Source organism: Catellatospora sichuanensis, from assembly GCF_007483665.1.
Classification (GTDB): domain Bacteria; phylum Actinomycetota; class Actinomycetes; order Mycobacteriales; family Micromonosporaceae; genus Catellatospora; species Catellatospora sichuanensis.
In genome coordinates, this window is sequence record NZ_ML660191.1 from 83,074 (window position 1) to 139,130 (window position 56,057).

54 protein-coding genes and 1 pseudogene (1 of these 55 running past the window's edge) are annotated in these 56,057 nt (G+C 71.0%); 17 read left to right on the forward strand and 38 right to left on the reverse strand.

The window, feature by feature from the left end:
* Window positions 1–85 precede the first annotated feature (85 nt).
* Complete coding sequence (locus tag FLL47_RS13085) at window positions 86–838, reverse strand: SDR family oxidoreductase (protein WP_144120779.1); 753 nt, start codon at window positions 836–838, stop codon at window positions 86–88.
* Between the two features lie 94 nt (window positions 839–932).
* Here FLL47_RS13085 and FLL47_RS13090 point away from each other — a divergent pair, with 94 nt between their 5' ends.
* Window positions 933–1,415, forward strand: a complete 483-nt coding sequence (locus tag FLL47_RS13090) for an RrF2 family transcriptional regulator (protein WP_144120845.1) — start codon at window positions 933–935, stop codon at window positions 1,413–1,415.
* A gap of 80 nt (window positions 1,416–1,495) precedes the next feature.
* Window positions 1,496–2,269 carry a GNAT family N-acetyltransferase gene (locus FLL47_RS13095; RefSeq protein WP_144120780.1) on the forward strand — a complete coding sequence of 258 codons (774 nt, stop codon included), beginning with the start codon at window positions 1,496–1,498 and terminating at the stop codon, window positions 2,267–2,269.
* Between the two features lie 80 nt (window positions 2,270–2,349).
* Here FLL47_RS13095 and map read toward each other — a convergent pair whose 3' ends face one another.
* The gene (gene map / locus FLL47_RS13100; protein ID WP_144120781.1) at window positions 2,350–3,132 is read right to left on the reverse strand and encodes a type I methionyl aminopeptidase; all 783 of its coding nucleotides are present in this window, start codon (window positions 3,130–3,132) and stop codon (window positions 2,350–2,352) included.
* Between the two features lie 66 nt (window positions 3,133–3,198).
* On the opposite strand from map, the gene FLL47_RS13105 reads away from it, so the two are divergent.
* Both FLL47_RS13105 and FLL47_RS13110 read left to right on the forward strand, forming a co-directional pair.
* A complete protein-coding gene (locus tag FLL47_RS13105) occupies window positions 3,199–3,501 on the forward strand; it encodes a helix-turn-helix domain-containing protein (protein WP_144120782.1) in 303 nt (100 codons plus the stop codon).
* 329 nt (window positions 3,502–3,830) lie between these two features.
* Entirely contained in the window at window positions 3,831–5,117 is a 1,287-nt protein-coding gene (locus FLL47_RS13110; RefSeq protein WP_281286704.1) for an MFS transporter, read from the forward strand.
* Window positions 5,118–5,198: 81 nt separating this feature from the next.
* Here the strand turns inward: FLL47_RS13110 and FLL47_RS13115 are convergent, their stop codons facing one another.
* The 5 genes from FLL47_RS13115 to FLL47_RS13135 form a co-directional block, all read right to left on the reverse strand.
* Window positions 5,199–5,657, reverse strand: a complete 459-nt coding sequence (locus FLL47_RS13115) for a hypothetical protein (RefSeq protein WP_144120784.1) — start codon at window positions 5,655–5,657, stop codon at window positions 5,199–5,201.
* A 185-nt stretch (window positions 5,658–5,842) separates the two neighbouring features.
* Entirely contained in the window at window positions 5,843–8,050 is a 2,208-nt protein-coding gene (locus FLL47_RS13120) for a xanthine dehydrogenase family protein molybdopterin-binding subunit (protein WP_144120785.1), read from the reverse strand.
* Entirely contained in the window at window positions 8,047–9,051 is a 1,005-nt protein-coding gene (locus FLL47_RS13125) for an FAD binding domain-containing protein (protein ID WP_144120786.1), read from the reverse strand. Before FLL47_RS13125 ends, FLL47_RS13120 begins: the two co-directional genes overlap by 4 nt.
* Window positions 9,052–9,054: 3 nt before the next feature.
* Complete coding sequence (locus FLL47_RS13130) at window positions 9,055–9,561, reverse strand: (2Fe-2S)-binding protein (RefSeq protein ID WP_144120787.1); 507 nt, start codon at window positions 9,559–9,561, stop codon at window positions 9,055–9,057.
* Window positions 9,562–9,683: 122 nt separating this feature from the next.
* On the reverse strand, window positions 9,684–10,418 hold the full coding sequence (locus FLL47_RS13135) for an SDR family NAD(P)-dependent oxidoreductase (RefSeq protein ID WP_246157869.1): 735 nt from the start codon (window positions 10,416–10,418) through the stop codon (window positions 9,684–9,686).
* A 140-nt stretch (window positions 10,419–10,558) separates the two neighbouring features.
* Between FLL47_RS13135 and FLL47_RS13140 the strand changes: the two genes are divergently transcribed.
* A complete protein-coding gene (locus FLL47_RS13140; protein WP_144120789.1) occupies window positions 10,559–11,323 on the forward strand; it encodes a DUF6928 family protein in 765 nt (254 codons plus the stop codon).
* A 60-nt stretch (window positions 11,324–11,383) separates the two neighbouring features.
* Here FLL47_RS13140 and FLL47_RS13145 read toward each other — a convergent pair whose 3' ends face one another.
* The 3 genes from FLL47_RS13145 to FLL47_RS13155 form a co-directional block, all read right to left on the reverse strand.
* Window positions 11,384–11,983 carry a hypothetical protein gene (locus FLL47_RS13145; protein ID WP_144120790.1) on the reverse strand — a complete coding sequence of 200 codons (600 nt, stop codon included), beginning with the start codon at window positions 11,981–11,983 and terminating at the stop codon, window positions 11,384–11,386.
* Between the two features lie 165 nt (window positions 11,984–12,148).
* Window positions 12,149–13,885 carry a ubiquinone-dependent pyruvate dehydrogenase gene (gene poxB, locus FLL47_RS13150; protein ID WP_144120791.1) on the reverse strand — a complete coding sequence of 579 codons (1,737 nt, stop codon included), beginning with the start codon at window positions 13,883–13,885 and terminating at the stop codon, window positions 12,149–12,151.
* A gap of 148 nt (window positions 13,886–14,033) precedes the next feature.
* The gene (locus tag FLL47_RS13155) at window positions 14,034–14,549 is read right to left on the reverse strand and encodes a hypothetical protein (protein ID WP_144120792.1); all 516 of its coding nucleotides are present in this window, start codon (window positions 14,547–14,549) and stop codon (window positions 14,034–14,036) included.
* Between the two features lie 217 nt (window positions 14,550–14,766).
* Between FLL47_RS13155 and fxsT the strand changes: the two genes are divergently transcribed.
* Entirely contained in the window at window positions 14,767–16,833 is a 2,067-nt protein-coding gene (fxsT, locus tag FLL47_RS13160) for an FxSxx-COOH system tetratricopeptide repeat protein (protein ID WP_144120793.1), read from the forward strand.
* Between the two features lie 31 nt (window positions 16,834–16,864).
* On the opposite strand, the gene FLL47_RS13165 is transcribed toward fxsT, so the two are convergent.
* A complete protein-coding gene (locus tag FLL47_RS13165) occupies window positions 16,865–17,074 on the reverse strand; it encodes a hypothetical protein (protein ID WP_144120794.1) in 210 nt (69 codons plus the stop codon).
* Window positions 17,075–17,559: 485 nt separating this feature from the next.
* Between FLL47_RS13165 and FLL47_RS13170 the strand changes: the two genes are divergently transcribed.
* Window positions 17,560–17,964: a hypothetical protein gene (locus FLL47_RS13170; RefSeq protein ID WP_144120795.1), complete on the forward strand. Its 405-nt coding sequence runs from the start codon at window positions 17,560–17,562 to the stop codon at window positions 17,962–17,964.
* A gap of 7 nt (window positions 17,965–17,971) precedes the next feature.
* Here the strand turns inward: FLL47_RS13170 and FLL47_RS13175 are convergent, their stop codons facing one another.
* From FLL47_RS13175 to FLL47_RS13205, 7 genes are all read right to left on the reverse strand, one after another.
* Window positions 17,972–18,826 carry a hypothetical protein gene (locus FLL47_RS13175; protein WP_144120796.1) on the reverse strand — a complete coding sequence of 285 codons (855 nt, stop codon included), beginning with the start codon at window positions 18,824–18,826 and terminating at the stop codon, window positions 17,972–17,974.
* Between the two features lie 276 nt (window positions 18,827–19,102).
* On the reverse strand, window positions 19,103–19,360 hold the full coding sequence (locus FLL47_RS13180) for a winged helix-turn-helix domain-containing protein (RefSeq protein ID WP_246157871.1): 258 nt from the start codon (window positions 19,358–19,360) through the stop codon (window positions 19,103–19,105).
* Window positions 19,361–19,386: 26 nt separating this feature from the next.
* Complete coding sequence (locus FLL47_RS13185) at window positions 19,387–19,851, reverse strand: hypothetical protein (protein ID WP_144120798.1); 465 nt, start codon at window positions 19,849–19,851, stop codon at window positions 19,387–19,389.
* A 91-nt stretch (window positions 19,852–19,942) separates the two neighbouring features.
* A complete protein-coding gene (locus FLL47_RS13190; RefSeq protein ID WP_144120799.1) occupies window positions 19,943–20,410 on the reverse strand; it encodes a DUF3237 domain-containing protein in 468 nt (155 codons plus the stop codon).
* A complete protein-coding gene (locus FLL47_RS13195; RefSeq protein ID WP_186315700.1) occupies window positions 20,407–22,044 on the reverse strand; it encodes a CocE/NonD family hydrolase in 1,638 nt (545 codons plus the stop codon). The genes FLL47_RS13190 and FLL47_RS13195 overlap by 4 nt, the downstream gene beginning before the upstream one ends.
* Before the next feature lie 41 nt (window positions 22,045–22,085).
* Window positions 22,086–22,565: a MarR family transcriptional regulator gene (locus tag FLL47_RS13200; RefSeq protein WP_144120801.1), complete on the reverse strand. Its 480-nt coding sequence runs from the start codon at window positions 22,563–22,565 to the stop codon at window positions 22,086–22,088.
* Entirely contained in the window at window positions 22,562–23,821 is a 1,260-nt protein-coding gene (locus tag FLL47_RS13205; protein ID WP_144120802.1) for a flavin-dependent oxidoreductase, read from the reverse strand. Before FLL47_RS13205 ends, FLL47_RS13200 begins: the two co-directional genes overlap by 4 nt.
* A gap of 108 nt (window positions 23,822–23,929) precedes the next feature.
* Here FLL47_RS13205 and FLL47_RS13210 point away from each other — a divergent pair, with 108 nt between their 5' ends.
* Window positions 23,930–24,730 (forward strand): MerR family transcriptional regulator, encoded by an 801-nt coding sequence (locus FLL47_RS13210; protein ID WP_144120803.1) that lies wholly within the window; start codon window positions 23,930–23,932, stop codon window positions 24,728–24,730.
* Window positions 24,731–24,744: 14 nt separating this feature from the next.
* Window positions 24,745–25,665, forward strand: a complete 921-nt coding sequence (locus FLL47_RS13215; protein WP_144120804.1) for a cysteine peptidase family C39 domain-containing protein — start codon at window positions 24,745–24,747, stop codon at window positions 25,663–25,665.
* 88 nt (window positions 25,666–25,753) lie between these two features.
* On the opposite strand, the gene FLL47_RS13220 is transcribed toward FLL47_RS13215, so the two are convergent.
* Window positions 25,754–27,079, reverse strand: coding sequence for an aspartate aminotransferase family protein (locus FLL47_RS13220; RefSeq protein ID WP_186315701.1), 1,326 nt, complete (start codon window positions 27,077–27,079; stop codon window positions 25,754–25,756).
* A gap of 84 nt (window positions 27,080–27,163) precedes the next feature.
* On the opposite strand from FLL47_RS13220, the gene FLL47_RS13225 reads away from it, so the two are divergent.
* Window positions 27,164–28,069 (forward strand): LysR family transcriptional regulator, encoded by a 906-nt coding sequence (locus tag FLL47_RS13225; protein ID WP_144120805.1) that lies wholly within the window; start codon window positions 27,164–27,166, stop codon window positions 28,067–28,069.
* Between the two features lie 108 nt (window positions 28,070–28,177).
* On the opposite strand, the gene FLL47_RS13230 is transcribed toward FLL47_RS13225, so the two are convergent.
* Window positions 28,178–29,806 (reverse strand): MFS transporter, encoded by a 1,629-nt coding sequence (locus FLL47_RS13230; RefSeq protein WP_144120806.1) that lies wholly within the window; start codon window positions 29,804–29,806, stop codon window positions 28,178–28,180.
* 357 nt (window positions 29,807–30,163) lie between these two features.
* On the opposite strand from FLL47_RS13230, the gene chvE reads away from it, so the two are divergent.
* The 3 genes from chvE to mmsB all read left to right on the forward strand — a co-directional run bounded on the left by chvE (window position 30,164) and on the right by mmsB (window position 34,166).
* Complete coding sequence (gene chvE / locus FLL47_RS13235; protein WP_144120807.1) at window positions 30,164–31,288, forward strand: multiple monosaccharide ABC transporter substrate-binding protein; 1,125 nt, start codon at window positions 30,164–30,166, stop codon at window positions 31,286–31,288.
* A 68-nt stretch (window positions 31,289–31,356) separates the two neighbouring features.
* The gene (mmsA, locus tag FLL47_RS13240) at window positions 31,357–32,886 is read left to right on the forward strand and encodes a multiple monosaccharide ABC transporter ATP-binding protein (RefSeq protein WP_144120808.1); all 1,530 of its coding nucleotides are present in this window, start codon (window positions 31,357–31,359) and stop codon (window positions 32,884–32,886) included.
* A 5-nt stretch (window positions 32,887–32,891) separates the two neighbouring features.
* Window positions 32,892–34,166, forward strand: coding sequence for a multiple monosaccharide ABC transporter permease (gene mmsB / locus FLL47_RS13245; RefSeq protein WP_144120809.1), 1,275 nt, complete (start codon window positions 32,892–32,894; stop codon window positions 34,164–34,166).
* 116 nt (window positions 34,167–34,282) lie between these two features.
* Here the strand turns inward: mmsB and FLL47_RS13250 are convergent, their stop codons facing one another.
* Together FLL47_RS13250 and FLL47_RS13255 are read right to left on the reverse strand one after the other, a co-directional pair.
* Window positions 34,283–35,029, reverse strand: coding sequence for an alpha/beta hydrolase (locus tag FLL47_RS13250; RefSeq protein ID WP_144120810.1), 747 nt, complete (start codon window positions 35,027–35,029; stop codon window positions 34,283–34,285).
* A gap of 163 nt (window positions 35,030–35,192) precedes the next feature.
* On the reverse strand, window positions 35,193–37,934 hold the full coding sequence (locus FLL47_RS13255) for a transglycosylase domain-containing protein (protein ID WP_144120811.1): 2,742 nt from the start codon (window positions 37,932–37,934) through the stop codon (window positions 35,193–35,195).
* Between the two features lie 439 nt (window positions 37,935–38,373).
* Here FLL47_RS13255 and FLL47_RS13260 point away from each other — a divergent pair, with 439 nt between their 5' ends.
* The 3 genes from FLL47_RS13260 to FLL47_RS13270 all read left to right on the forward strand — a co-directional run bounded on the left by FLL47_RS13260 (window position 38,374) and on the right by FLL47_RS13270 (window position 40,602).
* Window positions 38,374–39,468: an aldo/keto reductase gene (locus FLL47_RS13260; protein WP_222106055.1), complete on the forward strand. Its 1,095-nt coding sequence runs from the start codon at window positions 38,374–38,376 to the stop codon at window positions 39,466–39,468.
* Window positions 39,469–39,535: 67 nt separating this feature from the next.
* On the forward strand, window positions 39,536–39,877 hold the full coding sequence (locus FLL47_RS13265) for a VOC family protein (RefSeq protein ID WP_144120812.1): 342 nt from the start codon (window positions 39,536–39,538) through the stop codon (window positions 39,875–39,877).
* A gap of 122 nt (window positions 39,878–39,999) precedes the next feature.
* A complete protein-coding gene (locus FLL47_RS13270) occupies window positions 40,000–40,602 on the forward strand; it encodes an HIT family protein (RefSeq protein WP_246157874.1) in 603 nt (200 codons plus the stop codon).
* 93 nt (window positions 40,603–40,695) lie between these two features.
* Here the strand turns inward: FLL47_RS13270 and FLL47_RS13275 are convergent, their stop codons facing one another.
* The 7 genes from FLL47_RS13275 to FLL47_RS13300 are packed head-to-tail and all read right to left on the reverse strand — an operon-like array spanning window position 40,696 to window position 47,726.
* Window positions 40,696–41,133, reverse strand: coding sequence for a DUF6193 family natural product biosynthesis protein (locus tag FLL47_RS13275; protein ID WP_144120814.1), 438 nt, complete (start codon window positions 41,131–41,133; stop codon window positions 40,696–40,698).
* Window positions 41,134–41,170: 37 nt separating this feature from the next.
* Window positions 41,171–42,181, reverse strand: a complete 1,011-nt coding sequence (locus tag FLL47_RS13280) for a glycosyltransferase family 2 protein (protein ID WP_144120815.1) — start codon at window positions 42,179–42,181, stop codon at window positions 41,171–41,173.
* The gene (locus FLL47_RS13285) at window positions 42,175–43,578 is read right to left on the reverse strand and encodes a cytochrome P450 (protein ID WP_186315702.1); all 1,404 of its coding nucleotides are present in this window, start codon (window positions 43,576–43,578) and stop codon (window positions 42,175–42,177) included. The genes FLL47_RS13280 and FLL47_RS13285 overlap by 7 nt, the downstream gene beginning before the upstream one ends.
* Complete coding sequence (locus FLL47_RS42875) at window positions 43,575–44,672, reverse strand: hypothetical protein (protein WP_186315703.1); 1,098 nt, start codon at window positions 44,670–44,672, stop codon at window positions 43,575–43,577. Before FLL47_RS42875 ends, FLL47_RS13285 begins: the two co-directional genes overlap by 4 nt.
* A complete protein-coding gene (locus FLL47_RS13290; protein WP_144120817.1) occupies window positions 44,659–45,879 on the reverse strand; it encodes a glycosyltransferase in 1,221 nt (406 codons plus the stop codon). The genes FLL47_RS42875 and FLL47_RS13290 overlap by 14 nt, the downstream gene beginning before the upstream one ends.
* Window positions 45,876–47,099 carry an MFS transporter gene (locus FLL47_RS13295; RefSeq protein WP_144120818.1) on the reverse strand — a complete coding sequence of 408 codons (1,224 nt, stop codon included), beginning with the start codon at window positions 47,097–47,099 and terminating at the stop codon, window positions 45,876–45,878. Before FLL47_RS13295 ends, FLL47_RS13290 begins: the two co-directional genes overlap by 4 nt.
* Window positions 47,100–47,102: 3 nt before the next feature.
* Complete coding sequence (locus tag FLL47_RS13300) at window positions 47,103–47,726, reverse strand: flavodoxin family protein (protein WP_144120848.1); 624 nt, start codon at window positions 47,724–47,726, stop codon at window positions 47,103–47,105.
* 511 nt (window positions 47,727–48,237) lie between these two features.
* Between FLL47_RS13300 and FLL47_RS13305 the strand changes: the two genes are divergently transcribed.
* Window positions 48,238–48,558: a hypothetical protein gene (locus FLL47_RS13305; RefSeq protein ID WP_144120819.1), complete on the forward strand. Its 321-nt coding sequence runs from the start codon at window positions 48,238–48,240 to the stop codon at window positions 48,556–48,558.
* A gap of 102 nt (window positions 48,559–48,660) precedes the next feature.
* On the opposite strand, the gene FLL47_RS13310 is transcribed toward FLL47_RS13305, so the two are convergent.
* From FLL47_RS13310 to FLL47_RS13345, 9 genes and pseudogenes are all read right to left on the reverse strand, one after another.
* Window positions 48,661–49,863, reverse strand: a complete 1,203-nt coding sequence (locus FLL47_RS13310; protein WP_222106056.1) for an ABC transporter permease — start codon at window positions 49,861–49,863, stop codon at window positions 48,661–48,663.
* Complete coding sequence (locus FLL47_RS13315) at window positions 49,860–50,567, reverse strand: ABC transporter ATP-binding protein (protein WP_144120820.1); 708 nt, start codon at window positions 50,565–50,567, stop codon at window positions 49,860–49,862. The genes FLL47_RS13310 and FLL47_RS13315 overlap by 4 nt, the downstream gene beginning before the upstream one ends.
* Window positions 50,568–50,569: 2 nt before the next feature.
* Complete coding sequence (locus FLL47_RS13320) at window positions 50,570–51,622, reverse strand: peptidoglycan-binding protein (RefSeq protein ID WP_144120821.1); 1,053 nt, start codon at window positions 51,620–51,622, stop codon at window positions 50,570–50,572.
* On the reverse strand, window positions 51,619–52,197 hold the full coding sequence (locus tag FLL47_RS13325; protein ID WP_144120822.1) for a hypothetical protein: 579 nt from the start codon (window positions 52,195–52,197) through the stop codon (window positions 51,619–51,621). Before FLL47_RS13325 ends, FLL47_RS13320 begins: the two co-directional genes overlap by 4 nt.
* A gap of 206 nt (window positions 52,198–52,403) precedes the next feature.
* On the reverse strand, window positions 52,404–53,564 hold the full coding sequence (locus FLL47_RS13330; RefSeq protein ID WP_144120823.1) for a sensor histidine kinase: 1,161 nt from the start codon (window positions 53,562–53,564) through the stop codon (window positions 52,404–52,406).
* A 59-nt stretch (window positions 53,565–53,623) separates the two neighbouring features.
* A pseudogene (locus tag FLL47_RS13335) lies at window positions 53,624–53,968 on the reverse strand (response regulator transcription factor); the annotation flags it as partial.
* Window positions 53,969–54,210: 242 nt separating this feature from the next.
* Entirely contained in the window at window positions 54,211–54,381 is a 171-nt protein-coding gene (locus FLL47_RS42880) for a hypothetical protein (RefSeq protein ID WP_186315704.1), read from the reverse strand.
* Between the two features lie 75 nt (window positions 54,382–54,456).
* On the reverse strand, window positions 54,457–55,362 hold the full coding sequence (locus FLL47_RS13340; protein ID WP_144120825.1) for an NmrA family NAD(P)-binding protein: 906 nt from the start codon (window positions 55,360–55,362) through the stop codon (window positions 54,457–54,459).
* A 44-nt stretch (window positions 55,363–55,406) separates the two neighbouring features.
* A protein-coding gene (locus FLL47_RS13345; RefSeq protein WP_144120826.1) for a dihydrolipoyl dehydrogenase family protein crosses the window boundary here: on the reverse strand, window positions 55,407–56,057 show its final stretch. 834 nt of this gene lie beyond the right edge of the window; the window shows 651 of its 1,485 coding nt (coding positions 835–1,485); the start codon falls outside the window, past its right edge; the stop codon is at window positions 55,407–55,409.

Consider the following 56,057-nt stretch of genomic DNA (forward strand, 5'->3'; position numbering starts at 1 on the left):
GCATGGCGGTCGCCCCCTTGGGGGGGGCGGTGGGGGCCGCGGGGGGGGCCCCGGCGGGCCCGGCCCCCCCACGGCATGGGGCCGCTCAGGCGGCTTGGTGGGCGGCGAGCCAGTCGGCGAAGGTCGTCTTGCCCAGGTGAGCCTCGCCGAGCGGCACCAGGGAGGTGTCGGTCACCGCGGCGCCGAAGTAGGTGGCCTCGGGGTCGGTGATCACCTCGCGTACGTCGCCCTCGGCGGCCAGCAGCCGGCGCGCCAGGTCGTCCTGGCGGATCTTCTCCGGGCCGGCGATGTCGATGCTGCCGTTGACCGGTTCGGCGATGGCAGCCTCGGCCACGGCGGCGGAGACGTCGTCGGCGGCGATCGGCTGCATCATCGCCGGCGGCAGGTGGACCGCGTCGCCGCGGGCGCCGCCGTGCGCGATGGCACTGGCGAACTCGAAGAACTGGGTCGCCCGCACGATCGTGTACGGCACGCCGGCGGCCTTGATCAGCTCCTCCTGGGCGACCTTCGCGCGCATGTAGCCGCTGTCGGGAATGCGGTCCGCGCCGACGATCGACAGTGCCACGTGGTGCCGCACACCGGCGTTCTTCTCGGCGGCCATCACGTTGCCGCAGGACGTCCGGAAGAACTCCATCACGGCGTTGTCCTCGAAGTTCGGCGAGTTGGCGACGTCGACGACGACGTCCGCGCCCTTGAGCGCTTCGGCCAGGCCCGCTCCGGTGATGGTGTCGACCCCGGTACTGGGCGAGGCCGCCAGCACGTCGTGGCCTGCCGCGACCAGCCGCCGGGCGACGTTGCTGCCGATCAGGCCGGTCCCGCCGATGATGACGATCTTCATGGTGCTACTCCCGTTCGCAAACTCGGATGATTCTTGTCCGAGACTCTACTCGGACAGAATGTATCCGAGTCACGAGTACACTGGAACTGTGAAAATGTCCTCAGGCGTCGAGTGGGCCCTGCACTGCTGCGTGGTGCTCACCGTGGCGGACCGTCCGGTGCCCGCGGCACGGCTCGCCGAGCTGCACGACGTCTCCGGCACCTACCTAGCCAAGCAGCTCCAGGACCTTTCGCGGGCCGGTCTGGTGCGCTCCGTGCAGGGCAAATCGGGCGGTTATGTGCTCACCAGGGCACCCGAGGACATCTCCCTGCTCGACGTCGTCGAGGCTGTCGACGGCGCGCAGCCCGCCTTCGTGTGCACCGAGATCCGCCAGCGCGGCCCGCTCGCCACCCCGGCGGAGGCCTGCACCAGGCCCTGCCCGATCGCCCGCGCCATGGGCGCCGCCGACCAGGCCTGGCGGGCGGCGCTACGCGACACGACCATCGCCGACCTCGCCCACACCATTACCGACGACAACGGTCCGCACGCCTTCGACGGCATACGGGCCTGGCTGAGCGTGCCGGGAGGCCGGATCTGATCAGCGCGCGGCGCGCCGGAACTCCGGCGAGGACGTCGTCCGGCCGAACCGTGGAAGATCAACCCCGGTAGGGTTCCGGAATGCCACTGCGCTCCGAGAACGGCGACACCGTCACCACACTGCTGCACGCCGACGACGGCACCCCGCTCGCCCGGCTGCGCCTGCGCGACGACGACGGCACCCTGCTCGCGGAGCGGGTGCGGCCCCTGCCCGGCGCCGACCTCGCTCAGGTCGCCGCACAGGCCCGCCGTGACCTCGCCGGACGCCGGCTCACCACGCCCGACGACGCGCTCGCCCGCGCGCTGGTCGACGGCGGCCTGCGGCTGCGCCGGGCCGCCACGGAAATGCACCACGACCTGGCCGGGCTCCCGCCACTTCCCCCGACGCCCGCCGGCTGGTCGCTGCGGCCGGGCGGCTGGGACGACGACCTGGCCGAAGGGCTTTCCGCGGCGTACGGACCGGAGCACCCCGACGGCCGGTGGCAGGACAGCGACACCACCCAGATCAAGTCCATGTTCGAGCACGGCGACCCGGTGCCGCCGCTGGCCGAGGCCTCGGCACGGGTCGCCGACCCCGACGGACGCAGCGCCGGCCACGTGCTGTGCGCAGGGCCCGTGCCATGGACCGAGGACGACTGCGCCTGGATCCTCAACCTGGGCGTCGCGCCACGGGCGCAGGGTCTCGGGCTCGGCCGTGTGCTGCTGTTGCACGCGATGCACGGCTCCCGCGCGGTCGGGCTGCCGCGCCTCGGCCTGGAGGTCGCCGACGGCAACCACGCCCGCCGCCTGTACGACAGCGTCGGTTTTCAGGTGCGCGCCCGGGTGCTCTCCGTGGACCTGCCGGCACTCGACTGACCGTCGGCAGCCCGGTCGTCAGGCCGCTGCTCGCCGTGGCGAGCGACGACTTCCGCGTGCTGCCACGCGTGGCTCCGCTCTCACGCGTGCGCCTGCTTCGGCAAGGTGAGGATTTCGGCTCCGTCGCCGGTGATGGCGATCGTGTGCTCGCTGTGCGCGGTCCGGCAGCCGGTCGCGCTTCGCAGCGTCCACCCGTCGGCGTCGGTGACGAGTTCAGCGGTGTCCGCCATGACCCACGGCTCCAGCGCCAGCAGCAGCCCAGGGCGCAGCCGGTAGCCACGACCGGGCTGTCCGGTGTTCGGAACGTGCGGGTCCTGGTGCATCGTCGATCCGACGCCATGACCTCCGAACTGGGTGTTGATCGGATACCCCGCTGCGGCGAGCGTCGAGCCGATGGCATGGGAGATGTCGCCGATGCGAGCCCCGGGCACGGCAGCGGCTATCCCTGCGTGCAGCGCGCGTTCGGTCGCGCCGATCATCGCGACGCTCTCCGGGGGTCGTGAGTCGCCCACGAGGAAACTGATGGCTGAGTCTGCGACGACGCCGCCCTGGGAGACGGCGAGGTCGAGTGACAGCAGATCTCCGTCGGCCAGCTTGTAGTCGTATGGCCGTCCGTGGAGCACGGCGTCGTTGACGGATGTGCAGATGTAGTGGCCGAACGGCCCGCGTCCGAAGGACGGCTCGTAGTCGACATAGCAGGACAGCGCTCCGGCGTCGACGATCATGCGCTGGGCCCACCGGTCGATGTCCAGCAGGTTGGTGCCCACTGCGCTGCGGCTCTTCAGCGTCTGCAGGATCTCGGCGACCAGCGCGCCTGCCTCCCTCGCCCGGGGCAGTTCGGTGGGGTTCAAGATCTCGATCACAAGAGCGCCTTCCTCATGCACCAATAACTATCCCGGCCATATTATCCCGGTACTATAATCCCAGTCATGGTCAGGTTGCCCCTCACCCCCGCCGAGGTCGAGCGCGGACAGCGCCTCGGTGCCCTGTTGCGTCGTGCCAGGAGCGAGCGCTCGATGCTCAGGACCGCGCTCGACGCCCGTGTCTCGCCGGAGACCCTCCGAAAGATCGAGTCGGGCCGCGTGGCGACCCCCGCCTTCCCGACCATCGCCGCGATCGCCGATGTCCTCGGCCTCTCCCTCGATGCCGTGTGGGCCGAGATCAACCAGCCCGAACCTGGTGTCGAACCGACCGGCGCCGGTAACCACGCGCGTGAGCGGTTGGCCTCGTAGTCGCGGGTTCACGCGGTGCCGCGGATGCGGAAGCCTTCCCTTGCTCGCCCGCCGTTCACCCTCCGATGTGTCCGTGACACGTAGGTCCTCCGGTCACTAGAGTGGGAGCTGTTGCGGAATACCGTCCGCCGGGGGAATTGGGGAGCACTGATGTCCAAGACGATGGCCGGAGCTTCCGATCGCCCCTTGGTGACCGCGGTCGCAGGCTTCTGACGCCGCACGTGTAGCAGCAAAGTCAGCACACATCCCGGTCGCCGGGGCGAGGTGACACGTGTCACCGGCCCTTGGCGCTGTTTGGCGTCTCCGTTCGCCTTTCCGGGAGTTCTGCTGTGTCCGCTCGTCATTCTTCACTGCTCCGTGCACGTGTCCTGGTCGAACGCCTGAGCGCTGCCCCGTTCGGCAGGAGATCTCAACGGTCGAGGTCGGCGCCGCCTGCTCCGAACCCCGCTGATCAGACTGTCAACCGGAATGTCCGCCTGCTGAGCTGGTTCAACTTCTTCGGCGACTTCCGCATGTACGGGCCGATCATGGTCATCTACTTCGCGCAGGTCACCGGCTCGTACACCGCTGCCGCCAGCCTCCTGGCGGCGAAGAAGCTGGCTTCGGCAGCCTTTGAAGTCCCTACCGGGGTGCTCTCCGACCGCCTCGGCCGACGCGGCACGATGATCGCCGGTGCGGTCGTCATGGTGGCCGCCCATCTCGGGTACGCCGGCGCTTCGGGCTACGGCCTGCTCCTGGCAGCTGTTGTGCTGGAGGGATTGGCGGCCGCACTGTGGAGCGGCAACAACGAGTCTCTGCTCTACGACACGTTGCTCGCCGCCGGCCGGGAGGACGAGTTCCCCCGGCACTCGGGCCGGGTGAACTCGATGTTCCAGATCGCGCTCGCACTGGCGGCACCCGTGGGCGGCGTGGTCGCCGGCGCGTGGTCGCTGCGTACGGTGGTCGTGCTGTCGGTCGTGCCGCAGGTGCTGTGCGTGCTCCTCGCCTTGCGGGTCCGGGAACCGCGGGTGCACGGCCCGCTGGAATCGAACGTGCTGGCGCATCTCGGATCGGCGCTGCGCGGCATCCGCGGTAATCCGGTGCTGCGCCGGATGACTCTGGTGTCGGCGCTTCGTTACAGCGGCGAAAGCGCGGCCCAGTTGTCGCCTGTTTTCGTGGCAGGGCTGTGGCCGCTCTGGGCACTGGGCCTGTGGCGCACCTTCGGCCATGGCGTGGCCTTCGTCGGCTTCCGCGTCAGCGGTTGGGTGATCGGCCGGGTCGGCGCGGCCCGCACGCTGCTGTTCGGTGAGCTGTTCGACAACGTGGCGAACTTCGTGGCGCTGGTCAAGCCGACGTTGTTCTCGCCCGTGCTGCTCGGGTCACCGGCCTACGGCATGTCGACGATCGCCCAGCAGACGTTGCTGCAGCGCGAGTTCACCGACCGGGAGCGCGCGACGATGGGTTCACTTGCGTCGCTGCTCGGCAGCGTGCTCTACGCGGTCGCCGCACTGGGAGCCGGCCTGGTGGCAGACCGTTGGGGCATCGTTGCGGCGTTGCTCGCGATCCAGGCGGTGGCGCTGATCGCACTGCCGCTCGCCTGGTGGGTGCACGCGCACGCTTCTTCGCTCCCACGGTGACGGGATGAGCGCCTTCTCGCCCCCCGGTTAGGCCTGCGGGCGGCGTCCGGCATACCCCCCCGCCGGACGCCGCCCGCCGGGTCACCTGCCGGACTTGCTGGAGGAGGTGCGGTCCGGCGAGTGGCCGTGGCCGCCGAGGACACCCGCCTCGGTCGCCTTGATGATCGCGTCCGCTTCGGCCTGGGTCAGCTTGCCGGTTGTGACCGCCGCGGCGAGCCGGTCCTTGAGCGCCTGGGTGCGGTCGGCGGTCTTGTCCCCGGTCTTGCCGGTGCCGGTCTTGCCGTCCGGGCGCAGCTGGGACTGCACCTTCTCCAGTGCGGCCGCGACCTTGGCCTGGTCGATGCCGAGTTCCTTGGCGAGCGCCGCGGACAGCTTCTGCTGATGCTCCGCCCGCTGGTCGTCCTTGCCCCGCGATGCGGTCCCGGTGGACGCGGACCCGCTGCCCTCGGCGGCCCACGCCGCGGCGGGTGCCGCGATGCCGAGCGCCAGTACCCCCGCCGCACCAACGGTGACCAGGGTCTTCTTCGAGAACTTCAGCATGAGGTTCGCCTCCTTGCGATCGGTGAGTCTCCGACGCTGACGCGTGTTCCTCGACGAAGCGCCCAGAGAACCTCCGGCAGTCCTGGCAGAAGGACGCGGGCGTGGCGGTTCCGTGCCCGGTTGCGTGGATTGTGCGCAGGCGACGTCCAGCAATCACAGGCGGCGCACAGCGTCGGCGAAGCCGCCTACGCCGGTGGGCTCGCCCCGGCGAGCACGTCCTCGATCCGGATCGGCAGGCGGCGGTGGCGTACACCGGTCGCGTGGAAGACGGCGTTGGCGACCGCCGCGGCGACGCCGACCATGCTGACCTCACCCAGGCCCTTCACCCCGACCGGGCTGAAGCGCAGGTCGGGTTCGCCGATGAAGTCGACGTCGAGGGTGCCGATGTCGGCGTTGACCGGCACCGGGTATTCCTCGAGGCTGGCGTTGAGGAAACCGCCGTAGCGGGGATCGACCTCGCCGGCTTCACGCAGGCTCGCGCCGATGCCCCAGACGATGCCCCCGCGTACCTGGCTGGCGGCGGTGACCGGGCTGGCCACGCGGCCGCAGTCGGCGACGCTGACGACGCGGGGCACGCGGATGCGGCAGGTGCTCGGCTCGACGCGCACCTCGACGAAATGGGCGATCCAGCTGAACGTGCTGTATCCGGGGAACTCCGGCCCGGACAGGGCGGGGTGGCCCCGGCGGGCGCGTTCGATGTCCTGCTCGGTCTGGCCGGGACCGAGCGTCTCGGCGCGGACCTCGACGTGGTCGCGGCCTGTCGCGCGGACGGCGGCCGCCAGGTCCACCGGGCCGGTGGCGTCCGCGCCGAGCTGCTCGCGCAACGCTCGCAGCGCGGCTTGCACGGCGCCCAGCGTGGACGCGGTGCCCCAGGACCCGGCGGTCAGGTGCTGCGCGGCGACCCGGGTGTCGCCGATGACGATGTCGATGCGGTGCACGCCGACGCCGAGGTTCTCGGCGACCAGGATGGCGATGGTGGAGCGGATGCCCTGGCCCATCTCGTGCCCGTCGACCTCGACGCGGATGCGCCCGTCGGCGCCGGCCACCAGGTGCGCTGCGGACGGCACGATCGATCCCGGGTATGCGCCGACGGCGACCCCCCAGCCGACCAGTGAGCCGTCGTCGGCGCGCATGCTCGCCGGGCGCTGCTGCCGGGCGCTCCAGCCGAACCGCTTCGCGCCGCGGCGCAGGCACTGGGCCAGGTGGCGGGACGAGAACGGCTCGCCGCTGATCGGGTCGACGGTGGTGTCGTTGGCGAGGCGGAACTCGAGCGGGTCGCGGTGCGCGGCGTAGGCGAGCTCGTCGACGGCGGACTCGAACGCGAACGCGGCCGGCTGCTCGAACGGGGCGCGCATGAAGCCGGGACTCTGGGTGTCCATCCGGGCGAAGGTCTGCCGGCCGCGGAAGTCGCGGACGCCGTACATCCGGGAGGTGATCTCGGTGTACATCAGCGGGAACAGGTCGTGCCGGGAGGTCTGGTGCTCGACCTCGTGGATGGCGGCGAGCATCCGGCCGTGCTCGTCGGCGCCGAGCCGGATCCGGTGGCGGCTGGCGGGCCGGAAGCTGGTGTGGTGGAACAACTGGGTGCGGGACACGACAAGCTTGACCGGGCGGCCCAGCCTGCGGGCGGCCAGCGCCAGGGGCGCGATGTGGATCTGCAGCGAGTTCTTCTGCCCGAACCCGCCACCGGTGTACGGCGAGATGACCTCGACGTTCGCGGCGTCGATGCCGAGCTGCCGGGCCAGGCCGTTGCGGATGGCCCCGGCGTTCTGGGTGCCCTCGTGCACGACCAGGGTGTCGCCGCGCCAGAAGACGGTCGCGCCGATCAGCTCCATCGGGTTCTGGTGCTGGGCCGGCTGGTCGTAGGTGGCGTCGACGCGCAGCGCGGCGGCGGCGTACGCGGATTCGGCGTCGCCGACGTCGAGGTCGGCGAGGAACGGCAGCGGGATGGCCGCAGGCTGGGAGAGCCGCTCGACGCCGGGGGAGTCGAGGGTGACCGCGAACGGCTCCTGCTCGTATGCGGCGTGCACCAGGTTCGCGGCCTCGGTCGCGGCGGTCAGCGTCTCGGCGACGACCATGGCGATGGCCTGGCCGCGGTAGGCGATGCGGTCGTCGAGCAGGGGTTGCATGCTCTGCACGCCGTAGCCGCCGCCCATGATGAACCCGGGGGACTGCAGGTCCAGGCGGTCGAGGTGGGTGAGCACGAGCAGGACGCCGGGGACCGCGGCGGCGGCCGAGACGTCCAGCTCGGTGATGCGGCCCCGGCCGACGGTCGCGGTGGCCAGCACCGCATGGGCGACCTGGTCGGGGTGCAGGTCGGTGGCGTAGAGCGCGGCGCCGGTGACCTTCTCGCGGGCGTCGACGCGCCTGGTGTCGACGGGCTCCCGGCTCATGCGACCGCCCTGCTTCCGGCCAGGCGCACCGCGTCGGCGACGGTACGCGTACCCAGCTCGATCTTGAATGCGTTGTCGCGCCCCGGCCGGGCGTCGGCGAAAGCGGCCTCCCCGGCTGCTCGGGCGCTGGCCTCGGTGATCTCGTTGCCGCGCAGCGCCTGCTCGGCCGCGGGTACGCGCCAGGGACGGGTGGCGACGCCGCCGACGGCGATGCGGCACTCGTCGACCCTGCCGTCGCCGTCCAGGGTCAGCGCGACGGCCGCCGACACCACCGCGAACGCGTACGACTCACGATCGCGGATCTTCAGGTAGGCCGAGCCGCGGCCCGCCGGGGTGGCGGGCACCCGGACCCGGAGGATGATCTCGCCGGGCTCCAGGGTGTGCTCGTGCTGCGGGGTGTCGCCCGGCTCGCGGTGCAGCCGCACCAGCGGCAGGCTGCGGGCCCCGCCCGGCCCGAGCACGTCCACCTCGGCGTCGAACGCGACCAGCGCCGTGGCCCAGTCGCCCGGATACACCGCGATGCACGCCTCGCTCCCGCCGAACAGCGCGTGCGAGCGATCGAGGCCTTCCCGGGCGGCGCAGCCGCTGCCCGGACGGCGCTTGTTGCAGGCGAACGGCTCCCCGCCCCGGAAGTACGGGCAGCGGGTGCGCTGCAGCAGGTTGCCGCCGAGGGTGGCCATGTTGCGCAGTTGCTGCGACGCCGCCCGCCACAGTGACTCCGACAGGGCCGGGTAGTCGCGGCGCAGCCGCCCGTCCTCGGCGACGTCGGCCATCCGCGCGCCCGCGCCGAACACCAGCTCCCGGTCGCCGGAGGTGTCGAACCCGGCCAGATCGGCGACCCGGTGCACGTCCACCACCGCCGGTGGGGTCTCGATCTCCAGTTTCATCAGGTCGTACAGCGTCGTGCCGCCCGCGAGCAGCCGCGCCTGCGGACCGGCGGCCACCAGCGCGTCGACGGCCTCGGCGAGGGTCTCGACCTTCGTGTACGCGAACGGGCGCACGCCTCAGCGTCCCTGCTCGGCGACGGCGCGCACGGCCGCGACGATGCCCGCGTATGCGCCGCACCGGCACAGGTTGCCGCTCATGTACTCGCGTACCTCGTCGTCGTCGCCCGCGTGCCCCTCGGCCAGGCAGGCCAGCCCGGACATGATCTGGCCGGGGGTGCAGTAGCCGCACTGCAGCGCGTCGTGGTCGATGAACGCCTGCTGCAGCGGGTGCAGCTCGCCGTCGGGCCCGGCCACGCCCTCGATCGTGGTCACGTCGGCGCCGGACACCTGCACCGCGGGCGTCAGGCAGGACACGACCCGGCGGCCGTCGAGGTGGACCGTGCACGCGCCGCACTGGCCGTGGTCGCAGCCCTTCTTCGGGCCGGTCACACCGAGCCGCTCCCGCAGCAGGTCGAGCAGTGACTCACGGGTGTCGACGCGTACGCGCACCGGCTCGCCGTTGACCGTGCATGACAGGTCCAGCTCGTGCGCCGAGCCCACGCCGGTCGAGGCCGTGGCAGCCATCTCGCCTCCCGGTGCCCCCGCCGCCCGCGCGCCGGGTCGGCACGGCGGTCCGCGCGGCGGCCACATCACCGGATTTTATGACGAATCCGGCTATCCGGTGCGACAACGGCGGAGCGGCCGACTCAGGTGTGCAGGCTGCGGCCGCCGTCGACGACGAGGCGCTGCCCGGTGACGAAGCCCGCGCCCTCGGAGGCGAGGAAGCTGACCACGTGCGCGATGTCCGCCGGCGTGCCCATCCGCCCGGCGGGCACCGTGGCCAGGTAACCGTCCACCGTGGACCCCTCGTGGCGCTCGACCGGGATCCACGCGGGCGCGACGCTGTTCACGGTGATGCCGTGCGGGGCCAGCTCATGCGCCCAGGCGCGGGCGAGGCCGAGCTGGGCGTTCTTCGCGGCGGCGTACGCCGACCAGCCCACCGGCGGCCGGTCGGCGACCTCCGAGTCGAGGTGCACGATCCGGCCGTAGCCGCGCGCGATCATGCCGGGCGACAGGGCCCGCCCGAGCAGCACCGGGCTGTGTACGAAGAACGCCAGCTGCGCCTCGAAAGCCGCCCGATCCGCGTCGGCGATCCGCGCCTCGGGCTGCGGCCCGGTGGCGTTGAGCACCAGCACGTCCACCGGGCCGAGCTGCGCCCCGATCGCCTCGGCCAGCCGGGCGACGTCCTGCTCGTCGGTGACGTCGGCGGGGAACGCGGCCGCCGTGCCGCCCTCGGCGCGGATCTCGTCGACCAGCTCGGCGAGGGGTTTCTCCCGGCGGGCGTTGACGGCCACGGCCATGCCGTCGCGGGCGAGCCGCCGGGCGATGGCCCGGCCCAGTCCTCGGGAGCTGCCGGTGATGAGGGCTACACGTGTCGTCACGGGCGCGATCATGCCAGGGTATCCAACTGCTCCGCGGGCGGAGCCGACCGAGCACCCGGTGCGGGTGTCGGTGTCCCGCTGAACGTCGGACCGCCGCAGTAAGGTACGTGACCTCGGCCCGGTGGAGTCCTGGAGTGGTGATGGGTGCGAAGACGGCATTGCTGGCGTTCGTCGACGGGGAGGTCCGCCCGGCGCTGCTGGGCGCGTTGCCCGCCGCGCGTGCCGAGGTCGAACAGGCAGTGCGCCGCGTCCATCCCGGCCATCAGGTCGAGTTCGACGCGGAGACCAGCCTCGACGACACCAACCCGCCCGACGACGTCACGAATGCCACCGTACTGGCCGGAGCGGAGATCTTCTGCGATCGGCGGCTCGTCCTGGACCTGCCGTCGGAACTGCCCGAGCACCTGCTCGCCCTCGGCGCCGGCAGGCGCATCATCATGCACGGCATGCACTCCGTCGTCGACTGGCTGTGCTTCGCGGTCTGGGAGGACGGACAGCTGGTCAGGTCGCTGAGCCTGTCCCCGGACAGCGGCATCATGGAGAACATCGGCGAGCCGTACGACTTCGAGCTGCCCTACTGGGCCGGCGAGCATCCGGTCGAAACGGATCTGGACTGGCCCGACGGCGACGGCGATCCCTACCCGCTGCCGTTCCACCCGCTCGAACTCGGCGAGGACGCACTGCGCGGACTTTTCGGGTTCGTCATCGAAGGCATGCCGAACCCCGCCGACGTCGCCGCGGAGACCGTGCACATGCACAGCTTCCGGGTAACCGACCCCACCGGTGCCGAGCAGGCCGCCCGAGCGGCCGAGTACGCGCAGATCCGGGCGGCGATGGGGCCACCGCGGCTCTACCGGAGGGGGCCGGACGGCCGTATGCAGGAGATCGGCTTCGACGAACTCTGACCAGCGCGTCGGGCCGGTGGCGGCCGTCGGGCCACCACCGGCCGGGTCGCGGCGCGGGGATCAGGGCAGGGTGTACCTGACCTGGTAGTAGCCGCCGTCGCCGACGTAGCCGGCATAACTGCCGATGGTGCTGCTGGCCGTGGCGACCATGTCGTCGTTGGACAGGTACATGGCGGTCGTGTTGCGCAGCGTGGCGCGCAGCTCGGAGATCATGGTGGAGGCCGGCTGCCAGAACGAGATCTGGTACTGGTTGAACATGTTGTTGCCGATCCAGGCGATCTCACCGGCGGTCAGGTCGTTGTCGTAGTCCTCCTCCACCATCAGCGAGATGAGCCGCCAGCTGCTGCTGCCCACCCCGCTGACGATCGAGGCGTTCGGGCTGTAGGAGTCGCCGGTGGCGATCTCGGCGTCCCAGCCGCCTGGGCCCCACTTGCCGAAGGCGGTCGCCGACGGGTTGGTCGTGCTGGCGGCGAAGACCAGGAAGTACGGGCTGTCGTCGCCGACCTCGTCGGTCTCTTCGTGGCAGATGACGTTCGCGACCTTCAGCGTGGTCGCGGCCTGTGCCGGAGAGCTCACGGCGAGGCCCGCCGCGAGCGCGACGCCGGTCAGCGCGCCGAGCACGCCGATCCTGCGGGTGAGGTGCCTGAACGTGGTGCGCATGGGGGACTCCGTTCTGCCTCGGCGGGTGGGCGCCGCGGCATGTGTGCCGGGAACGGGCCGGTGGTCCCGGCCGCTGCGCACAGCGAACGGGACCGGGGTTGTGATGCGGTTGTGGTCAGGTTGTCCCGCAGTTCAGCGGCCGGGCCGGGGCTGCGGGGCGGACGGTCATTCGGCGTCGAGGTCGCGCAGGTTCGTCTTGGCGAGCTCGACGATCTCGGAGCCGCGCCCGGACAGGATCGTCCTGGTGGCGTACAGCGTGAAGCCTTTGATCTGGCCGAAGGTGAGCTTGGGCGGCAGTGACAGCTCCTGGCGGGCGGTGCGCACGTCGACCAGCGCGGGGCCGGGGTGCGCGAAGGCCGCCCGCAGTGCGTCCTCCAGGTCGCCGGCCTTGTCCACGCGGGCGCCGAACAACCCGGCGGCCTCTGCCATCGCGGCGAAGTCGGGGTTGTCCAGGTCGGTGGCGAAGGTGACGAAGCCGGCGGCTTTCATCTCGAGTTCCACGAACGACAGCGCGCCGTTGTTGAAGACCACGACCTTCACCGGCAGGCGCATCTGGCGCAGCGTGATCAGTTCGCCGAGCAGCATCGCCAGCCCGCCGTCGCCGGACAGCGAGACGACCTGGCGTCGCGGGTGTTCGGCCTGTGCGCCGACGGCCTGCGGCAGGGCGTTGGCCATCGACCCGTGGTTGAAGGAGCCGATGAGCCGGCGCCGGCCGTTCATGTGCAGGTAGCGGGCGGCCCAGATGCAGGGCGTGCCGACGTCGGCGGTGAAGATGGCGTCGTCGGCGGCGAGCCGGTCGATGACGGCGGTGACGTACTGCGGGTGCAGTGGCGAGTCGTCGGCGTTGGCCTCGGCGAGGCGGTCCAGCTTGCTGCGGGCCCGGCGGTAGTGGGCGGTCATCCGGTCCAGGTGTGCCGAGTCGGTCTTGGCGGTGAGCCTCGGCAGCAGCGCGTCGACGGTGTCGCGGACGGTGCCCACGAGCGGCACGTCGACGGGCACCCGGCGGCCGATCTGCTCGCCCCGCACGTCGACCTGCACCACCGGCACGTCCTCGGGATAGAACTGGCGGTACGGGAAGTCGGTGCCGAGCATGAGCAGCGCGTCGCAGTGCTCCATGGCCCGGTAGCCCGAGCTGAAGCCGATCAGCCCGGTCATGCCCACGTCGTACGGGTTGTCGTACTCGACGAACTCCTTGCCGCGGAACGCGTGCACGACCGGTGCCTGCAGCGCCCCGGCGACGGCGAGGAGCCGGTCGTGGGCACCGGCGCAGCCCGCCCCGGCGAGAACGGTGACCCGCTGCGCGGCGTTCAGGACGGTGGCGGCGGCGTCGAGCGCGGCGTCGTCGGGCCGTGCCATCGATATGACGGGGCGGATGGACAGCGGCTTGGCGTCGGCCGGCGCGTCGGCGAGGAACACCTCACCGGGCACGACGATGACGGCGACCCCGCTGCGCGCCAGCGCGGTGCGCATCGCGATCTGCAGGACCCACGGCAGCTGGCTGGGGATGCTGACCAGCTCGCTGTACACGGAGCATTCGCGGAACAGGTCCTGCGGGTGGGTCTCCTGGAAGTAGCCGGAGCCGATCTCGTCGCGCGGGATCTGCGCGGCGATCGCCAGCACGGGGACGCGGCTGCGGTTCGCGTCGAACAGGCCGTTGATCAGGTGCAGGTTGCCCGGCCCGCAGCTGCCCGCGCAGACCGCGAGTTCGCCGGTCACCGTGGCCTCGCCGGCGGCGGCGAACGCTGCGGCCTCCTCGTGGCGCACGTGCTGCCAGGTGATCTCGCCGTCGCGGCGCAGCGCGTCGGTGAGGCCGTTCAGGGAGTCGCCGGGCACGCCGTACATCCGGCGCACGCCCGACGCCTTCAGCGTCGCGACCATCAGGTCCGCCACCGTGCGTGCCATCGTCCGCCCCCTTGTTCGCATGGCCGTGGTGTCGACCGGTTCCCGGAGAACGGGTCTGCGATCACGTGTCATGGGGGCGCGCCGTCGACCAGCGCGAGCTGCTCGACGGCTTCGCCCCATTATGGCCTGATCCGTCCAGGCGGGGCGTCTACTTCGTGGGCGAGACGCGGACGATTCTCGGATTCGGCTGGATGGCGAACCGAGCCACCTTCCAGCCCGACTCGACACGTTCGAGGGTGACCAGGACCTCGCAGTAAGTGCTCTCGACACCGGCCAGGCGGTTCGAACGACGCTCCTGATACACGTAGGCCCTCACCTCGGCCCGCTGTCGCCCACGCTTGTCGAGGCTCAAACTGGGGTCATTCACGGTGACGACGACCTGCTCCGCCAGTGCCGTCGTACGCAGCGACGCCATGGTGGCCGTGTACTCGGCGGCGAACGGACCGGTCAGGAAGGACCGGCCACGCGCCACGGCGCCGTCAAAGTCGCGGTAGTCGTATGCCAGCAGGGCACGGATCGCTGGTCTCACCACTGGTGCGTACTCCTGGAGGGCGGCCTTGTTCGCCTGCGTGTCTTGCCGGGCCCGGTGCTGCTGCCACAACGGCCCGCCGAAGAACAGGACAAGTGCGGTTACGACCGTCATCACGAGCGCGATCCGCCACACCGTTCGCTGTCGGCGTCGCCGTCGCAGGACCGCCTCTACCCAGGACATGTCGCTGCTCCCCCGCAAGGCGTCCGATGGCGCGCCCATCGTAGTAGAGCTGCGGCATGTTGCCGAGGTGGCGACAGCGACGCCATGATCCTGCTGGCCATCCGGCCTGACGCCAACCACGGTTGGAGCTGTATGTCTACGTTGGGCAGTGGCGCATAGAGTTCGTCGTATGGTGCGCAAGAGGCTACGCGTCGTCACATCAATCGGCGCCGGAGTGGTCCTCTTCTTCGTCGGCGATCTCGCGTTCAACGCAGCGTCCGATCAGGGCCGCTGGCCTGGTCCGCTCGACCTCGTCCGAACCAACCCCTGGACCGTCCTGCTACTGCTCATCCCGCTCGTGATCATAGCGATTCGCGTGCAGAACAATACGTCAACCGTTCCGGGCGAGCGCAAGAGCCCATGTCCGACCGCGTTCAGATTGCCGCCCCGAAACCCGAACTTCACCGGCCGTCAGGACGTGCTCAGCCTGATCGACAAGGCATTCACGTCATCCCGGTCGGCGCGTGTGCAGGCGATACGAGGCCTGGGCGGAGTCGGGAAGACCCAGATCGCCATCGAGTACGCCTATCGGCATCTGGATCGATTCCGCATGGTGGTGTTCCTTGACGCCGAACATCCCGAGTCGTTGGTGCCGCAGTTCCTCAGCCTCGCCGTCCAGCTGGGAATCGACGACATCACGCCGGACCGAGCGGTCGAGGCGACCTTTCAGCGGCTGCACGACAGGCACCGCCCGTGGCTCATGATCTGTGACAACGCCGGACGACCGAGTGACCTGCGATCCGTGCTGCCCGCAGGAACGACGGCCGCCAACGGATGCGTTCTCGTCACGACGCGCACGGGCGGCTGGACGACCCACGGACCGGTGGTCGACGTGGATGTCCTCGACCGCAGGGAATCCGTGCGGCTGCTGACGACGCGAGTGCCCGACGTCGTGCACGTCGACGCACAGCGGATCGCCGAACTGCTCGGTGACCTGCCGCTAGCGTTGGAACAGGCAGCCGCGTACATGGACTTCACCGGCACACCGCCCGCCCACTATCTTCAACTGCTGAGCAATCGCATCGAGGACATGCTGGGCGAAGGAGAGGTCTCCGATCGGCCCGGAGTCGCCATCGCCACGCTCTGGACGATGCAACTTCTCACCCTGGCCGATCAGCGCAACGCCGCCGTCGAACTGCTTCAACTGTGCAGTGTCTTCGCGGCTGAACCCATCCCGCTCGACATGATCAGCCGACACCCTCATCTCCTCGACCACCGGCTTCGTACCGCGGTCCAGGATCCGCTGGAATGGAATCAGACGATCGGTGCCGCAGTGGGCCTCGGCCTGGCTCGCCGGTCGGATGGCCAGCTGGTGATGCACCGTCTCGTGCAGGCGGCGATCCGCCGTGAGATGTCGGGCGAGGCGCGGGACCAGGTCCATTCGCGCGCCCTCAAGCTGCTCGTTGCCGATCTGCCGAAGTCGATCGAGCTGGACCCTGGGTCCTGGGCCCGGTGGAGCCGGCTGTTCGCCCATGTTCTCACCGTCACGGACATTCGCCTACCCGGCGCCGCGAACGGCGATGCGCATGAGCTGCTCTCCCTCGCGGCTCGTTACCTGCGAGCCGTCGGCGACCAGGCAGCCGCGGGCCCGCTCGCCGAACGGGCGCTGGCTCTCGGCGAGCAGTTGTACGGCCCCGACCATTCCCGCGTTGGCGACGATCTCGTCGTGCTCGCGCGGATCGTCCGCAACCTGAACGAGCCCGCCACGGCGGCCCGCCTTGCCGGACGGGCACTCGCCATCTACGAAGCGGTCTACGCCCCCGACCACCGCAGCGTCGCCGCAGCGCTGACCATGCTCGCCCGGAGCCTGCGTGATCACGGAGACGCCGAGGCAGCCCTGCCCCACGCACAACGAACGCTCGCCATCAACGAGGCAAGCTACGGCTCCAGCCACCCGGAGACCGCGGCGAGCCTGAACACGATGTCGTGGATCCTGCACGATGTCGGGGAGACGGCGATCGCCCTGGTTTATGCCCGGCGGGCGCTGGCGATCCATGAAGCCACTTTCGGGGCGAACCACCCAGAAGTGGGCGTCGACCTGGTGACCATTGCCTGGATCATGCGGGATCTCGGTCAGGTCGCCACCGCTCGACCGCTGGCAGAACGGGCCGTCGCCATTCTGGAGGCCAGGCTGGGCGCCGAGCACCGTAGGTCGCGGCTGGCCCGTACGACGCTGCACTCGTTACGCAACGTCTGATACTCCAGTGGCACTTGCTCGGGCGCGACGCTCAGGATTCGTCGCGGGCATTCCTTCGCGGCGCGATGAAGACGGCCCAGGCGGTCACACCCAGGGCCGGACCTAGCGCGACACCGAGAGCGACGTTGTCAAAAAAACCGCCGACGAGGACGCCGAAGGCAGCGCCAAATGCGATCCAGATCCCGAGATTTGCCCAGATCCCGAGACCTGCGGCGCCCGGGGGCGTGTTCTTGCTCGTCATCGCATCTCTCCCAGGTCGCGGGCGGAAAGGCTGACAACCTGGCCCGCCACGGCGGATGCGCAACCAACTTCCTCCGCAACATATCACCCGACATCAAGGTTCCCGCCGCTGACCGCGGCGTCTCGGCACCGCAGCAGGCGTCGGCGCATCCTCGTCCAGGAGTCGGTCACCGCGCCGGCGGCCCCAAGAGGGGGCACGCGGCTTGGCCTGTTCCCGCTGGCGGCGCAGGCATCAAGGCGCAGGCATCAAACCGCGCGGCCCCCGGAACCATCACCGCCAGCGCAGCCACGCCCGCGCTACCGCACGCGCGCCACCTCCGGCGTCCCAGCAGACTGCCACAAAGTCAGCGATCCACGACTGAAGGGTTAGGCAGCCAGGGTCTCCTGGCCGAGGTCCCGCCGCCCCCCACGGATGGAGGTCTCTGTCTACTGTGGTCGGAGGTTTCGGTGGACACGCCGCCGGGACCGTCACGAAACGGGGTCAACGTGTCCAATCTTCGGATCAACGCCTTCCGCGCGCTCGGTATCGCCGGATTCGCGCTCGCCACGACACTCCTCGCCCACGAGGTCGCCCTCGCCGACACGGCGCAGACGCCGGTCGGCCAGCTGACCAGCACTCTCGACGGCTGCAACGACCTCGGTGCACAGGTGTACGTCGCTTTGACGGGCGGCCAGCCCAACACGGTGTACTCCGCGAGCACCGCCCGCGGCTACGACCACGACGACACCTTCACCACCGACGCCAGCGGCAACGGCGCGGGCTACTTCCACAACGCCTGGGCCGACAGCGACCCGCGCTGGTCCGGCCCGGCCGTCATCACCGTCACCGCGAACGGCCAGACCGGCACCGTGACGGTGCAGATCAACTGCCCGGACCCGAAGGGCGAGTAGTACCGGTCTACGAGCACCTGCACAGCCCCGACGCCGTAGGCGCGACGCCGCAGGCGCCGCAGACGTCCGCCCGCGGCTTTCGCGACCTCGGCGCCGGCGGGATCATGTCGGTAGCCCGTGCAGGGGGAGCGCTCGCCACCGGCGATCGCCGTGTTCCGGACTGGGTGACATGAACCGCGGGGAATTGTTGCAGTGCCGCGCGGACCCGGCCTTCTGTCAGCTTCGCCCAGCCGGGTCCGCGCTGTGAGAGCACCAGGGCGATCCGCCGGTAATCAGGCAGGGGAGAGGCGTCCCGCAGCGGTCGGGCGGCGGAGGCGATCTCGGCCATGGAGGGTGCCTGGCGACCGAGCTGGGGCGGGCCGCCGTTGACCCGGTCCTTGCGGCTCGGGCGCGCCGGACGGATCGCTGCGGGTGGGGTCGGCGTCCACTGCTCGACACGCTTCGGCTTGGCGGCGGGGACACCCGCGTTGCGGATGTCGGCGGCCGTGATGGCGACCCACCGCCCTCCGCGCTTTCGGAGGCGTTCGGCCACGGCGGCGTCGGGCAGGTGGGGTTCGCGGCATCGGACGGAGGTGATGGCGCCCCGCAGCCGCTTGGGGGAGATCGCGCGGGCGGCGGCGGCACCGTTTTGGGCCGGTGTGGCCGGGCGTGGGGCGGGCTGGCTGCGCCCCTCTGCGGCTCGGGGCTGCCGACTCTTCGCGGGAATGCGGGGCCGAGGTGGGCCCTGCGCGGTCATGTGCTGGTCGAGCCAGCGGTCGGGCGTCCGGTCCGGGCGGTCGTCGTCCAGCCAGTGCCGCCCAGGAAGGTCGTCACCGCGGCCGGCCGCGTCGGCGTACCAGTAGTCGATGTTGCGAGGCGCCATCGCATCCCCCGAAGTCGCGCGTCCAATCCACCTGCGTCGACGCCGTGCGGAGCGTCCAGGTGGCCGACTCAATTCTCGGAAGCGGCGTATCGTATGTAAATGGCGATAACGGACATATGGCCGAATTGCTTAGGGGACTAGCGCCGGACGGTGGAGGGCAATCTGTGTGATTCTGAGTGGAATTCATCGAAGAAGTGGTGGCGCAGTGACGGAACGCTGCGCGCGGAGGGCTTCGCGATGAACGTGCGCCGACTGCGGACGGGCCCTGCTGATCGATCAGGCGCCGCCGATCAGCGCTCGCAAAGCCGCACAGTGGCTCTCGTATGCCTGCTGACCTGCCTTGGTGATCCGGTAGGTCGTGCTGCTCCCGCGGCCGTGACCGTCCTTCGCCGAGCTGACGTAGCCGGCCGACTCCAGCGTGGACATCTGCTTCGACAGGTCCGACTCGGTGAGCTGCAGATGGTCCTTGAGGAACCGGAACGACACCGAGGGCGCGTTGGCCAGGACGGCCATGGCCGCCAGACGCTTGGGCACGTGGATGACCGGATCCAGTCCGTCGATCATTGCAGGCGGGCCCGGGTCTGGGCGGCGGCGTCGGCATAACGCCGCTCGTAGACGGCCAGGCCGACGGTCACCAGGACGAATGCGGCGCCGGCGGCGGCCGGGACGCCCGCGAACCACCAGGCGAGCGCGACGAGCAGCGCGATCACGGGCAAGGCGGCCGCGTATCCGCGCCAGACTCCGGCGATCTCGGCGGGCGGTGTTCCCTTGCCCGGCATGGGAAGCGCACCGTGTCGGCGTCGCATCCAGACGATGAACAGGGTCTCGACGGCGATCAGGGCGGCGAGTGAGCCCACGAACAGGCCCGCGTTCTCCCGCCACCAGGTGAAGGTGCCGATCATGGCGGCGACCCACGCGCCGACGGACGGTGCATACCACCACGGGGTGGGCGGGTAGTCGACGTAGGGGGCGGCGGCACCACGCTCGGCCGCCTTGAGCTGCTCCGCGAGGTCAATGCTTTCCATGCTGGAAACCTTACGCGAAAACTTTCCACTTGTGCAAGTAGAAAGTGAAGCCGCCGCGCAGGCCCGGCGACGGACGAGGCCGACCGGCAGGTCAGGTGACGCGGTAGGCGGTGTAGCGGACGCGGTCGGCTTCGCGGATCGCGGAGGCCACGAACACCGACCGCTCGAGCATGGCCAGGCGGGGCGCGGAGGTCTCCAGGCGGACGCCGATACGGAAGTAGTAGTCGGACGGGTCCACCGGCTCGCCGCGCAGCAGTGCGCCGAGGACCTCCGGCGGCCCGCTGCGCACGCCGAACGTCCGGATGTAGACGTGTTGACCATCGGCCGTGCGCGCCGAGTAGCGGGTGTCGATCTCGATCGCCCCGTCGGCACGTACCAGCTGCCAGTCCGCGCCGCCGGGCAGGATCTCCGCGTCGAACAGGCCGCGGACCTGCCCGCCGACGATCGGCACGACGCGGCGGTGCCCGGCCCGGGTCACCCCGTGATCCTCCAGCGGCCCCAGGCGGACCTCGACGTCGAACGCGTGCTCGAGCGCCGGTGTCGGCGCGGTGGTGGTCACGGCTGCCACACCGGCAGGTCGATCCGCGAGGCAATGGCCGTGGCGTGCGAGATCTCCTGCTCCGCGCGCCGGGTGGTCGCCGCGACCGCGGCGGGCTCGCCGGTGCCGGGGTTGCGGGCATACCGCGGGTGGGCTCCGGAGCTGATCTGCACGCCGATGCGGTGGCCCGCCGCGAAGCGGTGGAACGTCGGCCACAGTCGCACCTCGACCTCGCGGAAGCCCTCGTCGTCCGGCTCGGGATCGGTGGCGGTCGTGGCGACACTGCCGATGCGGCGGATGCCGTCGCAGACGGTCATGGAGCGGCCGTCAGGGTGCACGTCGCAGATGCGTACGAACAGGTCCGCGCTGGGCTGGGAGGAGCGGAACCGGATCCGGGCCACCGGTTCCCCGGCGAGCACGGTCGCCGTGTCGAGGGCTTCGGTGCGGAACACGGCGACGTCGTCGCGGCGTTCGTGGGCGGCGTTGTCGAGCGGTCCGGAGTTCGGCTGCAGGCTCGGCCCGCCGACGGCGGGGGTGGGGTCGTCGGGGTCGTAGGTGTAGCGGGTGACGCCGCCGTCGGGGGCGGCCTGGCTGAGCAGGCCTGATCCGTGCAGGTGCCAGGGCTGCGCGGTGGCGCCGGCCGGCGGCCATTCCGGCAGGTCGTGCCACTGCTCCGCGCCGGTGAGGAAGGCGCGCACCGGCGCGACCCGGGTGTCCGGCCCGTTCGCGAGGTGCTCCCTGAGGAAGGCGACGGACTCGGACAGCGCCGGGCCGCCCATGCCGGCAGAGACGTGCCCCCAGGGGCCGATGGTCAGCCGGGGCGGCCGTCCGGCGGCCGCGAGCTGGGCGTGGTTGCGCAGCTGCCAGGGCAGGAAGATGTCGTACCAGCCGGTGATCATGTAGACGGGAGCGGTGACGTCGGGCACGGAGGCCGTGTGCGACTGCCGGGTCCAGTACTCGTCGGTGAGCTGCTCGTGGGCGACCCAGTCCTGGTACCAGTCGACCTCGCCGTCCGTGGCGGCGGTGTCGCCGGTGCTGAGCGGGAGCATGTCGAACGCCTCGGTGAGCTTGGGGTCGGGGCGCAGCACGGCCAGGATCAGCGGGAGGAAGCGGCGCTTGGCCATGCGGTCCATCATCTGCGTCCAGCCGAGCGCGTTGCGGAGCGAGAACGCGCCGTTGTCCCAGGTGATGGCACCGAAGTCGGGCATGGTCGTGATGAGGCAGAGCGCGTCGGGTGCGTTGGCGGGGTCCTCGCGCTGCATTCGGCCGGCCACCGCCCACTGGGTGTAGCCGAGGTAGCTGGGGCCGTAGGTGGCGACCGATCCGGTGAACCACGGCTGGCGGCGCACCCACCGGTGGGTCGCGATGCCGTCGCGCTGTTCGTCGACCTGCGGGTGGAACACCCCGGCCGAGCCCCAGGTGCCGCGGCAGCGCTGGGCCAGCACGGTGAATCCTTCGCGGGCGAGTGCGCGGGCCTGGGTGTCGGTGGCGCGGCGGCCGTACGGTCCGCGCATGACGATGGTCGGCAGGGGCGGCTGGACTTCGCCGACGGGCGCGATCAGGTCGGCGAGCAGTTCGGTGCCGTCGTCCATGGGCACGCGCAGATCCTTGCGGACCGTGATGTCGTAGGGGCCCGGCACTACCCCTTTGATCATGCGGGCTTGCATCCATCGGGAGAGCCGCTGGCCGAGCGTGGTCATGGCATGTCCTCGGGGGTTGAAGGGGACGGGTTCAGCCGGTGTGCGGCGAGCGCGGCGCGGAGCCGTTCGAGCGCCGGGACCGCGGCGGCGAGCGCGGCGCGGTCATCGGCGGGCAGCGTGGCGGCGGCCGTCGCGATGAGCCGGGCGCTGGCGCGGTCGAAGCGGTCGAACAGGTCGAGGGCTTTCGCGGAGGCGGCGACGGTGACGTGGCGGCGGTCGTCGGCGCGCTGGCGGCGGGCGATGAGGCCGCCGGCCTCCATGGTGCGCAGGAGGTTGCTGACCGTGGGGCGGCTCATGCCGAGGCGGGTGGCCAGCTCGCCGGGTGTCGCGACGGTGCCGGCGGGCAGCGCCCGGATGATCTCGATCTGCGCGTCGGGGATCTCCGGCAGGTCCTCGGCGGCGCGTGCCGCGGCAAGCAGCGTGCGCCGCAGCGGCGAGATGACCGCTGCCAGGTGAGCCGGGTCGAGGGTGCTCATCGGGCGGTGTCCGGTGGGGTCAGCGAGGGGCGGGCGTTGAGCGCGTCGGGGTGGAACCCGGCGGCCCGCTTGTAGCCGGTGGCGATCTCGGTGAGTTCGTCGGCCGGGATGACGTCGTGGATGTGGCGGAAACCCTCGGGCGCTCGTTCGTGGGCCAGGACCATGACCTGCTCGGGGCCCTGTCGGCGGTTGCTCAGCACGAGCGCGGTGGTGGCCGGGCGGCGGTCTGCCTCGTACGCGGCGAGCGCCTGCCCGGTCGTCGGCGCGGTGGCGAGGTGGAAGGCGAGCGTGCGTGCGTCGAGGATCGCCTGGGACGCGCCGTTGGAGCCGTTGGGGTACATGGGGTGGGCGGCGTCGCCGAGCAGGGTCGAGTGGCCGTGGGTCCACCGGTCGATCGGATCGCGGTCGACCATCGGGTATTCGAGGATCTCGTCGGCGGCCGCGATGACGGCGGGCACGTCGAGCCAGCTGAAACGCCAGTCGCGGAACAGGCCGAGGACCGGTGCGGGGTCGACGGCGCGGTTCCAGTCGGCGGTCGCGCCGTCCGCGCCGTCGGCACGGCGTTCGGCGATGAAGTTGACGCGTGCGTGTCCCGTGGCGTCGGGCGCGCCGACCGGGTAGGCGACGAACTTCTGCTCGCCGTCACCTGCCATGACCATGGTGCGTCCGTCGAGGTAGGCGGGGACCGTGGCGGTGCCCCGCCACAGGGTCAGCCCGTTCCAGACGGGGTCGCCCTCGTCGGGGTGGTGCTGGCGGCGCAGCGCGGAGTGGATGCCGTCGGCCCCGATGACGAGTTCGGCCTCGACGCGGACCTCGCCGCCGGCCGTGTCGAAGATCGCGACGTCGGAGTGCGGGCCGTGTTCGACCGCGGTGAGCCGGTGTCCTGGCTGGACGGTGTCCGCGCCGAGCCGCTCCCGGACCGCGTCGAGCAGGGCGAGTTGCAGGCGTCCGCGGTACACCGACAGCTGCGGCCAGCGGTAGCCGGCGTCCAGGCCGCGGGGCTCGCTCCAGATCGGCTGGCCGTACCGGTTGAAGTAGGCGAGCGTGCCCGGGGCGACCCCGAGTTCGGCGACGCGATCGCCCAGACCCAGTTCGGTCAGCTCGCGGACGGCGTGGGGGAGCAGGTTGATGCCGACGCCGAGTGGTCGCAGCTCGGCGACGCGGTCGAACACGCGGATGGCACGGAACCCGGCCTGGTGCAGGCTCAGCGCGGCGGTGAGCCCGCCGATGCCCGCGCCGATGATCGCGATCGTCATCTGGACTCCCGTCGAGTGGCCCGTATAGTTTTGGAACAAAGCTAATACGTTGTCAAGAGCCGGTTCGGTGCTTGACCTCGCCCCGAGGGCACGCCGCAGACTTGCCGGGTGGCACGGGATCAGCTGTTGGCGGGGGAGTTCGGGGCGGCGGCGCGGCTGTCGCCGAAAGCGCTGCGCCTGTACGCCGAACAGGGCCTGCTGCCGCCCGCGCGGGTGGACCCGGCGACCGGATACCGCTACTACAGCCCCGACCAGCTGCCCCGCGCCCGCCTGGTCGCCCGGCTGCGCCGGCTGGGGCTGCCGCTGGCCAGGATCGCCGTGCTGGCCGACCTGACCCCGCAGGACCGGGCGCTCGAACTGCGCGGATGGCTGCACGCGCAGCGCAGCCTGCTCGACGACCGGGCGGCGGTGGTCGAAGCCGCGCAAGGGTCGTCCGCCGACAGCGGCCTCGCCGACGCCGTGGCGATGCGGGACGTGCCGGCCGTGAAGGTCCTCGGCCGCCGGCACCGGATCGACTCGACCGCGCTGCCCGAGTTCACCCGCGTGGCGGAACAGGACATCCGCGCTCAGTTGCGGACCTCGGGGCTGGCGGCGGACGGTCGCCGGTTCGTGTTCTTCGAGGACCTGATCACCGCCGACAGCGACGGGTATGTGGAGGTGGCGGTCGCCTGCGAAGGCAGCGTCGAACCCGTCGGCGACCTGCACGTCCGCCTGGTGCCGGCACACACCGCCGTGTACCTGCCGGTGCCGCCCGGACACGAGGACCTGCCCCTGATCCTGCGGGTCTACGACGCCGTCGAGGCCTGGACGGACGCCCGCCCCGGCGTCGTCTGCACCGGCCACCCCTACGAGATCTATCCAGGCACCGGCTCGCGCTTCGACGTCGCGTACCCGGTCACCGTTCACTGACCGAGAGGTTTTCCATGCGCCATCTCCCTTACGTGGGCAGCGGCCCCTACTGCTACGCCAACTCGTTCGCCATGCTGCTCGGCGCACGGTCGCCGTCGACCGCGGTCATCGAGGTCGCCACCGGCGGCCCGTTCGGCATGCAGCTCATCGGCGGCAGGCTGGTGTTCTTCGACGCGTACGGGTGGGACCCCGAGCAGGGGTTCGACCAGGCGCTCGCGGCGATCGGGTGGACCTCGGTCGTCAGCAAGGGCGGCGACGCCGAGGCGGCGCTGGCCCGCCTCACGGCCGCCGTGAAGCAGGGACCGGTGTGGGTCGGCCCGGTCGAGATGGGACACCTGCGCCACCAGCCCGAGATGTCGGGCCCGATCGGGGCCGATCACTTCGTGGTCGCGCTCGACGTGGACGACGAGCGGGTGCTCGTGCACGATCCGCACGGTTACCCGTACGCCGAGGTGCCGGTCGAGGACTTCATGACGGCCTGGCGGGCCGAGACGATCAGCTACGGCGACCCGTACACCATGCGCACCGGCTTCGTGAAGGTCGCCGACGTCAGCGACGCCGACGCGATCAGGTCGGTCATCCCGGCCGCGATCGACTGGCTGTCCCTGCGTACCGATGTGGAGATGCCGCCCGGCAGCCTCGGCAACGGCGCCGCCGCCGAGCGGGTCGCCGACCTGGTCGAGGCCGGGGCCGCTGACGGCTTGCGCGAGCACCTCATGTACTTCGCGATCCGGGTCGGCGCGCGCCGGCTCAGCGACACCGCCGACTGCCTGCTGCTCGCCGGATACGACAAGGCGGCCGGGATCGCCGCGGAGCAGGCCCGGCTCGTCGGCTCGCTGCAGCACCCGGTGGTCACCAAGGACTTTCCGGCGGCGGCCGCCGCCCTGCGCCGACTCGCCCCCACCTACGACCTGCTGCGTGCGGCTCTCGAATAGCGGCGGGACGGTGGTGGCGGCGGGGCGGACCGTCGGCATCGGCGGTCCCGCCCCGCCGAGTCGACACCTGGCGGTCGCGGCTGGAGGTTCAGGCCGCGGCCGTGGCGTCGCCGAGCGCCTGGTCGAGGATTTCCAAGCCGAGGGCCAGTTCCTCCCGGGTCGCGGTCAGCGGCGGCGCGATGCGGAACGTGCCGCCCATGCCGGGCAGCTGCACCACGTTCAGGTGCAGGCCGAGCGCCAGGCAGCGGCGGGTGACCTGCGCGCCCAGCGCGTCCGCGCCCTGCTTGGTGGCCCGGTCGACGACGAGTTCGAGGCCCTGCATGAGGCCCCGGCCGCGCACGTCGCCGACCACCTGGTGCCGCTGCTGGAGCTGCAGCAGCCCGGCGCGCAGGAACGCCCCGAGTTCCCGTGCCCGCAGGTCCAGCCGCTCGGACTGCAGGACGTCGAGCACCGTGTTGCCGACGGCCGCGACGAGCGGGTCCGACACGTGCGTGGTGTAGAACAGGTAGCCGCGCTCGTGGGCCCGCCGTTCGATCTCCTCGCTGGTGATCACGGCGGCCAGGGGCAGCCCCGCGCCGAGCGTCTTGGACAGCGTGAGGATGTCGGGCACGATGCCGTCGCGCTGGAAGGCGTACCAGTCGCCGGTGCGGCACAGCCCGGTCTGCGCCTCGTCGACGATCAGCAGCATGCCGCGCTCCCGGCACTTGCCCGCCAGCGCGGCGAAGTAGCCCGGCGGCGGTTCGATGACGCCGCCGGAGCTGAGGATCGGCTCGACGATGCACGCCGCGAGGCTGCCCGACGACTGTGCGTCGATCATGGCGAAGCCGTAGTCGAGCTGCCGTCGCCAATCGAATTCTCCGTCGGCGGTGGTGAAGTCGGGACGGTACGGGTTGGGCGTCGGGATCGCGAAGTTGCCGGGCGCCGTCGGCCCGTAGCCCTGATGGCCGGCGCTGTACGTCGCGGCGGCCGCGGCGCCGGTCATGCCGTGCCACGACCGGGCGAACGCGACGATCTCGTGCTTGCCGGTGACGAGCTTGGCCATGCGGATGGCCGCCTCGTTCGACTCGGCACCGGTCGTCAGCAGCAGCACCTTGTCCAGGGGCGCGGGCAGGGACTCGGCGAGCCGGCGGGCGAGGTCCACGACCGGGCGCGACAGCATGCCGCTGAACAGGTGGTCGAGGCTCGCGACCTGCTGCTGCACCGTCGCCACGATCGCCGGATGGCAGTGGCCGAGGATGGCGCTCATCTGGCCCGAGGTGAAGTCGAGGATCCGCCGGCCGTCGGCGGTGTACACGAAGCTTCCGGCCGCGCGCTCGATGATCTCCGGCGTGAACGGGCCGCCGTACCGGACCAGGTGGCGTTCCGCGTCGGACCAGAACCGTTCGGCGGTGGGCTGCTCGCTCATCAGCGTCATGCCATCACGATAGGTATCGCCGCTGTGCACGAAAAGCTCAGAACCGCGGTTAGCCTGTGCATAATCTGCGCACAAGGAGACCCGATGCGACTGAACACCTCCCGCCTGGAGATGCTCAGCCTGCTGGACAGCCTCGGCACGGTGCGGGCCGTCGCCGCGGCGCTGCACATGAGCCCGTCGGCGGTGTCGGCGCAGCTGGCGGTGCTGGAGGCGGAGACCCACGCCGACCTGCTGCAGCGGGTCGGTCGCCGGGTGCGGCTCACCGCGGCCGGGCACACCCTGGCCCGGCACGCCCGGGTCATCCTCGACCAGGTCAAGGCGGCCGAGGCCGAACTGCGCGACCTCTCCGGACAGCCGACGGGCCCGGTGCGCCTGGCCGCGTTCTCCAGCGCGGTCCGGACGCTGGTCATCCCGCTCGCCGCACGGCTGCGGCGGACGCACCCGCGCATCGAGCTGGAGGTGAGCGAGCTCGATCCGCAGGACAGCCAGCCGGCCCTGCGCCGCGGCGCCTGCGACATCATCGTGACCGCGGACTTCAGCGACGGATCGGCGCCCCTGGACCCCGACGTGCACACCATCCCGCTGCTCGCCGACGCCATCGTGCTGGTGACGTCGCAGGATCAGGCGGGGCCGGACGCGCCCGCGGACCTGGCCGACTTCGCCGCGGCGGCCTGGTCGGTGGACCTGCCCGGGACGTACCTCTCCCGCCTGGTGTCGAGCAGCTGCCGGCAGGCCGGCTTCGAGCCGATCGTGGCCGGTCGTTTCAGCAGCTACGAGCTGTTGCTGGCACATGTTGAAGCAGGCCTGTCCGTGTCACTGCTGCCCGAGCTGGCGGTGGACGGCAGATACCGGGTGGCGACCCGCGCGCTGCGGGAGCCACTGACCCGCCAGGTGTACGCGGCGGTGCGCGGCCGGTCGGCGCTGACCGCGGCCGCCCGCATCGTGCTGGACGAGCTGCGTGACCTGTCGGCGGCCCGGGTCCACATTTGAGGCCGTCCCATGATCGTCCGACTTGCCTGGCATTCGTGCGTATCTTGAAGGTCTATTCCCACAGGTGCCAGGCAAGTCGAGTGACCTTGGTGTGGTCGGCGGCCGTGCTCAAGCCGGAGGCCGGGGAGTGGGGTCAGGTGTGCCCGGCTGCCGGAGGGGTACGCCGCGGGTGAGGAACAGCGCGGCGAGCGCGATCACCGCGAGCAGGCCCAGCGCCCCACGCAGGCCGTCGAGTCGGGCCTGCTCGTTCTGCGCGACGGCGGCGGACGCCGCGGCCGGGTCCACGCCGGCCTCGGCGAGCGCCGCGGCCAGCTGCTCATTCGACAGGAACGGGATGCCTGCCGCCAGCTGCACCTGGGCCTGGGCGGACACGTCGGCGGGGATGGCCGGGTTGGCGTGGATGCCGGTCAGGAACGACGTGGTCAGCCCGGAGATGAGTACGGCGCCGGCCAGTGCGGTGCCGATGGACGCGCCCAGGTTGGTCACGGTGTTCTGCAGCCCGCCGACCTCGGCGCTGCGCTCGTCGGGGACGGCCGACACGGTGACGCTGCCCAGCTGGGACGCCAGTGCGCCGATGCCCAGCCCGGCGAGCAGCAGCGGCCAGGTGACGATCTCCGGTCCGGCCCCGACCTCCAGCGCGGCGGCGAGCGCGACGATGCCGGCGAACAGGGCCGCGAAGCCGATCTGCACCACGCGTCGCGGTGATGCGTCGGGGAAGAACTTGGGCACGCCCACGGCGGCGAGCAGCAGCGTCACGGACAGGGGAAGGATGCGGATTCCGGTGTCTATCGCGGACAGGCCGAGGGCCACCGACAGGTAGAGCGGGACGGTGAAGAACAGGCCCGCCTGGAGCAGGTATTGGAACAGGAACGAGTTGAGGCCGCCGCGGAGCAGCCGGTTGTCGAGCAGGGCCGGGTCCAGCAGCACCGGCTGCCCCCGGCGCAGGCGGGCGCGTTCGCGGGACATGAACCAGCGCAGCACGAGGCCGCCCGCGATGACGAGCCAGAACACCGGTGACAGGCCGAGCCAGGCCGGTCCGCCGGGTTTGGGATTGACGAAGCCCCAGGTGCCGCCGCGCAGGATGCCGAAGACGATCAGTACCAGGCCCAGGCCGGACAGCGCGGTGCCGCCGAGGTCCAGCCGGGTGGCGCGGTCGGGCGGCAGGTCCCGCATCCGGCGGGTCAGCAGCAGGATGCCCAGGACCACGACCACTTCGCCGGCGAAGACCCACCGCCAGGAGGCGTACGTGGTGAGCAGGCCGCCGATCAGCGGTCCGACCGCGACGGCGATCGCTCCGAACGCGGCGACCAGGCCGTACGCGCGGGGGCGCTGCGTGCGGTCGAAGTTGGACGCGACCAGTGCCACGATGGCGGGCAGGATGAGTGCGGCGCCCACGCCTTCGAGCAACGACCATCCGATGAGCAGCACGGTGAGGTTGGGTGCCAGCGCGGTGGTAAGCGATCCCACGCCGTAGATCACGCAGCCGATCGCGAAGGCGCGCTTGAAGCTGATGATCTGGCCGATCTTCCCACCGGTGATCATCAATGCGGCCATGACGAGGGTGTACATCGTGATCGCGGTCTGGATGCCGGTGACGGTGGTGCCCACGTCCTCGGCGACCGTCGCGATCGACACGTTCATGACCGAACTGTCCAGCGTCATCAGGAACTGGCCGCTGGCCAGGGTGAGCAGCACGGTGCCGGTCGCGACCTGGCGGTCGGGTGATGTGAGGGCCATGGCCCGCTCCTCCGCGATCGGTCCTTGCGCCCAGCCTGCCCGACGGCGAGCCGATTTGATGAGTGTTCATCCTATATGCCCCTTACGGCGCGCGTGCTGAGCGCACCGTGTTGCGCCCGCCCCCCGGGACCCCGATTGCCCCGCAAAGTTTTCGGCCGTGGGCTCTGGGGGACCCCGGCCGTAATCCAACCGTGATCTGACGTCCATTGACCTCGTCGCGCAATCGTCGAATTATGTGAGCGTTCACAATCCCGTAATCCGCGAAAGCATCACGACGCGGGCGATGTTTGTGAGCGCTAACAGTCTGCCGCCTGACCTGGCGGCCTGCGGGCCGTTCCCGTCGGAAGAAGGAGCGACATGAAGATCGCAAGACTGGCTGCCGCTGCGCTGGGCCTGATCGTGGCCACCAGCCTCGCCGCCTGCGGTTCGAGCACCAAGACCACTGACCAGGAGCAAGCCGGTGGCACGGAGGGTGCGCTGGTCGGCGTCACGATGCCGACCAAGTCCTCCGAGCGGTGGATCCACGACGGCAACAACCTGAAGTCCCAGCTCGAGGCACTGGGCTACAAGGTCGACCTGCAGTACGCCGAGAACGACATCCCGACCCAGGTCAACCAGATCGAGAACCAGATCACCAAGGGCGCGAAGCTGCTGATCGTCGCCTCGATCGACGGCACGGCGATCACCACCCAGCTGCAGCAGGCGGCCGACAAGAAGATCCCGGTCATCGCCTACGACCGCCTGATCCGCAACTCGCCCAACGTGGACTACTACGCCACGTTCGACAACTACAAGGTCGGCGTGCAGCAGGCGACCTCCCTGCTGGTGGGCCTGGGCCTGAAGAAGGCGGACGGCTCCGACGGCACCGCCAAGGGCCCGTTCAACATCGAGCTGTTCGCCGGCTCGCCCGACGACAACAACGCGACCTTCTTCTTCAACGGCGCGATGGACACCCTCAAGCCGTTCATCGACAAGGGCACGCTGGTCGTCAAGAGCAAGGAGACCGAGTTCAAGACCGTCGCGATCCTGCGCTGGGACCCGGCCACCGCGCAGCGGCGCATGGAGGACCTGCTCACCAAGACCTACGCCAAGGGCGACAAGGTGCAGGGCGTGCTGTCGCCCTACGACGGCCTGTCCATCGGCATCCTCTCCGCGCTCAAGAGCAGCGGCTACGGCACCGCCAACCAGCCCTACCCGGTGGTGACCGGGCAGGACGCCGAGGTCGCCTCGGTCAAGTCGATCATCGCTGGTGAGCAGTACGCGACGATCTACAAGGACACCCGGGAGCTGGCGAAGGTCACCGTCAAGATGGCCGACGCCGTGCTCAAGGGCGGCAAGCCGGAGGTCAACAACACCAAGGACTACGACAACGGCAACAAGGTCGTCCCGTCCTTCCTGCTCGAGCCCGTCATCGTCTACAAGGACAACTACAAGGCGACGCTGATCGACACCGGCTACTACACCGCGGACCAGCTCAAGTAGCTGCCGCGCGCCCGTCCGGCCGGTCACCCCGGCCGGACGGGCGTCCCGCCAACCGGAGGAGGACGACCTTGACCGACGTGATCCTGCAGATGCGTCACATCACCAAGACGTTCCCGGGGGTCACCGCCCTCAACGACGTCAACCTCACGGTCCGCCGCGGCGAGATCCACGCGATCTGCGGCGAGAACGGCGCCGGCAAGTCCACCCTGATGAAGGTCCTGTCGGGGGTCCACCCGCACGGCGACTACACCGGCGACATCACCCTTGACGGCCAGCCGTGCCGGTTCGGCAACATCCGCGACAGCGAGCGCCTCGGGGTCGTGATCATCCACCAGGAGCTGGCGCTGTGCCCGAACCTGTCGATCGCGGAGAACATCTTCCTCGGCAACGAGCGCGCCCCGCGCGGCGTCGTGAACTGGAACCGCACCAACGCCGATGCCGCCGAACTGATGCAGCGCGTCGGACTGCACGAGAACCCGACCACGCCCGCGATGGACCTCGGCGTCGGCAAGCAGCAACTGGTCGAGATCGCCAAAGCACTGTCCAAGCGGGTGCGCCTGCTCATCCTCGACGAGCCGACCGCCGCGCTCAACGACGAGGACTCCGCGCACCTGCTCGACCTGCTCCGCGGCCTGCGCGACCAGGGCATCACCTGCGTGATCATCTCGCACAAGCTCAACGAGATCCGGGCGGTCGCCGACTCCACGACGATCCTGCGGGACGGCCGGACCATCGAGACCCTCGACATGGCCGCCGACGTCACCGAGGACCGCATCATCGCCGGCATGGTCGGCCGCGACCTCGAGCACCGCTTCCCCGAACACGAGCCCCGCATCGGCGAGGAGGTGCTGCGGATCGAGGACTGGACCGTGCACAGCCCTACCCAGCACGGCCGGGTCGTGGTCGCCGGAGCGAACCTCAGCCTGCGCCGTGGCGAGATCGTCGGCCTGGCCGGACTGATGGGCGCCGGCCGCACCGAGCTCGCCATGAGCGTCTTCGGCCGCAGCTACGGCATCGGCATCTCCGGCCGGATCTTCAAAGACGGTCGAGAGATCCGCCTGAAGACCGTCGGCGACGCGATCCGGCACGGCCTCGCGTACGCCACGGAGGACCGCAAACGCTACGGCCTCAACCTGATCGAGGACATCAAACGCAACGTGTCGGCAGCGGGGCTGAACAAACTGGCCACCCGCGGCTGGATCCACGACAACGAGGAGTATCGCGTCGCCGACGGCTTCCGGCTCGGCATGAACATCAAGGCCCCGAACGTCTCGGCGGTCACCGGCAAGCTCAGCGGCGGCAACCAGCAGAAGGTCGTGCTGTCGAAGTGGCTGTTCACCGACGCCGACGTGCTCATCCTCGACGAGCCCACCCGCGGCATCGACGTGGGCGCCAAGTACGAGATCTACTCGATCATCAACCACATGGCCGACCAGGGCAAAGCCGTGCTGGTCATCTCCTCCGAACTGCCTGAGCTGCTGGGTGTCTGCGACCGCATCTACGCGATGTCCGCCGGCCGGATCACCGGCCAGGTCACCCGCGAGCAGGCCACCCCGGAGCGGCTCATGCAGTTCATGACCAAGGTGAAGGAGCAGTAACCACCATGACCAGTGTCGGCCCGACGACCGGCCCGAGCACCGCGGTGCCGGAGACGACCGCGAGCGAGATCGCGGTGCGCAAGGCACCGGACCGATTCGGCGGTCGGCTCTTCTCGGCGAATCTGCGCCAGAACGGCATCTACATCGCGTTCGCGCTCATCATCGCCCTGTTCTCCGTCCTCACCGGCGGCGACCTGCTCGCGCCGCAGAACATCTCCAACCTGGTGGTGCAGAACTCCTACATCCTGATCCTCGCCATCGGCATGATCCTGATCATCATCGCCGGGCACATCGACCTGTCCGCCGGCTCGGTCCTCGCCGTCACCGGCGCGATCTCCGCCGAACTCATGGTCAACAATGACGTGCCCTGGCCGCTGGCGATCCTGATCACGCTGATCTGCGGCGGCCTGATCGGCGCCTGGCAGGGCTACTGGGTCGCGTATTTCGGCATCCCCGCGTTCATCGTGACCCTGGCCGGCATGCTCGTGTTCCGGGCGCTGACCCTGGCGGTGCTCGGCAACCAGGGCATCGGCCCGTTCCCCGACGAGGTCCGCACCATCGCCAACGGCTTCATGCCGACCTACCTTGGCAACATCGGCCTCGGGCCGCTCGACGGCGCCGACCTGTTCACCCTGCTGCTCGGCCTCGTGTTCGTGGCCGGGATCGTGGTCACCCAGTGGCGCAGCCGCGCCGGGCGCATGCGCTACGGCCAGAGCGTCGAACCGACTGCGCTGTTCGTCACCAAACTCGCCATCGCCGCGGTCGTGGTGATGACGGTCGTCGTGCAGCTGGCACGGTTCAAGAACCTGCCGTGGGTGCTCGTGCTGCTCGCCGCGCTGGTGCTGGCGTACTCCCTGCTCACCGACCGCGTCGTGTTCGGCCGCCACATCTATGCCATCGGCGGCAACCTCAACGCGGCCACCCTGTCCGGCATCAAGGTCAAATCAGTCACCTTCTGGCTCTTCGTGAACATGGGCGTGCTCGGGGCGATCGCGGGCATCGTCTTCGCCGGGCGGCTCAACCAGGCCGGGCCGACCGCCGGCACCGGTTTCGAACTCGACGCGATCGCCGCCGCGTTCATCGGCGGGGCGGCCGTGCAGGGCGGCGTCGGCAGGGTGGTCGGCGCGATCACCGGCGGGCTCATCATGGGCGTCATCAACAACGGCATGTCGCTGATCGGCGCGCCGACCGAGCAGGTGATGCTCTTCAAGGGCCTGGTGCTGCTGGCCGCCGTCGCGTTCGACGTCTTCGCCAAACGCCGTGCGGGAACCGCACGCTGACGCTCGTGAGCAGGGCTGCGGGCGTGGCACAAGCCCGTCCGCAGCCCATACGGTCCGCGAGCGAGGGTCGGCCGCTGCGGTGACGGGCAGCTACCGCCTGCTCGAGCAGGCGGTCGTCAGCTGCTCAGGCGCCGGATGAAGGCCACGCTGCCGTCGAAGATCAGCGGTGCGTCGTGGTCGAGCGTCGCCACGTGGTAGCTCTCCTGCAGGACGACCTCCTCCACGTCCGCCGAGGCGATGCCCTTCAGCACGATCTCGCTGTTGACGGGCTCCACGACATGGTCGTTGGCGGAGTGGTAGAGCAGCACGGGCTGGGCGACCTTGGGCAGGTCGGCGCGGACGACGGACTGGAAGCGGCGCAGCGACGCCGCGGCCCGCACCGGCGTGCGAGGGTAGGCGCCCTCGTCGATGCCGGGCTTGGCGATGTCGTTGCCGATCGCCGGCACCGACGGCACGACCAGGCCCAGCACGGGCAGCAGCTTCGCGTCCCAGCGCAGCATGGTGACGGCGGGGTTGACCAGCACGATGCCGGCCAGGTCGGGGTGCTGCTGGGCGAGCCGCAGGGCGAGGGTGCCGCCCATGGACAGGCCGACGGCGTACACCGCGGTGCAGTGCCGGCGCAGGTCGGTGACCGCGCGCTCGACCTCGGTGTACCAGTCCTGCCAGGTGGTGCGGTTGGCGTCGCGCCAGCTGGTGCCGTGGCCCGGCAGCAGCGGCAGCCGCACCGACCAGCCCTGCTCGGCCAGGTGGCGGGCCCAGGGCCGCATGCTGTGCGGCGACCCGGTGAAGCCGTGGCAGACCACGACCCCGATGCCGCCGTCGCCGTCGTGGTGCAGGGGAGCGTGGTCGATGGCGTTGTCCATGAATGCTCCCAGCCGCGGCATGAATGACGGCCCGTGCGTGACGGGTGCCGCCATACTGCCATGCCTCGGCGCGCGAAGGCAGGGGCGAGCAGACCGGGGCGGCTGCGGGACGGGCGAGCCCGGCTGGGTGGGCCAGCCGGGCTCGGTGCCGCGCTGCGGTCGTTCAGGGCGAAGCGGACGGTAACGGGCCTGGTGGCGTGCCCGGCTTGAGTCCGCCACCGGGCCCGGCGGTAGGCGACGGCACCAGGTTTGCGTTGCCGGGGGCGCCGGGGCTGGGGATCAGGCAGGCCGGCTTGGGCTTGCAGTCGTCCGGCTTCGGCTTCTTCGACGGTTCGACGCCGTCACCCACGCCCTCGACTTCGCCGATCTTGCCGTTGGTGCCGTTGGCCAGGGGCTCCAGCGGGAGTTTCATGTCGGCGTGGGCCTGGTTCATGAACCCCTGCCAGATGTCGGCGGGCAGGCCGACGCTGGTGATGTTGCCACCGCCCAGTGCCTTGGGCCGGTAGATCGGGTCCGAGGCGTTCTTGACGTTGCCGACCCAGACGGCCGTGGCGATCTGCGGCGTGTAGCCGACGGTCCAGACGTTGGAGTGGGCCTTGTCCTGGACCTTGCTCTCCCAGGTGCCGGTCTTCGCGGCGGCTTGGCGGCCGCCCGCCAGCGCCCGGTAGTAGCTCTTGGGCAGCTGCTTGAGCATGCCGGTGACCTCGTCGGCCACCTCCTGCCGGATCCGCCGCTCGGCCCTGCTGACCTCGCCGGTGTTCGGCACGAGGTGGTACTTGCCGGTCCGCTCGTCCTTCTTCTCGACTTTGAGCACGACGTGCGGCTTGTTGTAGACGCCGTGGTTGGCGAAGGTCGCCATGCCCGAGGCGTGGTCGAGCACGGTGACGGGGTACTGCCCGAAGCCGACCTGGTAGTCGAAGGAGGCCCGGCTCGTGTCCGTCTCGGGTTTCTCCAGGTTGCGGGCCTTGCCGTCGCTGACGGCCCACATGGTGTTGATGCCGGCCGCGTGCGCCATGGCCACGACGTTCTTCGGCTCGATCTTCTTCGCGATCTTGAAGAACGGCACGTTCAGCGAGAGCCGGGTGACGTCCTGCAGCGTGCACTTGCGCTTGCACTTGAGGCCGCCGGGGTCGCGGCCGGCGTTCTCCACCTCGTACGGGCACAGCTGGTACTTGTCGCAGTTCCTCTTCTTGCCGGTGGCGACGATGGGGGTCGGGTCCCAGGTCGACTTGAGCGAGATGCCCGCGTCGATCGCGGCGGCCAGCGTGTAGACCTTGAACGAGGACGCCGGCGGGTGTCCGCCGTCCTCCCAGATCGTGCCCTCGTTGATCTTTCCGGCGTAGTCGATGCCGGTGCCGTCGGCGCCGCCGTAGTAGGCCAGCACCCGGCCGTTCCTCGGGTCGATGGCCACCCCGGCCGCGATCACGTTCTTGGGATAGCCTTTGATCTTGGTGTACTTGCCGTCGACCTTGTGATCGATCGCCTTGACGACGTCGTTGGTGCACTCTTTCTCATCGCCCTTGCCCTTACAGGTCTCCTTCCATTCGAACGTGCGGAACAATTGCGCCTCCAGTGCCTTCTGGGCCTTGGAGTTGATCGTCGTGGTGATCCGGTAGCCCTTGTTGCGCCAGTCGGTGATCCCCCACGCCGCCATCTCCCGCTCGACGTACTTGTTGATCACGAAGCCGGTGCCGGTGCCCTGGATGCCCGTCTCGCCGGACCTCGCGGAGTACTTGCGCAGCGTCTTGTCCGGATACACCATGGTCGCGCGCTTCTGCCGGTCGAGTCGGCCCATCTCGACCATGTTGTCGAGCACGTAGTTCCAGCGGACCCGGGCGGCGTCGGGGCTGAGGTGCGGGTCGTAGCCCTTGGTGCCGTCGTACTCGTTGGGCTCAGGCTGCTTGAGCACCGCGCCGAGCACCGCCGCCTGCTCGATCGTCAGCTGGTCGGCGGACTTGCCGAAGTAGGCCTTCGCCGCTGCGCCGACGCCGCTGGAGCCGCGGCCGAACCAGACGGTGTTGACGTAGAACCCGAGGATCTCGTCCTTGGAGTGCTCCTCCTCGAGCCGCCGCGCCATCACCGCCTCGCGCAGCTTGCGGGCATAGGTGACCTCTAGGTCCTTGGCCGCGTTGCGGGCGTACTGCTGGGTGATGGTGGAGGCGCCCTGGGTCTCGCCGCCGGTGAGGTTGTTCCACGCGGCGCGGGCGACGCCCCACAGGTCGATGCCGTGGTGGTTGAAGAAGTTCTTGTCCTCGCCCGCGATGAGAGCCACCTTCACCTCGTCGGACAACCTGGACATCGGGACGATCTCGCGGTTCTCGCCGCCGAGCTTGGCGATCTGCGCGCCGTCGGACGAGTAGACGAAGGTGTTCTCGTTCGGGCTGAAATCCGCGGGCTCGGGCACCGAGTCGTAGAGGTAGGCGACCCCGATCAGGCCGCCGCCGGCGAGCATGACGACGACCGCGGTGGAGGCCAGCACGATGCTGCGCCACTTCCACCTGCCGAGCCGTCCCTTGCGCCCGGTGCGCTTGCTCCCGGCGCGACCGCCCTGCGGCTCGTCCTCCGTCTCGCGCCCTGCGGGCAGCACGGCGGTGCGGTTCGCGCCGCCCGTGCCGGGCCGGCCGGGGTTGGCGCCGACGCCGGCGCGTCCCGCGGCGACCCGGCCGGGGTTGGCGCCGACGCTCGCGCGGCCCGACGCGGACGGCACGGTGGCGCGTCCGGCGACGGGGCGCAGTGGTGCCGGGCCGACCGGCGCCGGGCCGTGGCCGCCGCCGTTGCTCCGGCCGTGACCGGCCCGGACGCCGGGGCCGTGCGGGTTCGGGTGGGCGCTCGGGCCGGTCTGCTTTCCTGGGCCGTCGGATGGCGCCGAAGCGCCGGCCGAGCCGGGTGCCGGGGGCGTGGTCATGGTGCGAACCCTTCCGGTCGGGATGTGCTGGGCGCGTGAACAGGGGGAGGCGGTGGGCCGCGGACGGTGGGGCCTGCGCGGCGCGGCGGGGTCGCCGCGTGGTTCGCGCTGGCGGCCTCGCTCAGCCCCCGGAGGAAGCCGTTCTCATGGGCGGCGAGGGCGACCTGCGCGCGAAGGTCACTCCACGTCCGACATCCTGCCTCACAAATCGGGTGAAGTCCGGCAAGACACCACCGTGCGGGAGTCGTGGCAAACGATCGACAACCCATGCGGCGTACGTGAAAGCGGCGATCGCTGTCGGCCGAGTCCACGGGTCAGGTGCTGACCAGGGCATTTGCAAGATCTGGACTTGACGGTCCATTCCTGGCGCGTTAGGTTGGACTGAACGGTCCAATCTTGGATCGCGGGGACCTCATCAGCCAACAGGGGGACGGCAGCTGTGAACGACTACTACCTGCTCGGCAGGTCCGGACTGCGGGTGAGCCGGCTGGCGCTGGGCACGATGAACTTCGGCACCGGCGGCTTCCACGCCGCATACGGCAAGACCGAGCGCGAGGCCGAGCCGATCCTCCGGGGCTACCTCGACGGCGGCGGCAACTTCATCGACACGGCGGACTTCTACACCGCGGGCGAGAGCGAGACCATCCTCGGCCGGCTGATCGCGGCCGCCGGAGTGCGCGACCGGGTCGTGCTGACCAGCAAGTTCACCAACACCATCGACCCGGCCGATCCGAACGCCGCGGGCAATGGCCGCAAGCACATCATCCGGGCCCTGGACGCGTCGCTGCGCCGCCTCGGCACCGACTATCTCGACCTCTACCTGCTGCACACCTGGGACCGGATCACCCCGGTCGAGGAGGTGGTACGCACCTTCGACGACCTGGTGCGCGCCGGAAAGATCCGTTACGCGGGGCTGTCCGACGTGCCCGCCTGGTACGCCGCCCGCGCACAGAGCCTCGCCGAGGCCCACGCGCTCACCCCGATGATCAACCTGCAGCTGCCGTACTCGCTGGTCAACCGGGGTATCGAGGCCGAGTATCCGGCGATGGCGCAGTCGCTGGGCATCGGGCTGACCGCCTGGAGCCCGATCGGCGGCGGCCTGCTGTCGGGCAAGTACCGGCGCACCGGCGACGGCCTGGCGGGCGAGGGCCGACTCGGCAGCGGGGGAGCGCAGCAGGTCGCCGACCGCGACTGGGCCGTGATCGAGGCCCTGGAGAAGGTCGCCGCCGAACTCGGCCGGAGCATGGCCCAGGTGGCGGTCAACTGGGTGGCGAACCGGCCCGCCGTCGGCTCGGTGATCATCGGTGCCAGCAGCGCCGCGCAGCTCGACGCCAACCTGGCCGCGCTCGACTTCACCATCCCGGTCGAGCTGCGCGAACGGCTGGAGCAGGCCGGGGCACCGGAGCCGGGCGGGCCCTACCGGATGTTCACCCCGCGGTACCAGTCCTGGATCGTGAGCCCGGGCCTCGGTATCGGCGACAAGCCGGCCGGATACGCGCCGCCGATCTGGAACGGCGCGGCCCCAGCCGCCTGACTGTCGAGCTCCGACGGCACCGCCTGCGCCGGGCCGTGCCGTCGGAGCCGCCGTCTAGCATGGCGGCATGAGCGTGGATCTGTTCGCGGGTGTCCCCGTCCGTGACTACGCGACGGCGGTCGCCTGGTACGAGCGGCTGCTCGGTGGCCCGCCGGCGTTCCTGCCGAACGACACCGAGGCGGTGTGGGAGCTCGCCGAACACCGGTACGTGTACGTCGACGTGCGGCCCGAGCACGCCGGGCATGCCATGCACACGGTCTTCCTCGACGACTTCGACGTCCGACTGGCCCAGATCGCCGAACGCGGCCTGCAGCCGGCCGAGCAGGAGACCTACGGCAACGGCGTCCGCAAGGCGATCTTCCGTGACCCCGACGGCAACGAGATCGGCTTCGGCGGGGCTCCGATCTGACCGGAGCGGATCCGCGCGACGTCGGCCCGGCCATGGCGCAGTGGGTCGTCTGGTCCGGAATGGATGGTGTGGCCGTGCGCACGGGGCACCGGCCGCAGCCGCCGCCTGGCAGGATGTCTTCCGTGATCGAGTCTCCGCACCCGTTCGTCGCCCGCCTGCCTATCGGGGAGCCGATCCCGATGCCCGCCGACGGCATCCCCGGATGGTCGACCTTTCCCTACGAAGGCGACCTGCGGGTGCGGTCGTTGGAGCCACCGGTGCTGCCCGAACCCGCACGCGACGGTGAAGACGGTCCGGGTTCGTGCCGCAGCTGCCTGCACCCGGAGCGCAATGTCATCTGGTCCGACGAGCACTGGCGGGTCACCCACCTCAAGCAGCCGTCCGGCCTGCCGCTGCTGGTCATGCTGCGCCCGCACGGCCACTTCGACCTCAGCGACCTGCCGGCCGAACGATCCGCCGAGCTGGGTCCGCTGATGCAGCGCGTGGAACGGGCGATGCTCGCCCTGGGCGGGATCGCCCGCGTGCACGTCAACCGCTGGGGCGACGGCGATGCGCACCTGCACTACTGGTTCATCGCCCGGCCCGCGGGAATGCTGCAGTTCCGCGGCGCCTGCCTGGCCGTGTGGGACGACCTGCTGCCACCGGCACCCGAGCAGGAGTGGCAGGCGAATCTCGCGGCGGTGGCGAAGGCCCTGGCCGACGGCGGCGGCACCGCTCACCTCTGAGGTCAACGGCATCGTCCAACACCGTGTGACATCCGGCTGACGACGAACGTCGTTTTTGGTGTTGTGTACGCCGCATGGTCCGCGAGACAGAACCTAGACGTTCAGCTGTCCGGCGGCGACTGTGTCCAGCGCCGCGAGAACAAGGGCGAGGCTTCCGGTGGCGTCGGCGACGCCGAGTTCACTGCCGTCGGCGGCCCGTACCCGGTACCTGCCACGTTCGAGCGGGTCCACCGACGGGCAGTCCCGCGACCACGGAAAGGTCGGCGACCTGCTGAACACCAGCCTCCAGTGGCTGGTGAACGGCCGCAGGCGACGCAGCCGCGGCTCGTGGAATGCCAACGCCACGAAGGCGTGCAGGCGGGCGCGTCCGACATCGCCCGTGTGGTTCTCGTACAGCGACAGCCACGTGGCCTCGACCACGTCGCCGCGTTCCCGGGCCTCGGCCAGCCGTACGGACCCGAGGTACGGCCACACCGCCGCGACCTCCGCGGCATACGCGCCGCCCCGCCACCTGGCCGCCGTGTCCGCCACCGCCGCCAGACCCGGCGCGAATCCGGGCGGTCTGCACTCAGCGGGCGGCGTACAGTGCCTCGAGTTCGCGGCGCAGCAGCGGGTTGTTCTGCTGCTCGACCAGTTTGAGCAGCCGGTCGGCCTCGGCGAGGGTCATCGCGTGCTCCCAGCGCCTGCGGAACAGGTAGGCGTCGAGTGCCTGGTGCCTGCGGCAGAAGTGGTCCAGGTTGCGTAGCAGCTGAGCACGCATGATCCGCTGCGCCACCGTCGGATCCGGGTGGGCCAGCGGGTGCACCTGGTGGTAGTTGATCGCGGTGGGGCTCACCGAGAAGGCCACCCCGGCCTGGTGGAGGCGGTAGCTCAGGTCGGTGTCCTCCAGCCCCCAGCCGGTGAAGGACTCGTCGAACCCGCCGACCTCCTTGACCGCGGCGCGGCGCACGGACAGGTTCGCGGTCGTGGCCAGCGCCCAGCCGAACCGGAAGTCCGCGAGTTCGGTGCCGTAGGCCTCGACGATCGCGTGATAGTTGTCGGGTTCGTCGCCGAGTTCGGTGCGGGCGAACGCGCCCGCCGGGTCGGCGGCAAGCTCGCCCGGTTCGAGGAAACTGATCGGCTCGGCCAGGCGTCCCACGTCGCCGACCCGGTCGACCAGCCGCAGCAGATCCTGCTCGCCGAGGGGCAGGACGCCGGGCCGCCACCAGGTCAGCGCCCGCCGCTTCCAGCCGATGGTGCCGTCGCGCCCGCTCAGCGCCGCCGCGACGTGCTCGGCGACGAAGTCGGGGCCGGCCATCCGGTCGTCGTCGATGAAGACGATCAGCTCGCCGTCGGCGCGGGCCAGCGCGGTGTTGCGGGCCGCGGCCCGGCCCCGGTTGTCCTGCACGACCAGCTGGATGTCGAGCCGGTCGCGGAACGGCGAGACGACGTCCTCGACGCCGCCGGCGGTGCCGTCGTCGCAGAGCACGACCTCGAAACCGGCGTATGTCTGGGCGAGCAAGGATTCGAGGGTGAGCGCGAGGTATTCGCGCTTGTCGCAGGTCGCCATCACCAGGCTGACCGGGAGCCGTTCTACCATCCGAGTCTCCACCGCTCGTCGCCGTACAGGTCCACCATCTCGTTGAGGTCGCCGTCGACCGGGTCGCGGCGCGGGGGCGCGGCGGCCCGCGGGTGAGCCACCACGTGCACGGGCCCCTTGGGCGACATGAGCAGCCCGACCTCGCGGGAGATCGGGCTGCCCGGCACGGGCACGAGCACGTAGCGGCTGAGGATCGCGCCGAGCACGACCTTCATCTCCAGGTCGGCGAAGGCCGCACCGATGCACACGTGCGGCCCGGCGCCGTAGGGCAGATATTCGTACCGGCTCGGGGTTGCCGTCGCCCAGCGCCCGGGCCGGAACCGCAGCGGCTCGGGGAACAGGACAGGGTCGCGGTGGGTCACGTACTTGCTGGTCACGACCTGGCACCCGGCGGGGACCTCGTGCCCGCCGACCGTGGCCGGGGCGACCGCGATCCGGGAGGTGTTGGGACCGGGTGGCAGCAGCCGCAGGGTCTCCTTGAGGGTGCGGTCGAGCACCGTGGACCCGGCGCACTCCGCGGGTGTGCGGCCGCCGACGTCGTCGAGTGCCTCGTCCAGGTCGGATCGGTGCTGCGAGAGCAGGATCAGCGCCCAGCACAGCGTGCTGGAGGAGGTTTCGTGTCCGGCGACCAGCAGCGTGGTGAGGTGCCCGACGAGCTGGTCGTCGGTCAGGCCCCGGCCGTGCTCGTCGCGGTTGCCCAGCAGCGACTGCAGCAGGTCGGGCGGGTGGCCGGCGGTGCGCCGGGCGTCCACGATGGACGCGAGCGCGTCGTCGAGCCGCCGGATGACGGTGAGCAGCCGCCGGTACGGGGTGCCGGGCAGGTCGAACGGGAAGTAGCGGATCGACGAGGCGAAGTAGCGCAGGGCCAGCATCTGCTGGACCAGGCGGCCGATGGAGTCGGCGTCGCGCGCGATGTCGACACCGAAGAAGCACTGGCAGGCGATCCGCAGGGTGAGCCGCCGCATGGCGGCGGTCAGGTCGAACGGCTGGCCGGGGACCCAGGAGTCGACCTCCTCGGCGGCGAGTCTGGCGATGACCTCGGCATGACGTCCCATCGCTTGCGGCCGGAACGACGGCGTCACGGTGTGCCGGGCTTCCCGGTGGGCCGGGCCGTTCATGTTGAGCAGCCCGATCCCGCGGCGCACGCGCCGGATCCGGGCCGGGATCGCATACTCGAGCACGGTGTGGAACACGTCGCCGTCGGTGAGCACGGCCCGGTTGTGCTCGGCTCCGAACACGAACACCTGTCGGCTGTCGCCGTGCACCAGCCCGCTGACCGGGCCGAAGTCGTGGTGCAGCCGGGCGGTGTAGGCGACCGGGTCGGCGGCGTAGGCGTGGGCGTTGCCGCGCCGGCCCAGCCAGTGGTGCGGCGGCGGGCCGGGTACGGGACGGCTCATCCGGTGTACCAGCCGGGGTGGGGCCGTTCGAGCCCGGCTTCGGCTCCCCGCCGGAAGGCCGCGGCGGCGAACTGCCCGGCCGATGTCCGGAGCGCTTTTACGCTCGACATCGGCAGGTAGCGCCGGAACAGGCCCGGGAACGCGGTCGCGAAGGCGCGTGCGGCCAGCGGGCCGGGCTCGGGGGGCGCGGTGTCCGGCATGGTCAGACCGAGTGCGAAGTACGTCGTCCAGTATTCGAAGAGGGTGAGCTCGCTGACCGCGGCGGGCAGAGCCGGGTCGGCGGCGGCGAGGTCGGCGTAGAACCGCTCGGACAGGTCGGCTTTGCGCAGGCCGTCGGGGAGCCTGGTGTCGGCGAACTCGCCGAGCCAGGTGAGCTCGCCCTCGTCGCCGCAGAAGAACCATTCGGCGTGCACCCGCATCCAGGACGCCCACGGCACCCAGACCAGGCCGTCCCCTGCCACGGCGGTGTCGAAGTCGACGGGCGCGCCGTCCGCGGCCGGGCACGCGGCGTGCCGCAGTCCTTGGAAGCCGTTGCCGGTCAGGCTCAGGTGGTCGTCGTGTTCCACCAGGTTCGGCACGGTGACCAGGGTGCGGCGTCCCGTGGCGCGCAGATGCGCCGACAGCGCGAGGTCGTCGGCGCCGCTCGGGTCCTCGACGCTCGCGGCGAAGTCGAGCGCCGCCTGCCGGGGCAGGACGAGTCCCTGCGACGGGGTGTACACGTCGACCGCCCGCGCCCAGGACCAGCCCTGCCAGGCGGCGGCGCGCACCAGGCCGGCGGTGCGTGAGCCCCACTCGCAGAACAGGCTGACGGCGTCGTCGGGCCGGGCCCGTACGGCCCGGTGCAGCTGCTCGGCGAATCCGTCGCACGGCATCACGTCGTCCTGCAGCACCAGGTGGTGGGTCGCGTCGGCGCCGACCGCGGCCCAGGCTCGCACGGCGTTGCCGAGGTTGCCCCGGCCGGGTGCGCCGTCGTCGACGACCAGTACGGGAGAGAGCTTGACGAGCTCGTCGGCGAGCGCCTGGGCGCGGTCGGCCCGGGCGGGATGGGTCATGATCACGGTCGACAGGCGTACCTCGCGGTCACTGTGCGGCATGGCTGCTCCTGGTGATCCGATGCAGGGTGACGGCGCGCTCCACGTGCTCGACCATCGCCTGCGCGCCGTCGGCGGCGCGGAGGGTCTCCGCGAAGGCGGTGTGGACCTCCCGGTCCGGCGGGGCGAGCATCGATGCGATCTTCGCGGCGATGGTCTCGGCCGGGTCGTCCGGCGCGACGGTAGCGCCCAGACCGAGCTCGGTGATGCGGCCGGCGTTGCCGCGCTGCTCGGCAGAGTGCGGTACGAACACCAGCGGCGTGGCGCACAGCAGGCCCTCGATCATGGAGGAGTGGCCGCCGTGCACGACCGCGGCGCTCGCGCGGGCCATGAGGTCGACCGCGTCGTGCCGGAATCCCGCGATGTCGACGGCCAGGTCGCCGGCCGCCGCGGCGACCTGCGCGGCGAGCGCCGCGCTGCCGTCGCCTTCGACGCCGAGGGTGACCGCGAGCGGCACGCCGAGCCCGCGGGCGGCGGCCACCACGCGGAGCAGGTCCTTGTCCCCGGCTCCGCTGCCGCCGAGGGTGATGTTGAGCAGCGGCGCCCGTCCGGTGCGCACCGGCACGGTGTGCAGCTCGGCGGGGACCAGGGCGCCGATGTGGCGGATCTCGGAGACCAGGCTGGTGACCAGGCCCATCGTCTCGGCGGGGATATCGGACAGCGGGTCGAGCAGCGCCAGGTCGGGCACCAGCATCGCGTCGCCCAGCACCTTGCCGGCGTGGTTGTCGGCGACGCCGAGCTGGTCGAGGGTGATGAGGACCTCGGGCAGCACGGCGTGCATCGGATGGCGGAACAGGCGCAGGTTGTGGCAGGTGACGCTGGGCAGCCCGCGCATCGAGGCGGCCACCGACGCGGTGTTGCGCATGTCGCTGACCACCGCGTCGGGGCCGAAGTCGTCGATGGTGCGCAGCTCGTCGGCCAGGCAGGTCTCGACGTAGCCGGGGCTGGCCAGCCGGGTGCGGGCGAACGCGCGCAGCTCGGCGATGTCGTCCATGCCGCGCCAGGCCGGGGCGGGGCCGATCTCGTCGATGCCGAGCCAGGGCAGCCCGGCGCGTTCGACGATCGGGCGGACCTCCTCGTGCGCGGCGACGGCGACCTGGTGGCCGGCGAGCTGGAAGCGCTGCGCGGCGGTGCGCATCCGGGTGACGTGGCCGAGGCTGGAGCGGCTGAACGCCACGAACAGGACCCGCAGCGGGGACCGGGTGGTCATGCGGTTGCTTCCTCCATGGTGAGCGTGCGCGGGGTGCGCAGGGCGACGACCAGGCTGGCCAGTGCGCACACGGCGAGGGCCGCCAGCGCCTGCCGGGGCCCGAGGACCTCGGTGAGCCAGCCGCACAGCAGCGTGCCCAGCGGCACCGACCCCCACGCGATCATGCGGCCGACCGCGTTGACCCGGCCCTGCAGGCTCAGCGGGGTCACCATCTGCCGTACGGAGATGCCCACCACCATGAAACAGGTGTGGACGGTGTTCCAGCACAGCAGCGCGGCCAGGGCGACGGCCCAGTTCGGTGCGGCGGCATAGGCCAGCAGCAGGCCGAGGTCGGCACCGATCAGCCACCGGGCGGTGCTGACCGGCGGCGCGGTCTTCAAGCGACGCGCCGCGATCGCGCCGAGCAGCGCGCCGATCCCGGCAGCGGTCATGATCCAGGCCATCCGGTAGTCGTCGGTGGCCAGGCCCAGCGCGCGCGAGGCGAAGACGACGAGCATGCCGTATACCGCGCCGGCGCTCACCCCGACGCCCACGTTGACGATCGTGTACGCGCGCAGCAGTGGCTGGCCGCCGATGAACCGCAGACCCGCCCAGACCGCGTCCGGCTCACGCGCCCGCCCGGGGTTGACGACGGTAGGCAGTCGCATCATCGCGATCAGCAGCGCCGACACCAGGTAGCAACCGGCGAGCAGGGCGAACGTCGGGCCGAGGCGCAGCGCGTCGAGCAGGAAGAACCCGACCGGCGCGGCGACCGAGGTGACGACGGTCGAGGCCATCCACAGGTAGCTGTTGGCGCGGAACACCCCGGCCTTGCCGACCACGGAAGGGATCGCCGCGGAACTGGCCACCTCGAACCACACGTACACGGTGGCCGAGGCGAACCCGACGACGACCAGCGCCAGCGGCGGCGCGCCGACGGTGGCGAGCAGCAGGGGCACGCACAGCAGGACGGCGGCGTTGCCGGTCTCCATCCAGACCATGACCCGGGTCGGGGAGGACCGGTCGACGACGGCGCCGGCCAGCATGCCGAACAGCAGGAACGGCAGCACGTTGACCGCCGAGGCCAGCGCGGCGAGCAGCGCCGACCCGCTGGACTGGTAGACGTACAGCGGCAGCAGCACCCACAGGATGGAGTACGCCACCGTGGAGGCGAACTTGCTGGCGACGAGCAGGGCGAGCCCGCTGCCGGCCGGGGACTCGGCCTTGGCGATCGCGGTCACGGGTCAGTTGGTCCTTCCGACGCGCCGCTCGACCTCTTCGGGGCGCGGCAGCCTGGTCCCTGACTCGATCAGGGCGGTGCCGACGTCGACGATCCGGTCGACGGTGCGGCGCAGCGCGTCCATGCCCTCGGTGTCGGACAGGATGCCCTGCTCGCCGCCGGAGTGGATGGTCACCGGGAAGCCGCTGCCGACCAGGATGAAGCGGTTGAGCAGCAGATTGTGCAGGAGCTGGGCGTGTACGTCGAGGTGGCCGTAGCGCCGGCCGACGACGACGGCCGCGCCGATGGTGTTCGTGAGCGGCCGGGTGAACCTGAGGTGGCCGACCCCGGCGCGTTCGATGAAGGTCTGCATGAGCGAGGACAGCCCGAACCCGTGGACGGGGGCGGCGAACACGACGGCATCGGCGTCGATCATCGCGGCGATGACCTCGCCGACGCTGTCGTCGACGGGGCAGGGATCGGGGCGGGAGTTGCAGGTGCCGCAGTCGCAGGCCAGGACCCGTTTCTCCGCCAGGTTGATGACCTCGGTCCGGCAGCCGCGCCGCTCGGCGTGGGAGGCCACCTCCTGCGCGGCCTGCCAGGTCGAGCCGCGGCTGCGTTCGGATCCGTTGATCGCCAGAATCTTCATGTTCACCTGATCATCTGTGCGGAGGCTCGCTGTGTGCGCCTCGTCGCGCGATGTCAGCATTTCCCCGTGCGCCGACTGCTCGTTCCAATGAGGAGTCTATATTCCGCAAGGCCGCGGGCCGTCGCTGCGGAAGTTTCGGGCCGCCGCCCGGTGATCACGGGTGCCGGTGGGGCGGCCGTCGGACAGGCAGGGTGCGGGTGAGCAGCCAGCGGCTGTGGACCGTGGATCCAGGCAGAGACAATGACCACACATGCACATGTCTCACAGCGTGGGCGGCGCGGTGGAACGCGGCCGCGACACGACCCCGCCGGGTCGGCAACCGTGTCACCCCGTCGTGGACAGAACCCCGACGTAGCGGTCGGTAGTCGGCTCCTCGCTGTGACGATGGGTCCGTGGCGTCGTCCCGCACCGGGTGACGCCGACGAGAACTGCCGTGTCGGGGCCGTACCGGCCGGCACCGGCGGGCCGACACATCTCGGCCGCCGCGCAAACGCATGACGGAGGTCGGGGCATGAGTGGCCTGTGGGTGGGTGTCGGCTGGTTCGGTCTGGCGCGGCGGCGGGTGGGCGCCTCGGCGGTGGTGTACGCGGTGCGCCGTGACTGGCCGGACTGGCGTACACATGAATTCGTGGCACCGCGGTTGATGCAGGCCGACGCGGAGCGGGCCGCGAGCGCCGAACGCGCGTACTGGCGTCGCAGTCCTGCCCGGCCGGCCTTCAGCGTGGTGCGGATCAGCGTCAACGACTTCCGCATCCACCGGGACCGGCGCGACTGCCGCGCACCGGACTGCGCGGTCGAGACGCCGCACCGGGCGGAACAGCCCCGGTCGTGACGATGTCGCAGCCAGACGGGCCGCGGCCACATCGCTTGATGCGCGAGACGTGCCGTACCCGGCCGGCGGGGACCCCGATCGGGACGCCGCCGGCCGGTCGGTTCAGATGCCCGCCAGCGCTTCCGTCGGCGTGAGCCGGGCGGCCCGCACCGCGGGGTAAAGTCCCGCGACCGCGCCGATCAGCAGCGTCGCGGTGAACCCGCCCACCGTCGCCCAAAGCGGCACCACGGCCGGCCAGTCCTGTGTGGCCGCATACCCGCCGGTCACCACGACGCCGATCAGGAGGCCGCCGAGGCCGCCGAGCGCGGAGAGCAGCAGTGACTCCACCAGGAACTGCAGCAGGATCTGGCCGCGGGTGGCCCCGAGCGCCCGGCGCAGGCCGATCTCCGACCGGCGTTCGAGCACCGAGATGACCATCGTGTTCGTGACGCCGATCCCGCCGACCAGCAGCGCCACCGCGCCGAGGCCCAGCAGCAGGCCGCCGAATGCGTTCTCGGTGATCATCTTGGCGGCCAGCGCGTCGGACGGCCGCGAGACCAGGACCTCGTTGGGCGCCCCGGGTTTCACGGTCCGCGGAAGCGCCATCCGCACCTCGACCACCGCGTCCTCGGCCGTACGCGTGTAGACGGTCGTTGCGTGCCCGTCGAAGCCGAGGTAGGCCGCCGCCGCCGACCAGCCGACGAACACGGCACGGTCCAGGTCCTCGGCCAGCGGCACCGGTCGCAGCACGCCCACCACGGTGAAGCGGTGGCTGCCGACCACGATCTGCGGCTGTGCCGCGGTGCCGTCGATGCCGAGCCGCTGCGCGGCGGTCCAGCCCAGCACGGCGGTGGGGAAGTCGGCGGTGGGCAGGCTCAGCCAGCGTCCGCTGACCGGGCTGAGCCCGACCGTCTCCGGCAGGTCCAGGCGGCCCGCGTACACGGTGAGGCTGCCGGTCTGCGCGGGGTGGACGTGCTCGTTGCGGTACGCGTGCACGTCGGGCAGCCGTGCGACCGCCGACACGGCCTCCACCGATGCGATCCTCGCGATCATGCCGAGCGCCTCGTCCGGTAGCTGCGTCGGTTTGTCGTCCGACGACCTGCCCGGCTCGACCGTCAGCAGGTTGGTGCCCAGGTCGTCCAGCTGCCGGTCCAGTTCGGCCTGGCTGGAGCTGGAGATGCCGACCACGGCGATCATCGCGGCGATGCCGATCGCGATGCCGAGCGCGGACAGGAACACCCGCAGTCGGCGCGATCGCAGCCCGGCCGCGCCGACCCGCAGCACGTCGCCCGGCGACAGCCGCCCGGGGCGGGGTGGGGCGCTCACCGGGCCGCCCCGATCCGCGCGGCGAACGGCACCACACCGGGTTCGCGCTCGTCGCGCACGATGAGCCCGTCGGCGACCTCGACCCGTCTGGGCAGCCGTGCCGCCAGCTCCCGGTCGTGGGTGATGACTACGACGGTGGTGCCGGCCGCGTTCAGCTCCGTCAGCAGGCCGAGCACAGTCTCGCCGGAGGCGGAGTCGAGGTTGCCGGTGGGCTCGTCGGCCAGCAGCAGCGGTGGATCGCCGATCAGTGCCCGCGCGATCGCCACCCGCTGCCGCTCGCCGCCGGACAGCTCGTGCGGACGGTGGTGCAGCCGATGGCCCAGGCCGACCCGTTCCAGCGCGGTGTCGGCCCGCCGCAGCCGCTCCCGCGCGGCCACGCTCGAGTAGAGCAGGCCGTCGGCCACCGCCGCCCGCACCGCGACGCCCGGGGTCAGGTGGAACTGCTGGAAGACGAAGCCGATCGTGGCGGCCCGCAGTCCGGACAGCTGCCGGTCGGACAGGGCCGCCACGTCGTGCCCGCCGATGCGGACCTGGCCGCTGCTGGGGCGGTCCAGGGTGCCGATCAGGTTGAGGAGGCTGGACTTGCCCGATCCGGAACGCCCGACGACGGCGACCGCCTCGCCGTATCCGATGTCGAGGCTGACCCCGCGTACGGCCCGTACGCCACCGGGGTAGGTCTTGGTGACGTCCGTCAGCTCGACCACGTTCACTGCGCGACCCCCACGGTGACGCCCTCGGTGATGCCTTCGCCGCTGATCTCGACCTTGCCGCCCGCGAACAGCCCCGTCTGCACGGGCACGATCCGGCTCGTCACGCCGTCACGCAGTTCCACGCCGTAGCCGCGCTCGCCGACGGCGAGCAGCGCCTGGATCGGCACGACGAGCACGTCGGCGTGCTCGGCGGTGACGAAGCGGACCCGCACCGGACCGGGCTCCGGCTGGGCTGCAGCTTTCAGGACCAGCTGCACGGTGACCTGGGGCTGGCCCTGGTCCGGCGGCGCATCCGCGGGCGCACCGTCGGTGGGTGTCACCACGCCGAGCACGGTCGCCTCCACCGGGGCGCCGTCGGGCAGCGCGACGGTGGCCTTGATGCCCTTCCTGGCCAGGTCGGGCTCGGTGGCCGGCACCTTCGCGGTGACGACGAGCGTTGTCGGGCCGGCGGTCAGGATGTCACCGGCGGCCGGCGCCCCGAGCCGCGCCGTCTGGGTGGCGATCCGCAGCGGACCGGGTGCGACGATCACGTCCGTCGGCGCCACGGTGCCCGTGACGGGCAGCCCCAGATCTTTCTGCCACCGCTTGACGGCGGCCGCGGTCGACGCCGAGTAGGAGGTGTCCGCCTCGAAGCCGGTGTACTTCAGCGCGATCAGGTTCGCCTCGAGCTGGGCCACGTCCGGGCCTTTGACCCCGTCGGCGAGGGCCCGGTAGAACGGCAGCTCGCCGTAGAGCAGCACGATCGGGTTGTTGTCCGCACGCAGCAGCGGCTGTCCGCGCCGCACCGTGCTGCCGGCCGCCGGGAGCCAGGTCAGGGTGCCGGCCGCCTTGGACGTGACCGCCGACGCCTGGCCATAGCCGATCTCGCCGTCGACGATCGTGGCCGCCGTGATCGTCGAAAGCGTCACCTTGACCGTGTCGACCGCGGGAGCGCCGACGGGGCTGTCGTCCGAGCCTCCGGCGAAGACCCCGGCGGACATCGCCGCCGCCGCGGTGAACACCGCGGCGGCGACGACACCGAAAAGCACCCGGCGCCACCGGCCGCTCATCCGTTCCCCAGCACGTCGCTGCTCCAGGGCATGCAGATCTTCGACGCGGCCTTGACCACGGGTTGCTGCATCTTGGCCTTGTGCTCCTGTTTCTCCCGCCGCGCGGTGGCCCCGTCGATCGGGCCGGGGTGGGGATCAGGGTCGGGCCAGTCGGGCACGCCGTTCTCGCGCATGCACTTCGCGATCTCCCGGCCCTCGCGCAGTTGCTCCTCGGTCGGCTTGGCGGGCGTGTCCTGCACCGGGCGGTCCAGCGCGGGCCACTTCTCGAAGCAGGCGATCAGGTCGGGAGTCAGGTCGCCCTCCGGCAGGCCCGAGAACTCCATCAGGTTGTCGTGACCGAGGTAGCGGACCTCGGCAAGGCCCTTCTCGTTCAGGCACGTCGCGAGGTTCTGCTTCTGCTTGTCGTAGGCGTCCCACAGGCCGGCGGTGCCGGCGTCCGCCTCGCCGGTGGTCTCCGACCCGCCCGGCCCGCACGCCGTCAACACCGCCACCAGCAACGGCGCGCACGCCGCCAGTGCCGCGTACCGGATGCCACGCCCTGAACGGCGGCTCACACTTCTGCCGTCGATCGGCATCTACTTCTCCTTCGGGGCTGTCTTCGCATCGCACACGACGTGTCCTTTCCGGAACGTCGCCGCTTGCCTGTCCTGGACGCCGGTGGGTTCATCGGCCGTCTAGGGACACAGTCCACCAAAGGCGGTGTTATGGGGCGGTTAACGAAATTCCACACATACCGTTAACATCGACTGATGTAGATAGATCCTCGGGTTGGGGCGTGGGTTCATGCCGGTAGGGCGTCGCTGCGGGGCAGGATCACGCGTACCGACAGGCCACCGTCGGGACGGGGGATGGCCAGTGCGTCCCCGCCGTGGGCCTGGGCGACCGCGCGCACGATGGACAGGCCCAGACCGCTACCCCTGGCCGAACCCACCCGGTCGGTGAGCCGGCGGAACGGCTCGAACAGCGCAGGCACCTCGTGCGGCGAGATCAGCACGCCCGTATTGGTCACGATGATCTCGACCTGCCGGACCTCGGCGAGCGTCTGCACCCACACGAAGCCGTGCGGGTGGTTGTAGCGGACCGCGTTGTCGACCAGGTTACGGATCAACTGCTCCAGCAGGATCGGGTCGCCGAGCACCGGCGCCGCCGCGAGTTGCGCCTGGACCTGCACCCGCTGCTCCGCGGCCGCCTTCGCGGTGAAGTCGAGCGCATACCCTGCCAGTTGCGCCAGGTCGACCGGCCGCCGGTCGGTGACCGCCTCCTCTGCTCTGGCCAGGGTGAGCAGTGAGTCGATCAGCCGTTCATGGCGCAGGTTGACCGCGAGCAGGTTCTCGCCGAGCCGCAGCATCTGCGGCGGGCTGTCCGGGCGGGCCATCGCCACATCGAGCAGGGTGCGGTTGACCGCGATCGGGGTCTTCAGTTCGTGGGCCGCGTTGGCGATGAAACGACCCTGGCCGGCGAATGCCTCGTCGAGGCGGTCGAGCATGCTGTCGAACGAGTCGGCCAGGCTCTTCACCTCGCTGGGCGGGCCGTCCAATTCGATCCGTTTGTGCAGGGTGCGCCCAGCGATGCGATGCGCCGTGTCGGTGATCATGTTGAGGGGGCGCAGCAGCCGCCCCGACAGCCACCAGGCCGCCGCGGTCGCCGCCACGCATACGCCGAGCAGCGTCAAGCCTCCCTTGAACAGGAGGTTGTCGCGCATCGAGTCCATGATGATCTGCCTGGAGACCTCGTCGGTGGTGATGGCATTGGCCAACCACGGTTCTTCATCCGGGCTGTACTTCTCCAGCTTGCGGGCGAAGACCACCGCCAGGCTGTAGTCCATGCTGTTCTGGACCAGGATCAGCACGCCGCCGAGCACCGCGCTGCCGGCGAGCAGGAACATCAGCCCGAACATGAGGGTATGGCGCACCCGCAGGCTGCCGTGCCACGAACCTTTCATGGCAGCCGGTTGCCCCCTGCGGTCACCGTCTCGATGAGCCGCGGCTCGCCGAGCCCGCCGCGCCCCAGCGCCCGCACCCGGGCCACCAGCTCGGTGAACGCGAACGGTTTGGCCAGGTGGTCGTCGGCCCCCATGCTCAGCCCGGCGATCCGGTCGGCATCGGAGACGAAGACGGTGAGCATCAGCACCCGTACGCCGGTGCCGGCCGCCACGACCCTGCGGCAGACCTCGTCACCGTGCACCCGGGGCAGGCCCAGGATCAACACGTCGTAGCCGTCGACGGCGAGCATGTCCAGCGCCCCGGCCCCGTCGTGGGCGACGTCCACCGCGAACCCCTCCTGCCGCAGACCCTCAGCGATGGCCGCGGCCATCAGCTCCTCGTCGTCCACCACCAACACCCGCATACGCCCTCCTCGCCAGACTGCCCTGCGCAAGTATCCGCAGGCAGCGTTAGCCGGCGGTGAACGGTTCCGCTCACGCGCCGCTAACATGCCACCGGCGCGCGGACGGCGAGGTCCATGCCGGGTCGTCAAGCGACATGGGCGAAGCAACCTATGGCTACGCTCGCCGCCAGCATCGCCATCGACAGGATCAGGATCGGTCTGGGAAGTCGCACGGGAGTCCTCCATCACGGGTTCGAGCAGGCTCACCAGCAGTAGCGGACGAGCCATTCATCAGGGTCGTAGACGTTGTCCGCCGGGGGTGTGGCCGGCCGTTCCTCGACCATCTCCTCGGGGCGGACCTGCTTGGGCAGCTTTCCGAAGCGGGCACGGCGGGCCGTCTCGGCACGGTCGGGGCTGTCGGGTGCGGTGCGCATGGTGTCGTCTCCTCAGCGGTCGGTGGTGTTCTCGGAGGTCGTCGACGGGACGCCTGTGCGGCGGCCGCGGATGACTCAGCCCAGGTAGAAGTCCCGGCGCGCGGCGACGAAAGCCTCGATCGTCTGGGCGGGGGTGCCGGTGACGCGTACGACGCCGTCGGAGGTGCGGTCGTAGCGGTTCTCCTGGTGCAGCCGGGCCATGGTCGCGATGTGCGCTGCGGTGTGCGGCGGCAGACCGGCCTTCGCGAGCACCTCGGACCGCCACCGGTCCAGCGGCATGTCCACGTACGACACGGTGCGGCCCAGCGCCCGGGAGAACTCCTCGGCCAGCTGCGTCATGTCGACGGTTCGTGGCCCGGTGAGCTCGTAGACGTGCCCGACGTGCGGCACCGGGTCGGCCAGCACCGTGGCGGCGACGCGGGCGACGTCGTCGACGGTGATCGGCGAGGTGCGGCCGGTGCCGAAGGGCAGCGCGATCGTGCCGTCCCGGCGGATCGACTGCGCCGCCAGCGTGGTGAACAGGGGGTTGTCCAGGAACGAGGTCGGCCGCAGGTGCACCACCGGCAGGCCCGACCAGTCGAACACCTGCTCGGCCAGCCAGTGCAGCCGCTGCTGGTGCGACTCGCCGGTGCTGGTGGCCGTCATCTGCGACACCGTCATCTGCGACATGTCGACCAGGCCTGCCAGCTGCCCGTACTCCCGCGCCACGCTGGCCACCACGGTCGCCGCCAGCAGATGGTCCGGCGACACGGGCATCGCGAAGTACATGCGCCCGACGCCCGCCAGAGCGGCGGCGACGGTCTCCGGCCGGGTCAGGTCGCCGAGGACCACGTCCGCGCCCAGGGCACGCAGCTCGGCCGCACGCTCGTCGTCGCGGCGCACCATCGCGCGTACCGGAACGTCCTGTGCTCGCAACTTCTCCAGGACGGTGCGGCCCACGCCACCGGCGCCGGCGATGAGAACCAGGTCACTGGCTGCCATGGGTTGATCTCCTTCGGTGAGTCTTGCTGAGCGGAGGTCCGCGATCAGGAGTGCGCCGGCGGCTTACGACGTGGCCGGTGCCGGTCCCGGTAGGTCTCCAGCAGCCGCAGCCAGACCTCGCTGATGGTCGGGAAGGCGGGCACCGCGTGCCAGAGCCGTTCCAGCGGCACCTCGCCCGCGACCGCGACGGTGGCCGAATACAGCAGCTCACCGACGCCGGGGCCGACGAAGGTGACCCCGGCGACGGTGCCGCGGTCCACGTCGACGAGCAGCCGGGCCAGGCCGCGGTATCCCTCGGCATACTGGTGCGCGCCCGCGACCCGGGCGATGTCGTAGTCGACGACCTCGACCCGGCGGCCGGACCGCTGCGCCTCGCGGGTGGTCAGGCCGACGCAGGCGACCTCGGGGTCGGTGAAGACGACCTGGGGCACCGCCGTGTGGTCGGCCGTCGAGACGTGTGCGCCCCAGGGGGTGTCGTCGACCGGCTCGCCGTTGGCGCGGGCGCCGATCGCGGCGCCGACCATCCGGGCCTGGTACTTGCCCTGATGGGTCATCAGCGCCCGGTGGTTGACGTCGCCCGCGGCATAGAGCCAGCCGTCGGCGACGGCGGTGACCAGGCCGGTGTCGTCCACGGGCAGCCAGTCGCCCGGGGTGAGGCCGACGGTGTCCAGGCCGACGTCGGTGGTCGCCGGGGC

Excerpts from the sequence above, each read along its gene's own strand:
- FLL47_RS13085 (WP_144120779.1), bottom strand. The coding sequence starts at position 838 with ATGAAGATCGTCATCATCGGCGGGACCGGCCTGATCGGCAGCAACGTC.
- FLL47_RS13090 (WP_144120845.1), top strand. The coding sequence starts at position 933 with ATGTCCTCAGGCGTCGAGTGGGCCCTGCACTGCTGCGTGGTGCTCACC.
- FLL47_RS13095 (WP_144120780.1), top strand. The coding sequence starts at position 1,496 with ATGCCACTGCGCTCCGAGAACGGCGACACCGTCACCACACTGCTGCAC.
- FLL47_RS13105 (WP_144120782.1), top strand. The coding sequence starts at position 3,199 with ATGGTCAGGTTGCCCCTCACCCCCGCCGAGGTCGAGCGCGGACAGCGC.
- FLL47_RS13115 (WP_144120784.1), bottom strand. The coding sequence starts at position 5,657 with ATGCTGAAGTTCTCGAAGAAGACCCTGGTCACCGTTGGTGCGGCGGGG.
- FLL47_RS13120 (WP_144120785.1), bottom strand. The coding sequence starts at position 8,050 with ATGAGCCGGGAGCCCGTCGACACCAGGCGCGTCGACGCCCGCGAGAAG.
- FLL47_RS13130 (WP_144120787.1), bottom strand. The coding sequence starts at position 9,561 with ATGGCTGCCACGGCCTCGACCGGCGTGGGCTCGGCGCACGAGCTGGAC.
- FLL47_RS13140 (WP_144120789.1), top strand. The coding sequence starts at position 10,559 with ATGGGTGCGAAGACGGCATTGCTGGCGTTCGTCGACGGGGAGGTCCGC.
- FLL47_RS13145 (WP_144120790.1), bottom strand. The coding sequence starts at position 11,983 with ATGCGCACCACGTTCAGGCACCTCACCCGCAGGATCGGCGTGCTCGGC.
- poxB (WP_144120791.1), bottom strand. The coding sequence starts at position 13,885 with ATGGCACGCACGGTGGCGGACCTGATGGTCGCGACGCTGAAGGCGTCG.
- fxsT (WP_144120793.1), top strand. The coding sequence starts at position 14,767 with ATGGTGCGCAAGAGGCTACGCGTCGTCACATCAATCGGCGCCGGAGTG.
- FLL47_RS13165 (WP_144120794.1), bottom strand. The coding sequence starts at position 17,074 with ATGACGAGCAAGAACACGCCCCCGGGCGCCGCAGGTCTCGGGATCTGG.
- FLL47_RS13175 (WP_144120796.1), bottom strand. The coding sequence starts at position 18,826 with ATGGCGCCTCGCAACATCGACTACTGGTACGCCGACGCGGCCGGCCGC.
- FLL47_RS13185 (WP_144120798.1), bottom strand. The coding sequence starts at position 19,851 with ATGGAAAGCATTGACCTCGCGGAGCAGCTCAAGGCGGCCGAGCGTGGT.
- FLL47_RS13195 (WP_186315700.1), bottom strand. The coding sequence starts at position 22,044 with ATGATCAAAGGGGTAGTGCCGGGCCCCTACGACATCACGGTCCGCAAG.
- FLL47_RS13200 (WP_144120801.1), bottom strand. The coding sequence starts at position 22,565 with ATGAGCACCCTCGACCCGGCTCACCTGGCAGCGGTCATCTCGCCGCTG.
- FLL47_RS13205 (WP_144120802.1), bottom strand. The coding sequence starts at position 23,821 with ATGACGATCGCGATCATCGGCGCGGGCATCGGCGGGCTCACCGCCGCG.
- FLL47_RS13215 (WP_144120804.1), top strand. The coding sequence starts at position 24,745 with ATGCGCCATCTCCCTTACGTGGGCAGCGGCCCCTACTGCTACGCCAAC.
- FLL47_RS13220 (WP_186315701.1), bottom strand. The coding sequence starts at position 27,079 with ATGACGCTGATGAGCGAGCAGCCCACCGCCGAACGGTTCTGGTCCGAC.
- FLL47_RS13225 (WP_144120805.1), top strand. The coding sequence starts at position 27,164 with ATGCGACTGAACACCTCCCGCCTGGAGATGCTCAGCCTGCTGGACAGC.
- FLL47_RS13230 (WP_144120806.1), bottom strand. The coding sequence starts at position 29,806 with ATGGCCCTCACATCACCCGACCGCCAGGTCGCGACCGGCACCGTGCTG.
- chvE (WP_144120807.1), top strand. The coding sequence starts at position 30,164 with ATGAAGATCGCAAGACTGGCTGCCGCTGCGCTGGGCCTGATCGTGGCC.
- mmsB (WP_144120809.1), top strand. The coding sequence starts at position 32,892 with ATGACCAGTGTCGGCCCGACGACCGGCCCGAGCACCGCGGTGCCGGAG.
- FLL47_RS13250 (WP_144120810.1), bottom strand. The coding sequence starts at position 35,029 with ATGGACAACGCCATCGACCACGCTCCCCTGCACCACGACGGCGACGGC.
- FLL47_RS13255 (WP_144120811.1), bottom strand. The coding sequence starts at position 37,934 with ATGACCACGCCCCCGGCACCCGGCTCGGCCGGCGCTTCGGCGCCATCC.
- FLL47_RS13265 (WP_144120812.1), top strand. The coding sequence starts at position 39,536 with ATGAGCGTGGATCTGTTCGCGGGTGTCCCCGTCCGTGACTACGCGACG.
- FLL47_RS13280 (WP_144120815.1), bottom strand. The coding sequence starts at position 42,181 with ATGGTAGAACGGCTCCCGGTCAGCCTGGTGATGGCGACCTGCGACAAG.
- FLL47_RS13285 (WP_186315702.1), bottom strand. The coding sequence starts at position 43,578 with ATGAGCCGTCCCGTACCCGGCCCGCCGCCGCACCACTGGCTGGGCCGG.
- FLL47_RS42875 (WP_186315703.1), bottom strand. The coding sequence starts at position 44,672 with ATGCCGCACAGTGACCGCGAGGTACGCCTGTCGACCGTGATCATGACC.
- FLL47_RS13290 (WP_144120817.1), bottom strand. The coding sequence starts at position 45,879 with ATGACCACCCGGTCCCCGCTGCGGGTCCTGTTCGTGGCGTTCAGCCGC.
- FLL47_RS13300 (WP_144120848.1), bottom strand. The coding sequence starts at position 47,726 with ATGAAGATTCTGGCGATCAACGGATCCGAACGCAGCCGCGGCTCGACC.
- FLL47_RS13305 (WP_144120819.1), top strand. The coding sequence starts at position 48,238 with ATGAGTGGCCTGTGGGTGGGTGTCGGCTGGTTCGGTCTGGCGCGGCGG.
- FLL47_RS13320 (WP_144120821.1), bottom strand. The coding sequence starts at position 51,622 with ATGAGCGGCCGGTGGCGCCGGGTGCTTTTCGGTGTCGTCGCCGCCGCG.
- FLL47_RS13325 (WP_144120822.1), bottom strand. The coding sequence starts at position 52,197 with ATGCCGATCGACGGCAGAAGTGTGAGCCGCCGTTCAGGGCGTGGCATC.
- FLL47_RS13330 (WP_144120823.1), bottom strand. The coding sequence starts at position 53,564 with ATGAAAGGTTCGTGGCACGGCAGCCTGCGGGTGCGCCATACCCTCATG.
- FLL47_RS42880 (WP_186315704.1), bottom strand. The coding sequence starts at position 54,381 with ATGCGCACCGCACCCGACAGCCCCGACCGTGCCGAGACGGCCCGCCGT.
- FLL47_RS13340 (WP_144120825.1), bottom strand. The coding sequence starts at position 55,362 with ATGGCAGCCAGTGACCTGGTTCTCATCGCCGGCGCCGGTGGCGTGGGC.